This window comes from Rhodoferax sp. TS-BS-61-7 (genome assembly GCF_002943465.1).
Taxonomy (GTDB): Bacteria; Pseudomonadota; Gammaproteobacteria; order Burkholderiales; family Burkholderiaceae_C; genus Allorhodoferax.
This window is the reverse complement of the sequence record NZ_PTQY01000003.1, coordinates 332,702-387,015: the sequence shown is the minus strand read 5'-3', so window position 1 is coordinate 387,015 and position 54,314 is coordinate 332,702. Positions and strand designations below refer to the sequence as shown.

The 54,314-nt window shown below is 62.4% G+C and carries 57 protein-coding genes and 1 riboswitch (2 of these 58 running past the window's edge); of the genes, 30 read left to right on the top strand and 27 right to left on the bottom strand.

Annotation, left to right across the window (positions count from 1 at the left end; all coding sequences use genetic code 11):
• On the top strand, window positions 1–165 hold the final stretch of the coding sequence (locus C5F53_RS10610; RefSeq protein WP_105261339.1) for a hypothetical protein. It extends 198 nt beyond the left edge of the window; the window shows 165 of its 363 coding nt (coding positions 199–363); its start codon lies off the left edge, out of view; its stop codon occupies window positions 163–165.
• A gap of 33 nt (window positions 166–198) precedes the next feature.
• Here C5F53_RS10610 and C5F53_RS10605 read toward each other — a convergent pair whose 3' ends face one another.
• Window positions 199–1,830: a peptide chain release factor 3 gene (locus C5F53_RS10605; RefSeq protein ID WP_105261338.1), complete on the bottom strand. Its 1,632-nt coding sequence runs from the start codon at window positions 1,828–1,830 to the stop codon at window positions 199–201.
• Window positions 1,831–1,976: 146 nt separating this feature from the next.
• Between C5F53_RS10605 and C5F53_RS10600 the strand changes: the two genes are divergently transcribed.
• The 5 genes from C5F53_RS10600 to metF all read left to right on the top strand — a co-directional run bounded on the left by C5F53_RS10600 (window position 1,977) and on the right by metF (window position 6,883).
• Window positions 1,977–2,255, top strand: coding sequence for a hypothetical protein (locus tag C5F53_RS10600; RefSeq protein WP_105261337.1), 279 nt, complete (start codon window positions 1,977–1,979; stop codon window positions 2,253–2,255).
• A 30-nt stretch (window positions 2,256–2,285) separates the two neighbouring features.
• Window positions 2,286–3,326 (top strand): substrate-binding domain-containing protein, encoded by a 1,041-nt coding sequence (locus C5F53_RS10595; protein ID WP_105261336.1) that lies wholly within the window; start codon window positions 2,286–2,288, stop codon window positions 3,324–3,326.
• Between the two features lie 63 nt (window positions 3,327–3,389).
• Window positions 3,390–3,497, top strand: a riboswitch (S-adenosyl-L-homocysteine riboswitch).
• Window positions 3,498–3,573: 76 nt separating this feature from the next.
• The gene (ahcY, locus tag C5F53_RS10590) at window positions 3,574–5,097 is read left to right on the top strand and encodes an adenosylhomocysteinase (RefSeq protein WP_236635336.1); all 1,524 of its coding nucleotides are present in this window, start codon (window positions 3,574–3,576) and stop codon (window positions 5,095–5,097) included.
• Window positions 5,098–5,109: 12 nt separating this feature from the next.
• Window positions 5,110–5,997 carry a TlyA family RNA methyltransferase gene (locus C5F53_RS10585; protein WP_105261335.1) on the top strand — a complete coding sequence of 296 codons (888 nt, stop codon included), beginning with the start codon at window positions 5,110–5,112 and terminating at the stop codon, window positions 5,995–5,997.
• 40 nt (window positions 5,998–6,037) lie between these two features.
• The gene (gene metF / locus C5F53_RS10580) at window positions 6,038–6,883 is read left to right on the top strand and encodes a methylenetetrahydrofolate reductase [NAD(P)H] (RefSeq protein ID WP_105261334.1); all 846 of its coding nucleotides are present in this window, start codon (window positions 6,038–6,040) and stop codon (window positions 6,881–6,883) included.
• 114 nt (window positions 6,884–6,997) lie between these two features.
• On the opposite strand, the gene C5F53_RS10575 is transcribed toward metF, so the two are convergent.
• On the bottom strand, window positions 6,998–7,888 hold the full coding sequence (locus C5F53_RS10575) for a 23S rRNA (adenine(2030)-N(6))-methyltransferase RlmJ (RefSeq protein ID WP_105261333.1): 891 nt from the start codon (window positions 7,886–7,888) through the stop codon (window positions 6,998–7,000).
• A gap of 107 nt (window positions 7,889–7,995) precedes the next feature.
• On the opposite strand from C5F53_RS10575, the gene C5F53_RS10570 reads away from it, so the two are divergent.
• The 6 genes from C5F53_RS10570 (at window position 7,996) to erpA (ending at window position 12,372) form a co-directional block, all read left to right on the top strand.
• Window positions 7,996–9,666 (top strand): serine/threonine-protein kinase, encoded by a 1,671-nt coding sequence (locus tag C5F53_RS10570; protein ID WP_105261332.1) that lies wholly within the window; start codon window positions 7,996–7,998, stop codon window positions 9,664–9,666.
• A 186-nt stretch (window positions 9,667–9,852) separates the two neighbouring features.
• Entirely contained in the window at window positions 9,853–10,323 is a 471-nt protein-coding gene (rplM, locus tag C5F53_RS10565) for a 50S ribosomal protein L13 (RefSeq protein WP_105261331.1), read from the top strand.
• Window positions 10,320–10,712, top strand: a complete 393-nt coding sequence (gene rpsI / locus C5F53_RS10560; protein WP_105261330.1) for a 30S ribosomal protein S9 — start codon at window positions 10,320–10,322, stop codon at window positions 10,710–10,712. Before rplM ends, rpsI begins: the two co-directional genes overlap by 4 nt.
• A gap of 90 nt (window positions 10,713–10,802) precedes the next feature.
• Window positions 10,803–11,531, top strand: coding sequence for a DUF6776 family protein (locus C5F53_RS10555; RefSeq protein WP_105261329.1), 729 nt, complete (start codon window positions 10,803–10,805; stop codon window positions 11,529–11,531).
• A gap of 18 nt (window positions 11,532–11,549) precedes the next feature.
• Window positions 11,550–11,945, top strand: a complete 396-nt coding sequence (locus C5F53_RS10550) for a polymer-forming cytoskeletal protein (RefSeq protein WP_105261328.1) — start codon at window positions 11,550–11,552, stop codon at window positions 11,943–11,945.
• A 61-nt stretch (window positions 11,946–12,006) separates the two neighbouring features.
• Window positions 12,007–12,372: an iron-sulfur cluster insertion protein ErpA gene (erpA, locus tag C5F53_RS10545; protein ID WP_029706243.1), complete on the top strand. Its 366-nt coding sequence runs from the start codon at window positions 12,007–12,009 to the stop codon at window positions 12,370–12,372.
• A 15-nt stretch (window positions 12,373–12,387) separates the two neighbouring features.
• On the opposite strand, the gene C5F53_RS10540 is transcribed toward erpA, so the two are convergent.
• Together C5F53_RS10540 and C5F53_RS10535 are read right to left on the bottom strand one after the other, a co-directional pair.
• Window positions 12,388–13,503 (bottom strand): anhydro-N-acetylmuramic acid kinase, encoded by a 1,116-nt coding sequence (locus tag C5F53_RS10540; protein ID WP_105261327.1) that lies wholly within the window; start codon window positions 13,501–13,503, stop codon window positions 12,388–12,390.
• A 9-nt stretch (window positions 13,504–13,512) separates the two neighbouring features.
• Window positions 13,513–14,880, bottom strand: coding sequence for a M23 family metallopeptidase (locus tag C5F53_RS10535; RefSeq protein ID WP_105261326.1), 1,368 nt, complete (start codon window positions 14,878–14,880; stop codon window positions 13,513–13,515).
• A gap of 122 nt (window positions 14,881–15,002) precedes the next feature.
• Here C5F53_RS10535 and tyrS point away from each other — a divergent pair, with 122 nt between their 5' ends.
• Window positions 15,003–16,247: a tyrosine--tRNA ligase gene (gene tyrS, locus C5F53_RS10530; protein WP_105261325.1), complete on the top strand. Its 1,245-nt coding sequence runs from the start codon at window positions 15,003–15,005 to the stop codon at window positions 16,245–16,247.
• Between the two features lie 8 nt (window positions 16,248–16,255).
• Window positions 16,256–16,720 carry a D-aminoacyl-tRNA deacylase gene (dtd, locus tag C5F53_RS10525; RefSeq protein WP_105261324.1) on the top strand — a complete coding sequence of 155 codons (465 nt, stop codon included), beginning with the start codon at window positions 16,256–16,258 and terminating at the stop codon, window positions 16,718–16,720.
• A 346-nt stretch (window positions 16,721–17,066) separates the two neighbouring features.
• Here dtd and ybeY read toward each other — a convergent pair whose 3' ends face one another.
• Both ybeY and C5F53_RS10515 read right to left on the bottom strand, forming a co-directional pair.
• The gene (gene ybeY, locus C5F53_RS10520; RefSeq protein WP_370446722.1) at window positions 17,067–17,513 is read right to left on the bottom strand and encodes an rRNA maturation RNase YbeY; all 447 of its coding nucleotides are present in this window, start codon (window positions 17,511–17,513) and stop codon (window positions 17,067–17,069) included.
• Window positions 17,513–18,538, bottom strand: coding sequence for a PhoH family protein (locus C5F53_RS10515; RefSeq protein WP_105261322.1), 1,026 nt, complete (start codon window positions 18,536–18,538; stop codon window positions 17,513–17,515). Before C5F53_RS10515 ends, ybeY begins: the two co-directional genes overlap by 1 nt.
• A gap of 110 nt (window positions 18,539–18,648) precedes the next feature.
• Here C5F53_RS10515 and ruvA point away from each other — a divergent pair, with 110 nt between their 5' ends.
• Window positions 18,649–19,221: a Holliday junction branch migration protein RuvA gene (gene ruvA, locus C5F53_RS10510; RefSeq protein ID WP_105261321.1), complete on the top strand. Its 573-nt coding sequence runs from the start codon at window positions 18,649–18,651 to the stop codon at window positions 19,219–19,221.
• A gap of 51 nt (window positions 19,222–19,272) precedes the next feature.
• On the opposite strand, the gene C5F53_RS10505 is transcribed toward ruvA, so the two are convergent.
• The gene (locus tag C5F53_RS10505) at window positions 19,273–20,367 is read right to left on the bottom strand and encodes a carbonic anhydrase (RefSeq protein ID WP_161499922.1); all 1,095 of its coding nucleotides are present in this window, start codon (window positions 20,365–20,367) and stop codon (window positions 19,273–19,275) included.
• A gap of 152 nt (window positions 20,368–20,519) precedes the next feature.
• Here C5F53_RS10505 and ruvB point away from each other — a divergent pair, with 152 nt between their 5' ends.
• Complete coding sequence (ruvB, locus tag C5F53_RS10500; protein WP_105261319.1) at window positions 20,520–21,593, top strand: Holliday junction branch migration DNA helicase RuvB; 1,074 nt, start codon at window positions 20,520–20,522, stop codon at window positions 21,591–21,593.
• A 5-nt stretch (window positions 21,594–21,598) separates the two neighbouring features.
• Here the strand turns inward: ruvB and C5F53_RS10495 are convergent, their stop codons facing one another.
• From C5F53_RS10495 to C5F53_RS10460, 8 genes are all read right to left on the bottom strand, one after another.
• Window positions 21,599–23,353, bottom strand: a complete 1,755-nt coding sequence (locus tag C5F53_RS10495) for a lysoplasmalogenase family protein (RefSeq protein ID WP_105261521.1) — start codon at window positions 23,351–23,353, stop codon at window positions 21,599–21,601.
• 70 nt (window positions 23,354–23,423) lie between these two features.
• Window positions 23,424–23,882: a hypothetical protein gene (locus C5F53_RS10490; RefSeq protein ID WP_105261318.1), complete on the bottom strand. Its 459-nt coding sequence runs from the start codon at window positions 23,880–23,882 to the stop codon at window positions 23,424–23,426.
• A gap of 14 nt (window positions 23,883–23,896) precedes the next feature.
• Complete coding sequence (locus C5F53_RS10485) at window positions 23,897–24,547, bottom strand: histidine phosphatase family protein (RefSeq protein WP_105261317.1); 651 nt, start codon at window positions 24,545–24,547, stop codon at window positions 23,897–23,899.
• On the bottom strand, window positions 24,548–25,144 hold the full coding sequence (locus C5F53_RS10480) for a DUF4136 domain-containing protein (protein WP_105261316.1): 597 nt from the start codon (window positions 25,142–25,144) through the stop codon (window positions 24,548–24,550). It abuts the gene before it with no gap.
• 10 nt (window positions 25,145–25,154) lie between these two features.
• Window positions 25,155–26,111: a tRNA 2-thiocytidine(32) synthetase TtcA gene (gene ttcA / locus C5F53_RS10475; RefSeq protein ID WP_105261520.1), complete on the bottom strand. Its 957-nt coding sequence runs from the start codon at window positions 26,109–26,111 to the stop codon at window positions 25,155–25,157.
• A 26-nt stretch (window positions 26,112–26,137) separates the two neighbouring features.
• Window positions 26,138–26,509 (bottom strand): dihydroneopterin aldolase, encoded by a 372-nt coding sequence (locus C5F53_RS10470; RefSeq protein WP_105261519.1) that lies wholly within the window; start codon window positions 26,507–26,509, stop codon window positions 26,138–26,140.
• A gap of 7 nt (window positions 26,510–26,516) precedes the next feature.
• Window positions 26,517–26,918, bottom strand: coding sequence for a dihydroneopterin aldolase (locus C5F53_RS10465; RefSeq protein WP_105261315.1), 402 nt, complete (start codon window positions 26,916–26,918; stop codon window positions 26,517–26,519).
• The gene (locus C5F53_RS10460; protein WP_201740831.1) at window positions 26,915–27,697 is read right to left on the bottom strand and encodes an SDR family NAD(P)-dependent oxidoreductase; all 783 of its coding nucleotides are present in this window, start codon (window positions 27,695–27,697) and stop codon (window positions 26,915–26,917) included. The genes C5F53_RS10465 and C5F53_RS10460 overlap by 4 nt, the downstream gene beginning before the upstream one ends.
• A gap of 75 nt (window positions 27,698–27,772) precedes the next feature.
• Here C5F53_RS10460 and C5F53_RS10455 point away from each other — a divergent pair, with 75 nt between their 5' ends.
• Window positions 27,773–28,894, top strand: a complete 1,122-nt coding sequence (locus C5F53_RS10455; protein WP_105261313.1) for a class I SAM-dependent methyltransferase — start codon at window positions 27,773–27,775, stop codon at window positions 28,892–28,894.
• A 14-nt stretch (window positions 28,895–28,908) separates the two neighbouring features.
• Here the strand turns inward: C5F53_RS10455 and C5F53_RS10450 are convergent, their stop codons facing one another.
• Window positions 28,909–29,634: a DnaJ domain-containing protein gene (locus tag C5F53_RS10450; protein WP_105261312.1), complete on the bottom strand. Its 726-nt coding sequence runs from the start codon at window positions 29,632–29,634 to the stop codon at window positions 28,909–28,911.
• A 151-nt stretch (window positions 29,635–29,785) separates the two neighbouring features.
• On the opposite strand from C5F53_RS10450, the gene C5F53_RS10445 reads away from it, so the two are divergent.
• The 7 genes from C5F53_RS10445 (at window position 29,786) to C5F53_RS10415 (ending at window position 36,791) form a co-directional block, all read left to right on the top strand.
• Window positions 29,786–30,154 (top strand): phosphomannose isomerase type II C-terminal cupin domain, encoded by a 369-nt coding sequence (locus C5F53_RS10445; RefSeq protein ID WP_094477259.1) that lies wholly within the window; start codon window positions 29,786–29,788, stop codon window positions 30,152–30,154.
• A gap of 18 nt (window positions 30,155–30,172) precedes the next feature.
• A complete protein-coding gene (locus C5F53_RS10440; RefSeq protein ID WP_105261311.1) occupies window positions 30,173–31,156 on the top strand; it encodes an ROK family protein in 984 nt (327 codons plus the stop codon).
• A 168-nt stretch (window positions 31,157–31,324) separates the two neighbouring features.
• On the top strand, window positions 31,325–32,575 hold the full coding sequence (locus tag C5F53_RS10435) for an ABC transporter substrate-binding protein (RefSeq protein ID WP_105261310.1): 1,251 nt from the start codon (window positions 31,325–31,327) through the stop codon (window positions 32,573–32,575).
• Between the two features lie 105 nt (window positions 32,576–32,680).
• Complete coding sequence (locus C5F53_RS10430) at window positions 32,681–33,943, top strand: ABC transporter substrate-binding protein (RefSeq protein WP_105261309.1); 1,263 nt, start codon at window positions 32,681–32,683, stop codon at window positions 33,941–33,943.
• Between the two features lie 5 nt (window positions 33,944–33,948).
• Window positions 33,949–34,827: a carbohydrate ABC transporter permease gene (locus C5F53_RS10425; protein WP_094477795.1), complete on the top strand. Its 879-nt coding sequence runs from the start codon at window positions 33,949–33,951 to the stop codon at window positions 34,825–34,827.
• Between the two features lie 31 nt (window positions 34,828–34,858).
• Window positions 34,859–35,713 carry a carbohydrate ABC transporter permease gene (locus C5F53_RS10420; RefSeq protein WP_105261308.1) on the top strand — a complete coding sequence of 285 codons (855 nt, stop codon included), beginning with the start codon at window positions 34,859–34,861 and terminating at the stop codon, window positions 35,711–35,713.
• 4 nt (window positions 35,714–35,717) lie between these two features.
• Window positions 35,718–36,791 carry an ABC transporter ATP-binding protein gene (locus C5F53_RS10415; RefSeq protein WP_105261307.1) on the top strand — a complete coding sequence of 358 codons (1,074 nt, stop codon included), beginning with the start codon at window positions 35,718–35,720 and terminating at the stop codon, window positions 36,789–36,791.
• Between the two features lie 114 nt (window positions 36,792–36,905).
• On the opposite strand, the gene C5F53_RS20115 is transcribed toward C5F53_RS10415, so the two are convergent.
• From C5F53_RS20115 to C5F53_RS10380, 7 genes are all read right to left on the bottom strand, one after another.
• Window positions 36,906–37,355: a hypothetical protein gene (locus C5F53_RS20115; protein ID WP_146097337.1), complete on the bottom strand. Its 450-nt coding sequence runs from the start codon at window positions 37,353–37,355 to the stop codon at window positions 36,906–36,908.
• A gap of 511 nt (window positions 37,356–37,866) precedes the next feature.
• The gene (locus C5F53_RS10405; RefSeq protein WP_105261305.1) at window positions 37,867–38,235 is read right to left on the bottom strand and encodes a DUF2513 domain-containing protein; all 369 of its coding nucleotides are present in this window, start codon (window positions 38,233–38,235) and stop codon (window positions 37,867–37,869) included.
• Between the two features lie 118 nt (window positions 38,236–38,353).
• Window positions 38,354–39,730 (bottom strand): sensor histidine kinase, encoded by a 1,377-nt coding sequence (locus C5F53_RS10400; protein ID WP_105261304.1) that lies wholly within the window; start codon window positions 39,728–39,730, stop codon window positions 38,354–38,356.
• The gene (locus C5F53_RS10395; protein WP_105261303.1) at window positions 39,727–40,428 is read right to left on the bottom strand and encodes a response regulator transcription factor; all 702 of its coding nucleotides are present in this window, start codon (window positions 40,426–40,428) and stop codon (window positions 39,727–39,729) included. The genes C5F53_RS10400 and C5F53_RS10395 overlap by 4 nt, the downstream gene beginning before the upstream one ends.
• Before the next feature lie 86 nt (window positions 40,429–40,514).
• Entirely contained in the window at window positions 40,515–41,798 is a 1,284-nt protein-coding gene (locus tag C5F53_RS10390) for a multifunctional CCA addition/repair protein (protein WP_105261302.1), read from the bottom strand.
• Between the two features lie 20 nt (window positions 41,799–41,818).
• The gene (locus C5F53_RS10385; protein ID WP_105261301.1) at window positions 41,819–42,502 is read right to left on the bottom strand and encodes a glutathione S-transferase family protein; all 684 of its coding nucleotides are present in this window, start codon (window positions 42,500–42,502) and stop codon (window positions 41,819–41,821) included.
• Window positions 42,503–42,614: 112 nt separating this feature from the next.
• On the bottom strand, window positions 42,615–44,627 hold the full coding sequence (locus C5F53_RS10380; protein ID WP_105261300.1) for a lytic transglycosylase domain-containing protein: 2,013 nt from the start codon (window positions 44,625–44,627) through the stop codon (window positions 42,615–42,617).
• 9 nt (window positions 44,628–44,636) lie between these two features.
• Between C5F53_RS10380 and C5F53_RS10375 the strand changes: the two genes are divergently transcribed.
• Window positions 44,637–45,236 carry a 5-formyltetrahydrofolate cyclo-ligase gene (locus C5F53_RS10375; protein ID WP_105261299.1) on the top strand — a complete coding sequence of 200 codons (600 nt, stop codon included), beginning with the start codon at window positions 44,637–44,639 and terminating at the stop codon, window positions 45,234–45,236.
• Here the strand turns inward: C5F53_RS10375 and C5F53_RS10370 are convergent.
• Window positions 45,205–45,618: a TfoX/Sxy family protein gene (locus tag C5F53_RS10370; protein WP_105261298.1), complete on the bottom strand. Its 414-nt coding sequence runs from the start codon at window positions 45,616–45,618 to the stop codon at window positions 45,205–45,207. The two genes, C5F53_RS10375 and C5F53_RS10370, sit on opposite strands and share 32 nt — an antisense overlap.
• Before the next feature lie 14 nt (window positions 45,619–45,632).
• Window positions 45,633–46,553 (bottom strand): DUF6279 family lipoprotein, encoded by a 921-nt coding sequence (locus C5F53_RS10365; protein ID WP_105261297.1) that lies wholly within the window; start codon window positions 46,551–46,553, stop codon window positions 45,633–45,635.
• A gap of 63 nt (window positions 46,554–46,616) precedes the next feature.
• On the opposite strand from C5F53_RS10365, the gene glmU reads away from it, so the two are divergent.
• Entirely contained in the window at window positions 46,617–47,996 is a 1,380-nt protein-coding gene (glmU, locus tag C5F53_RS10360; protein ID WP_105261518.1) for a bifunctional UDP-N-acetylglucosamine diphosphorylase/glucosamine-1-phosphate N-acetyltransferase GlmU, read from the top strand.
• Window positions 47,997–48,007: 11 nt separating this feature from the next.
• Entirely contained in the window at window positions 48,008–48,748 is a 741-nt protein-coding gene (locus C5F53_RS10355) for an ATP-binding protein (protein ID WP_105261296.1), read from the top strand.
• A 93-nt stretch (window positions 48,749–48,841) separates the two neighbouring features.
• On the opposite strand, the gene C5F53_RS10350 is transcribed toward C5F53_RS10355, so the two are convergent.
• The gene (locus C5F53_RS10350) at window positions 48,842–49,054 is read right to left on the bottom strand and encodes a hypothetical protein (protein WP_105261295.1); all 213 of its coding nucleotides are present in this window, start codon (window positions 49,052–49,054) and stop codon (window positions 48,842–48,844) included.
• A 205-nt stretch (window positions 49,055–49,259) separates the two neighbouring features.
• On the opposite strand from C5F53_RS10350, the gene C5F53_RS10345 reads away from it, so the two are divergent.
• A complete protein-coding gene (locus tag C5F53_RS10345) occupies window positions 49,260–50,216 on the top strand; it encodes a LysR family transcriptional regulator (protein WP_105261294.1) in 957 nt (318 codons plus the stop codon).
• Here the strand turns inward: C5F53_RS10345 and C5F53_RS10340 are convergent.
• Entirely contained in the window at window positions 50,202–50,684 is a 483-nt protein-coding gene (locus C5F53_RS10340) for an Lrp/AsnC family transcriptional regulator (RefSeq protein ID WP_105261293.1), read from the bottom strand. The genes C5F53_RS10345 and C5F53_RS10340 overlap by 15 nt on opposite strands.
• 136 nt (window positions 50,685–50,820) lie before the next feature.
• On the opposite strand from C5F53_RS10340, the gene glmS reads away from it, so the two are divergent.
• Both glmS and C5F53_RS10330 read left to right on the top strand, forming a co-directional pair.
• Entirely contained in the window at window positions 50,821–52,716 is a 1,896-nt protein-coding gene (gene glmS / locus C5F53_RS10335) for a glutamine--fructose-6-phosphate transaminase (isomerizing) (protein ID WP_105261292.1), read from the top strand.
• A gap of 234 nt (window positions 52,717–52,950) precedes the next feature.
• Window positions 52,951–54,314, top strand: the 5' portion of a protein-coding gene (locus C5F53_RS10330; RefSeq protein ID WP_105261291.1) for a DUF4139 domain-containing protein. The gene runs 79 nt beyond the window's last position; the window shows 1,364 of its 1,443 coding nt (coding positions 1–1,364); the start codon lies at window positions 52,951–52,953; its stop codon lies off the right edge, out of view.

The window sequence follows — 54,314 nt, the reverse complement described above, 5'->3', positions numbered from 1 at the left end:
CACCGCAAGGGTCGGCTCAAAACCAACTTCCAAAAACACTGCAATCGCCAGTGGGAAAACCACCAAGCCATTTTTGTCTGCTTCAGCGGCTCGGTCACCGAGTTGGGCCTGGCGCTGTGCCGCCAGGTAGATACCAACCCCAACGACTGGCAGTACAAGCCTTAGCCGGGGATTGGCCGGCCAAGGCGTTGTTGCCCGTCAGCTCGCGCTTTGCAGCGCCAAGCCTGCGTGTTCGCGCAGCGGGTGGAAGTGGATCTTGGGAAAGCGCTCCTGCGCCAGGCGCACGTCGTAGGGGCTGGTGCACAGGTAGGCCAGGGTGTCGGCTGCGTCCTTGGCCATGCGCTGGGGGTAGGCATAGACAAACTCGCGCAGCTCGGCCGGTGTGTCGGCCGTGATCCAGCGCGCGCCGGTGTATTGGCTGCCTTCCAGGCGGATGTCGGCGTCGTACTCGGCCTTGAGGCGGTGCTGCACCACTTCAAACTGCAGCTGACCGACAGCGCCCAACAGCATGTTGCCGCCCATCTCGGGGCGGAACACCTGGATGGCGCCTTCTTCACCCAGCTGGGCCAGGCCTTGTTGCAACTGCTTGGTGCGCAGCGGGTTTTTCAGCACCACGGTCATGAACATTTCGGGCGCGAAGAAGGGCAGGCCGGTGTACATCAGGTTCACGCTGCCATCGGTAATCGTGTCGCCCAGCTGCACGCCGCCGTGGGTGGTAAAGCCCACGATGTCGCCCGCGTAGGCCTCTTCCACCGCCTCGCGGCGCTGGCTCATGAAGGTCACCACGCTGGTGGGACGCAACTCTTTGCTGGTGCGCATCACCTTGAGCTTCATGCCCGGTGTGTACTTGCCGCTGGCCATGCGCACAAAGGCGATGCGGTCGCGGTGGTTGGCGTCCATATTGGCTTGCACCTTGAACACCACGCCGCTAAAGGCTTCGTCTTCAGGTTGCACCTCTTTCACCACGGGCTGGCGGTTCACCAGTGTGGTGCTGGTGCGGCTCTGCGGGCTGGGTGCCAGGTCCACCAGGGCGTCCAGCACTTCCATCACACCAAAGTTGTTCACGCCGGAGCCAAAGAACACGGGGGTTTGTTTGCCAGCCAAGAAGGCCTCCAGGTCCCAGGCTGGGGAGGCACCGGTGGCCAGCTCCATGCTTTCCATGGCCGTGGTCCACTCGTGGCCAAAACGTTGGGCCAGCGAATCGGCGTCGTTCAGGGGCACGGCGTCAAAGTCTTGCGGGCGGCGCTCGCTGCCGCTTTCAAACACCGTCATGGCCTGGGTGCGCAAATTAATGATGCCGCCAAACAGCTTGCCCTGACCCACAGGCCAGGTCATGGGCACGCAGGGCATGCCCAGTTCACGTTCAATCTCGTCCAGGATGTCCAGCGGCTCGCGTACTTCGCGGTCCATCTTGTTGACGAAAGTGATGATGGGCGTATCGCGCTGGCGGCAGACTTCAATCAGGCGGCGGGTTTGTGCTTCCACGCCGTTGGCCGCGTCAATCACCATCAGCGCCGAGTCCACCGCGGTCAACACGCGGTAGGTGTCTTCCGAGAAGTCTTTGTGGCCTGGCGTGTCCAGCAGGTTCACCACATGGTCGCGGTAGGCCATTTGCATGACGGACGAGGCGACCGAGATGCCCCGCTGCTTTTCAATCTCCATCCAGTCGGAGGTGGCATGGCGGCTGGCCTTGCGTGCCTTCACCGAACCGGCGATCTGGATCGCACCCGAGAACAGCAGCAGTTTTTCGGTCAGCGTGGTTTTACCGGCGTCCGGGTGGGAAATGATGGCGAACGTGCGGCGACGGCGCGTCTCGGCGAGAAAGGTCATGAAGGGGGAGGGCTGCAAGCAGCGGCTGAGGCAAAGGGGTGGATTTTAGGGCCGATGCGCCAAGGTGGGGATCTGGCAAGATCCGCAGGCACCGCCCGTGGCCCTGGGAAGCCTGAGGGGGTGTTCACTAACCGAGGAGACGGGACATGCGCAGATCACTGGGGTGCACGCTGCTGCAATCGCTGTTGTGGGGGCTTGCCGCCCTTGGCGCCGCGGGCGGCCTTGCCGTGGCCTGGCTGGCCTGCATGCGGGCACAGCTCCCGTACAGCGAAACGGGCAGCTATCTGGACGGCGATGTGGTGTTGCATGAACAGGCCGTTGCCGGGTACGCCCTGGTGGCGCTGGGCCTCCTGGGCGCATCCTGCGGGGCCGCGTGGTTGGCACACCGCTTGCGCCGCAAACGTGCTGCAGGGCGCTGCTTTTGAACGGGCCACGTAGGCATCTACACTCCCGCCATGCAAAAAAGCGGTGGCACAACGAATATCAAGCAACTGGCGCAGGCCTTGGGCCTGTCCACCTCCACGGTCAGCCGCGCCTTGAATGGCTACACCGATGTGAACGAGCAGACCCGTCAGCGCGTGCAGGACATGGCCACCGCGCTGGGCTATCGGCCCGATGCCGGTGCACGCCGCCTGGTGCGCGGCAACACCGATGCGGTCGGCATCGTGTACTCAGCCGCGGTGGAAAACCTGGGCAACCCGCAGTTTCTGGACATGGCTGATGGCCTGGGCGAACGCCTGGAGCGCGATCACCTGGATCTGCTGCTGGCTGTCGCCAAGAACGAAACCGAGCTGGAAATCTACGAGCGCCTGTTCCGTGGTGGGCGGGTGGACGCGGTCATCGTGCCCAACACACGTGTGCAGGACCCGCGCATCGACTACCTGCGAGACAAGGGCTACCCCTTTGTTGGCTACGGCCGCACCGCCGAATGTGCAGACTACTCCTGGCTGGACTTTGACAACGACATGGGCAGCCGCCTGGCGGTGGAGCATTTGCTGGCGCTGGGGCACACGCGCATTGCCTATGTGCATGCGCCGCTGGCGCTGAACTTTGCCTTCCAGCGCCACCGGGGTTTTATGACTGCGCTGGGCGCGGCGGGTGTGGCTTGCCCAGCGGATTACTGTATTGGTGGGGTGAATGACCGGCGCAGCGGCCTGCAAGCCGTGGCCAAGGTGCTGGCCCTCTCGCCGCGGCCGACCGCGGTGCTAGTGGACAACAACCTGGGGGGCGTGGGCCTGATCCGGGGGCTCATCGACGCCGGCATTCGCGTGGGGCAAGACATTTCGGTGGTGGTGCATGGCGACATTCCGCAGGACACCCTGCTCACCGGGCTGGACGTGACCACCGTGACCCAGCCCACCCCGCAGACCACGGGTATGGCCCTAGCCGAGATGGTGATGCAGGTGCTGCGCGCGCCGCAAGATGGGCCCTACCAGCGGCTGCGCTTGCCCGCCTTGCAGCTGGGCAGCAGCACGGGTTTTGTGCCCGTTGCCTGAAAATTTCTTGGCGCTTTGTCCCAGCGGGGTACTGCGGCAATCCGCAAAGCGCTAAAATCGCCCACTTCCGAGGAGCGTTGCAGCTTGCCCGGTGCCCGTCGCGGCACAGCAAGTGAGGCTCGGAAAACACGGTGCGCCCTGCACTGTGCCCCCCAACGGCGCTCACCCACTGGTTTGTGTGCGGTGAGTTTGGCTTCTCAAATCCCCGCCCGCCAGTGCTTATTCACATGAACTTTTGGAGTGAACCATGAGCGCTGCTAAATCCGTCAAGGCTGCCAAGCCCGTTGCCAAACCTGCTGTCACCAAGGCTGTGACCAAATCGGCGGCACCTGCCGCTGCGGCGAAGGCCGAAGACTTCAAGATCGCCGATATCAGCCTGGCTGCCTGGGGCCGCAAAGAGCTGACCATTGCCGAGACCGAAATGCCCGGCCTAATGGCCATCCGCGAAGAATTCGCCAAGGCCCAGCCCCTGAAGGGCGCGCGTATCACCGGCTCGCTGCACATGACCATCCAGACCGGTGTGCTGATTGAAACGCTGAAGTCCCTGGGCGCCGATGTGCGTTGGGCTTCGTGCAACATCTTCTCCACACAAGACCACGCCGCCGCCGCGATTGCCGCCACCGGCACGCCAGTGTTCGCCGTCAAGGGTGAGACGCTGGAAGACTACTGGGATTACACCCACCGCATTTTTGAATTCAACGGCAAGAAGGGCACCGCGGCTGAAGGCCCCAACATGATCCTGGACGACGGTGGTGATGCCACCTTGCTGATGCACCTGGGCGCCCGCGCCGAGAAGGACATCAAGGTGCTGGCCAAACCCGGCAGCCACGAAGAAATTTGCCTGTTCAACAGCATCAAGGCCAAGCTGAAAGTGGACCCCACCTGGTACAGCCGCCGCCTGAAGAACATCATGGGCGTGACCGAAGAAACCACCACCGGCGTGATGCGCCTGGAAGAAATGTCCGCCAAGGGTACGCTGGCCCTGCGCGCCATCAACGTGAACGACTCGGTGACCAAGAGCAAGTTCGACAACCTGTACGGCTGCCGCGAATCCCTGGTGGACGGCATCAAGCGCGCTACCGACGTGATGATCGCCGGCAAGGTGGCTGTGGTGGCCGGTTACGGCGACGTGGGCAAGGGCTCTGCCCAGGCCCTGCGCGCCCTGAGCGCCCAAGTGTGGGTGACCGAGATCGACCCCATCAACGCCTTGCAGGCCGCGATGGAAGGCTACAAGGTCGTGACCATGGAATACGCCGCCGACAAGGCCGACATCTTCGTGACCACCACCGGCAACAAGAACGTCATCACCTACAAGCACATGGAGGCCATGAAGGACCAGGCCATCGTGTCCAACATCGGTCACTTTGACAACGAAATCGACGTCGCTTCGCTGGAAAAGCTGAAGTGGGAAGAGATCAAGCCCCAGGTGGACCACGTGATCTTCCCGGCCAAGGGCAAGAAGCCCGCCAAGCGCATCATCCTGTTGGCCAAGGGCCGCCTGGTGAACCTGGGTTGCGGCACTGGTCACCCCAGCTTTGTGATGTCCTCCAGCTTTGCGAACCAGACGATCGCCCAAATCGAACTGTTCACCAAGCCCAAGGAATACAAGGTTGGCAAGGTCTATGTGTTGCCCAAGCACCTGGACGAAAAAGTGGCCCGTCTGCACCTGAAAAAGGTCGGTGCCATGCTGACCGAGCTGACCGACGAGCAAGCTTCGTACATCGGCGTCTCCAAAGCCGGCCCGTACAAAAAAGACACTTACCGCTACTAAGCCAAGGACTCCATGCGTATAGACCAACTGCTGGTACAGCGCGGGCTGGCCAGCACCCGCTCGCAGGCCCAACGCCTGATCGCCGATGGCGTGCAATGGCAAAAAATGGAAGTGGGCGGGCAGGTCTGGAAACGCGTGGTCAAAAATGGCGACGACGTGCCTGAGGACGCTGCCATCGAGCTGCTGGACGACTCCGAGGCACGTTATGTGTCGCGGGGTGGCCTGAAGCTGGAGGCAGCCCTCAAACACGTGGGCCTATCAGTGGAAGGCCTGCGTTGCCTGGACGTGGGGCAGAGCACCGGTGGTTTCACCGACTGCCTGCTGCAAGCCGGCGCCGCTGCGGTGGTGGGGGTGGATGTGGGCAGCGCCCAGTTGCACCCCAGCCTGCGCGAGGACGCCCGGGTCTTGTGTGTGGAAAGTGTCAATGCGCGCACGCTGTCTGCTGCAGATTTGATAGCTGCCTACGCAGACAGTACGGGGGCTGAAGGCCAATTTGATGTAGAAGAAGACGGAGAAACCTTCGAGGGTTTTGACGGCTCCGACGATAGCCGCGAGGAGGCCGAGCTGGCCACCTTGCCACCAGAATTCGCGCCACCGTTTGACCTGCTGGTGGCCGACCTGTCCTTCATCTCGCAAACCTTGGTGCTGCCCGCGGCCGTGCCTTTGTTGCGCGAGGGTGGCACCCTGCTGACCCTGGTGAAGCCGCAGTTTGAACTGCAGCCTGGCCAGGTGGGTAAGGGTGGCATTGTCAAAGACCCGGCCATGTACGCCATCGTCGAGCAGCGCCTGCGCGAGGCCTGTGCCGAATTGGACCTGACGGTCACCGCGTGGTTCGACTCGCCCATCGAAGGCGGCGACGGCAACCGCGAATTTTTCATTTGCGCCCGCAAGGCGGGCTGAACACATCCCCGCCCGCGGGGCGGGTGAGACGGAGAAGCTGATGTTGACCAACGACCGAATTCCCCTGAGCCTGGAATTCTTCCCTCCCAAAACACCCGAAGGCGCGGAAAAGCTGCGTGGCGTGCGCCAGCAGCTCTACACGCTCCAACCCGAGTTCTGCTCGGTCACCTTTGGTGCGGGTGGATCTACGCAAGAGGGCACCTTCAATGCGGTGCGTGAGATCCTGGCCGAAGGCGTGAGCGCGGCCTCGCACTTCTCGTGCATCGGCGCTACCAAAGACACCGTGCGTGCCCAGCTGGCTACGCTCAAGGCCATGGGCGTGAAGCGCCTGGTCGCCCTGCGCGGCGACCTGCCCAGCGGTTACGGTGCGGGTGGCGAGTTCCACTATGCCAGTGACCTGGTGGCCTTTATCCGGGCCGAGACGGGCGATGACTTCCACATCGAAGTGGCCGCCTACCCCGAGGTGCATCCCCAGGCCAAGTCGCCAGCCCATGACTTGCAGGCCTTTGCCGCCAAGGTCAAGGCTGGGGCCAACTCGGCCATCACGCAGTATTTCTACAACTCTGACGCCTACTTCCGCTTTGTGGAAGAGGTGGATGCGCTGGGGTTGGAGGTGCCGGTGGTGCCCGGCATCATGCCGATCACCAGCTCCACGCAGCTGATGCGTTTCTCGGACGCCTCCGGTGCCGAGATCCCGCGCTGGATTCGCCTGCGCCTGCAAAGTTATGGCGACGATGTGGCGTCCATCAAGGCCTTTGGGCTGGAAGTGGTGACGGACTTGTGTGAACAACTGCGTGCTGGTGGCGCTCCGGCTCTGCACTTCTACACCATGAATCAGAGCGCTGCCACCTTGGCGCTGTGCAAGAACCTGGGCTTGTCCGCCTAGCTTTTTGACACGCCGCTGAGGTGTATTGCCGGGCGGCTCATACTGCCGGGCGCGCAGAAATCGCCGCCCGACAACACGCCCCATCGGCGGATGGGGTGCGGTTTGTTGACCAACTTAACCCGCGGAATCCAGCGTAAACGCTGCGTTGCTGTCCTGTCCCAGCAATTCCACCATCTGGGGCAAGGCATCCTTGAGTTGCGCCTTCAGTGTGTGGGGCGGGTTGATCAGGAACATGCCGCTGGCTGGCAGACCTGGGCGTACCACTTCACCCTGTGCATCTTGCGTCAGCTTGCTGGACTTGACCGTCAGCGTGGCGTGCAGCCAAGACTTGCCGGCCTTGTTGGCCATGGTCTTCAGGCGTTTGGGCAGGTCGTGTGCTTCGGGCCGCGGAATGATCGGGTACCAGACTGCGTAAGTGCCGGTGGCAAAACGCAGCAGCGCGTCGGCCACCATGTCGAGCACACGGCCATAGTCGTTTTTAACCTCGTAGCTGGGGTCGCACAACACCAGCGCACGGCGTGAGGGCGGTGGCAGAAACTTCTTCAGCCCTTCAAAACCATCTTCGCGCAGGATGGCTACCTGGCGGCCCGCTTCCAGCTGGGCTACGTTGGCGGTCAGGGTTTTGGTGTCGGTGGGGTGCAGCTCGTAGAGTTTGAGCTTGTCACGCTCGCGCAGCAGACTCTGGATGATGAAGGGGGAGCCGGGGTAGACGCTCCAGTGGTCGGTGTTGTTGAAGCCCGCGACCATGTCCACATAGTCTTGCAACACGGGGGCAAACGGTTGTTTGGGCTTGGTGGCGACCAGTTTCAAAAAGCCTTCGGCGGCTTCTTCGCTGGTTTTGGCGTAATCACCGTCCAGGCGGTACAGACCCGCACCTGCATGTGTGTCGAACACATTCAAGGCGGTGTCTTTCTGCGTCATATGGCGCAGCACTGCCAGCAGGACGGTGTGTTTAAGGACGTCGGCATGGTTGCCGGCGTGAAAGGCGTGGCGGTAACTGAACATCCCCTATGATACCCACGCAGGGCACCCACGCTACAGGCGTATTCGTTGGACACAGGGGCCCGCAAGTTCCGCAAGGCTTCGTGCCGCGATCTCTACACAGTTACAGAATGCGTGAAAGTACATCCCCGCCCAATACGTCTGCCGTGCCTCCTTTGGGGCATGTAGACGCGTTGCCGTCTGGTGCCATGCTGGGCGAATTTGAAGTTCAGTCACTGTTGGGCGTAGGCGGATTTGGCATGGTGTACCGAGGGTATGACCACACCCTGCACCGGCCTGTGGCTATCAAAGAGTACATGCCATCGGCGCTGGTTGGGCGTGATGCCAGCCTGGCGCTCACGGCCCGCTCTACTGCCGACAACCAGCCCTTTCAGAGCGGCCTGCAGTCTTTTATCGACGAGGCGCGCTTGCTGGCGCGTTTTGAGCACCCCTCGCTGGTCAAGGTATACCGTTTCTGGGAGGCCAACAACACCGCCTACATGGCCATGCCTCTCTACGAGGGCGTCACGCTCAAGGAGGCTAGGCGCCGAATGAGTGGCCCGCCGCCTGAGGCTTGGCTGCGCCAGGTGCTGTGGTCGGTGCTGGAAGCGCTGCGGGTTCTGCATGACAACGCGATGCTGCACCGTGATGTGTCTCCCGACAATATTTTCTTGCAGGATGTGGGGCCACCGGTGTTGCTGGACCTGGGCGCGGCCCGGCGTGCCATTCTTGACAGTAGCCACAAACACACAGCCATTCTGAAGGTCAATTACGCCCCGATCGAGCAATATGCCGATGCGCCCGACCTGCGGGAGGGACCCTGGACCGATTTGTACGCCCTGGCCGCGGTGGTGCATGGCTGTGTCTGCAATGAGTCACCCTTGCCGGCTACCTTTCGGGTGGTGCGCGACCGCATGCCACCCTTTGCCCAAGTCGCGCAGACCGCACAAACGCACTTTGGTCAAGCCTATGCGCCCGAATTTGTGCGTGCTGTTGCCCATGCGCTGGCTATAGAGCCCGACCACCGCCCGCAAAGTGTGGACGCGTTTGCCGAGGAAATGCAGCTGTTGTCGCCCTCGGACATGGCACGCTTTGATTGGCGCGAGGCCCTGGGCACGGGCGTGACGCTGGAAACTGACGTGCCGCCAGTCGTCACGCACACCACGGCCTTGTTGACCACCCAACCAGCCCCGCAGCCGCGCACCCAGTCTCTGGGGGCCAAGCGCAGCCGCGGGGAAGGGCGCGATAGCAAGGCCACCCGTGCATCGCCTCGCAAACGCGCTTCCGCCGAACGCAAAAACCGGCCTTCGGCCTCCGCCCGCTGGGTGGGCTGGGGGGTGTTTGTTGTCGTTGTAGTTTTGCTGCTGGTTAGCGCTTACATGGCCTTGCGCAAGCCCTCGGCCACCTTGGAGCAGGCGCCGCCCGCCTTGGCGACCCGTGCGCCGGTCCTGGTGGAGGACGCCGCGCTGGTCGCAGCCAGTGCCCCGGTAGTCAGTCCGGCGCTGGCGGCCCCGGCCGTCCCTAAGCCGGTGATCCCGAAAGTGCCTCCCTCTGCGCTGGAAAAGCCTGTGCCGGCCGTGCCGATCAGGCCTTCCCGCGCAGAGGCAAAACCCGCCGCAGGGCCCGTGTCGACCCCTGTTGCCCCCGTGGCTCCGGTTGAGCTTTGCGTGAATGCCAGTGTGTGGACTCGCAGCATGTGCGTCTACCAGGAGTGCCAAAAGGCAGAGTACGCGCAGCTGCCTGTGTGCATTGCTGACCGCAAGCGCTGGGAGAGCCAAAACAACAAGGCGCAGAGCCCCTGACACAGGAAATTTGGATTTCCCAGCACTTTTTGTATAATCGAGGGCTTCGCAGCGCTTTAGTGGTTCCGCGGCGAAGTTGCCAAAAGCGCCTAGCGCCCCGGCAAACCCCACCTAAGAGATTCCCATCAGAGGAACGCCGACCGTGGAAAAGAGCCCTGCAAACCCCTTCTTTTAAAGAGAAATCTCATGTCTACTTTCAGCGCAAAACCCGCTGAGGTCGTGCACGAGTGGTTTGTGATTGACGCGACCGACAAGGTCCTCGGACGAGTAGCCAGCGAAGTTGCTCTCCGTTTGCGCGGCAAACACAAGGCCATTTACACGCCTCACGTCGATACCGGTGACTTCATCGTCATCATCAACGCATCCCAATTGCGTGTCTCTGGTGCCAAGCCCATTGACAAGGTGTACTACAGCCACTCCGGCTACCCCGGTGGCATCTCTGCCATCAACTTCCGCGACATGCAAGCCAAGTTCCCTGGCCGCGCTTTGGAAAAAGCCGTCAAGGGCATGTTGCCCAAGGGTCCTCTGGGTTACGCCATGATCAAGAAGCTCAAGGTCTACGGCGGTGCTGAACACCCCCACACAGCCCAGCAGCCCAAGGTTCTGGACATTCCCGGTATTTCTCCCGCAGCAGTGAAACGTGAGGCCGCCAAATGATCGGTGAATGGAACAATGGCACCGGCCGTCGCAAATCCAGCGTCGCCCGCGTGTTTCTGAAAAAAGGCTCCGGCCAAATCGTGGTGAACGGCAAGGCTATCGAAAACTTTTTCGGTCGTGCAACTTCCATCATGATTTGCAAGCAGCCTCTGCTGTTGACGAACCACGCTGAAACGTTTGACATCATGGTCAACGTTGCAGGCGGCGGCGAGTCCGGCCAGGCTGGTGCAACTCGCCACGGCATTACCCGCGCTTTGATCGACTACGACGCTACCCTCAAGCCCGTCTTGAGCCAGGCTGGCTTCGTGACACGTGATGCACGTGAAGTCGAACGTAAGAAGGTCGGCTTCCACGGCGCTCGCCGTCGCAAGCAGTTCTCCAAGCGTTAATCGCCAGCAACGAATCGTTGCAATTGCAAAAGCCGCCAGGGTGCAAATCCTGGCGGCTTTTGTTTTGCGGGCTGCTAGACTTCGCCCTCCATGAGATTCCGCCTACTCCGTCGCCGCCTCACCATCAGTGCGCCCCGCATGGCCGTGCGCAGCGCTTTGCCCTGGCCGTTTCGCTGGGCGGTACTGGCCATCGTGCTGGGGTTTTGCGCGGCCATCGGTTTGTGGGCGTTTGAGTTTGGCAAAGACATTGCAGGCTTGGAAAAGGGCTCTAAAGAAGAATTGATGCAGTTGCGGACCGAAGTCACCGCACTGCGGGGTGAGTTGGCGGCCGTCAAGGCAGAGCGCGATGAGGCGCAGTCGGTGGCCAATACGGCCGATACCCTGGTAACTGCCGAAAAAGCTTCGCATGAAAAACTACTGGCGCAGGTCAAGCAGCTGGAAGCGGACAACCGTCTGCTGCGCGACGATTTAGGGTTCTTTGAGAAACTGATTCCTGCGGGGGCCGTGGAAGGTCTAGCGATTCGCGGTTTACAAGCAGAATTGATTGCCCCGTCAACGCTAAAATGGCAAACGCTGGTGATGCAGCCGGGTCGCAACACGCAAGAGTTCAATGGTCGTTTGGAAATAACTTTTGTGGGCACGGTGAATGGCAAACCCTGGACCGCAACCTTGCCCGATGGCGCCATGCCCATCAAGGTCAAGCAGTACGGACGCATGGAGGGCGAGTTGGCGCTTCCTCCTCAGGTGCTTGTCAAAAGTGTCTCGGCACGGGTTCTTGAGGGTTCGGTCGTTCGCGCGACCCAGACCATCAAGCTGTAGTGTTTACAGAGGTTCACCATGTTCAATAAGAAGAAACAGCCCCCGATCAAAAGCCTGATTGCAGAAGGTACCCAGATAGAAGGTAATGTGGCCTTCTCGGAGGGCCTGCGTGTGGATGGCGCCATCATTGGCAATGTGCTGGCCAGCGATGGAGGTGCCAGCATTCTTGTCATCTCCGATTCCGCCAGTATTACGGGCGAAATCACCGCGGACCACATCATTGTTAATGGCACCGTGAAGGGCCCCATCCATGCCCGCCACATGCTGGAGCTGCAACCCAAAGCCCGCATTGAAGGCGACGTGGAGTACGCGGCCCTGGAGATGCACCAAGGTGCCCTGATCGCTGGCCAGTTGCGCCCGATGCTGGACAATGAAGAAAAACCCACACTGAAACTAGCGGCAAATAACCAGTAAAAGAATTCCCGAGCGGATTCCTGTACTATTTGCCCCATCTTGATTGAGACCGGAGTCCGCCATGAGCGCCGTTGCAGAAAACATCCAAACCGAAATGCCCGCCCCCATCCTGTTCACTGACAGCGCAGCTGCCAAGGTGGCAGACCTGATTGCGGAAGAAGGTAACCCCGACCTGAAGCTGCGCGTGTTTGTGCAGGGTGGCGGTTGCTCCGGTTTTCAGTATGGTTTCACCTTTGATGAAATCACCAATGAAGACGACACCACCATGACCAAAAATGGGGTCTCTCTGTTGATTGACGCCATGAGTTACCAGTACCTGATGGGTGCAGAGATCGATTACAAAGAAGACCTGCAGGGTGCGCAGTTTGTGATCAAGAACCCCAATGCCACGTCGACCTGTGGTTGCGGTTCCTCGTTTTCGACCTGAGTGTTGCAGCCCTGCTTAGGCAGGGTAGATTGCACCGAGTATGCGGGCGCCTTGGGCGCCCGTTACTTTTGGCAGGCTCGCGGTCTGGCGCAGGCAGGTTTGCCGCGCCAGCCAGGCAAAGGCCGTAGCCTCCACCTGCAAGGGCGGCAGGCCCCTGGCTTGTGACGACAGTACTTGGCAGCCCGGCAGATGGTGTGTCAGGCGCTGCATCAAATGGGTGTTCAGGGCGCCGCCGCCACAGACCACCAGTGTGCGGCAAGCCGGTGCGGTGGTGTGCAGGGCCTGTGCGCAAGATTGGGCGGTCAGCTCCGTCAGAGTGGCTTGCACATCCTGGGCCCGCAAATTTTCAAAAACACGCAGATGGTGGGCTAACCAATCGGCGTTGAACAAGTCCCGTCCCGTGCTCTTGGGCGGCGGTTTGGCAAAGAAGGGTTCAGAAAGCAGGGTGGCCAGCAAGCCCGGGTCGACCTTGCCACTGGCGGCCCAGTGTCCGGCGTCGTCAAATGCCTGGCCAGTGTGGGTGTGGCACCAGCCGTCCATCAGCGCGTTGCCTGGCCCGCAGTCAAAACCCAGAACTGGAGTGTCGGATGCCGGGTCCAACACGGTGATATTGGAAATGCCGCCAATGTTCAACACCGCCTGTGTTGCGTCGGGGCGCCCAAAAAAAGCCTGGTGAAAAGGCGGCACCAGCGGAGCACCCTGGCCACCTGCGGCGACATCCCGGCTGCGGAAGTCGGCCACCACGTCAATGCCGCACAACTCGGCAAGCAAGGCCGGCTGGTTGAGTTGAAGGGTGTAGCCGGTGCCGTCGAACTCCTGGGGGCGGTGGCGCACGGTTTGTCCGTGGGCACCGATGGCGCGTACCGCATGGGCGGGGGTGAGCGTGTGTGCCAGCAAGGCCTGCACCACACCGGAGTAACTTCGTACCAAGGCGTTGCCGGCCAAGGCGGAACGGTGCAGCTCGTTGGGGCCGTCACGGTTCAGCGCCAACAGTTCTGCGCGCAAATCTGGGGGGAATGGGGCGTTGCTGTGGTGCACCACACGCATCTGTCCGTTGGCAAAGTCGGCCAGCACGCCGTCCACGCCGTCCAGCGACGTGCCGGACATCAGTCCGATGTACAGCTCAGACACTGGGTGGTTTTACTCTGCGCTGGCCAGGCTGACCTGGGCTGCGGCAGTGAGCTGGGCACGGACTTCGGCCGCTGCCCGGTCGAAAAGGGGCTTGGCGGATGCGGTGACGGGGACCGACTCGCTTTGGCGGGCAATGGTCAGTGGGTCGTGGTGCACGCCGTTGACGCGGAATTCAAAATGCAGATGTGGCCCGGTGGCCCAGCCTGTGGAGCCCACCGCGCCAATGTTCTGGCCCTGGTTGACGCTCTGGCCTTTTTTGACCCCAATGCGGCTCAGGTGGGCGTACACGGTGGTCTGGTTGTTGCGGTGTTTGACCATCACAACATTGCCAAAGCCGTTTTGCACGCCCGCAAAATCCACCACGCCATCGGCCACCGTGCGGACCGGCGTGCCGGTAGCGGCGGCGTAGTCCACGCCCAGGTGGGCGCGCCATTTTTGCAGGATGGGGTGAAATCGCATCTTGAAGCCGCTGCTCACGCGCGAAAACTCCATCGGTGAGGCCAGGAATGCACGGCGCAGGCTGTCCCCTTCCAGCGTGTAATAACCGCCCTTGGGAGCGGCGCCAGAGGCTGTGGGTTCGCGGAACCACATGGCTTGGTGGGCCTTGCCAGCATTGACAAACTCGGCACTCAGCACGCGGCCGGAACGCAAAGGTTCGCCGTCGCCTTCCAGGGTTTCGTAGACCACCGAGAAGCGGTCGCCTTTGCGCAGTGCGCGGTGGAAGTCGATGTCACCCGAGAAGATTTCGGCCAGTTGCACGCCAATGGCATCGGGCAGGCGGGCGTCGTCGGTGGCGGCAAACAAAGAAGTCTGGATGGTGCCGCCGCCCAAGCGGGTGGAGGCCACCAGGGGCAGGGTTTCCAGCTGGGCTGTGAAGCCTATGCCATTTTTACGGATGCTCAGGCGCTTGAAGGTGCCGTCGTCCAGCGGGCTCCAGCGGGCGGTCAGGCCCAGCAGCGACTGCTGGCTGTCTACTTCTGCCGTGACATTGCGGCCGGCACGGCCCAGCAGCACCTGCTGCACCTGGCTATTCGAACGCAGAAACGCCGCCGCGGCCGCATCAAACACCCCCAGGCGCTTGAGCAGGCTATCCGCAGTGTCGGTAGAGCGCGTGACCTCGGACCGGTACAGCGGAATGGCAGGAAATGCGGTCAGCGTCACGTTGGATTCGCTGGTTTGCAGAGGGATGGATTCGACCACGGTGCGCACAGGCAGGTCGGCCGCATCGGGCGCCAGGTTGGCGACCGCAAAAGTGGCGCCGGTACCGCCCACCAACAGGGCTGCCACGACGGCTGTAATGCGTTTGGGGTGGCGTTCTGTCAGGTCGCGTGCGAAGACAAGACAGGTCTCAACGGCTTGGATCAATCCGTGTTTCAAAATCTGGGACTCCGGTGGATGGGGCGGCACGACTAAAATCCAGCCGCTGGCAACGAACACGTTGCAGGAGAGAGCCCGCAGTATAGCGGTCGCATACCCCCCGGCAACAAGAAAAAACCCTTATGAATCAAGCCTTAAGCCCCCAATTAGTTGTAAGCGATCGTGTCCGCGAAGCCCTGGCCGTGACCCTGCGTGGCGTGGAAGAACTGCTGCCGCAAGACGAGTGGGTGAAAAAGCTCGCCAAGTCGGAGGCCACCGGCACCCCCTTGCGTATCAAGCTGGGGCTGGATCCCACCGCGCCTGACATCCACATCGGCCATACCGTGGTGCTGAACAAGATGCGGCAATTGCAAGATCTGGGCCACACGGTCATTTTCTTGATTGGCGACTTCACCAGCATGATTGGCGACCCGTCCGGCCGCAACAGCACGCGCCCGCCGCTGACCGCCGAGCAGATCAAGGCGAATGCCGAAACCTACCGCGCCCAGGCTGACAAGATCCTGGACCCCACCAAAACCGAGCTGCGCTACAACAGCGAATGGAGCGACCCGCTGGGTGCGCGCGGCTTGATCCAGCTGGCCAGCCGCTACACCGTGGCGCGCATGATGGAGCGCAACGATTTCCACGACCGCTTCAAGGCCGGTACCCCGATTGCGGTGCATGAGTTTTTGTACCCGCTGATGCAGGGCTATGACTCGGTGGCGCTCAAGAGTGACCTGGAGCTGGGCGGTACCGACCAGAAGTTCAACCTGCTGATGGGCCGCACGCTGCAGGCCGAATACGGCCAGGAGCCGCAATGTATCTTGACCATGCCGCTGCTGGAGGGCCTGGATGGCGTCGAGAAGATGTCCAAGAGCAAGAACAACTACATCGGCATCAGCGAGGACGCCAACACCATGTTCGCCAAGGTGTTGAGCATTTCCGACGTGCTGATGTGGAAGTGGTACACGCTGTTGAGCTTCAAGAGCGAGGCCGAGATTGCCGCGCTGAAGGCGGAGGTGGACGGTGGGCGCAACCCCAAGGACGCCAAAGTGGCGCTGGCCAAGGAAATCACGGCGCGCTTCCACAGTGCGGCGGCGGCGGATGCTGCCGAGCAGGACTTCATCAACCGTAGCAAGGGTGGTGTGCCCGACCTGATCGACGAGATCAGCCTGCCCCTGGGCGAGGGCGGTGCGGCGATTGGTATTGGCGCACTGCTCAAGTCCGCCGGCTTGGCGGCTTCCAGCGGCGAAGGCAACCGCCTGATTGACGGCGGCGGCGTGCGCATTGACAGCAATGTGGTGAGCGACAAGGGCTTGAAGCTTGGCGCGGGCACCTACGTGCTGCAAGTGGGCAAGCGCAAGTTTGCCCGCGTGACACTCGCCTAAATCGCGCGATGCTGGCACTGGTGCAACGGGTGCGGCGCGCCCAGGTGACGGTGGGCGGTGCCCTGGTCGGCAAGATTGACCAGGGCCTCTTGGTGCTGGTGTGTGCCGAACAGGGTGATACCGAGCTGCAGGGCGACAAGCTTTTGGCCAAGCTGCTGAAGCTACGCATCTTCAGCGATGCGGAAGGCAAGATGAACCGCAGTGTGCAGGACCTGGACGGTGCGGGACTGCTTGGTGGCCTGCTCATCGTGAGCCAGTTCACCTTGGCGGCCGACACCTCAGGCGGCAACCGGCCCAGTTTCAAGGGGGCTGCTGCACCCGAGGACGGGCGGCGACTCTACGACTACTTTGTCGCTCAGTCGCGTTTGGCGCACCCCATCGTGCAGACCGGCATTTTTGCGGCGGACATGCAGGTTGAGTTGGTCAATGATGGGCCGGTCACCATTCCGATGCGGGTGGTGCCTGTTATCTGATTGCTATTGATTTAGTAGCTGCTTGCGCAGTATTCGCGTGGGCTAGGAGCTGAAAAGACTGCAATTCTTTGGTATTTGCACGCGAGGGGATGGGGTCTGCGTTTTGCTTCGTGTCCCCCGCCCGCTGCGCGGGCTCCTCCTTTACCTACGCAAAACGCAGACCCCATCCCCTCGCTGGGCGCGTCGGAAAACCAAGAGCATGTTGGCGTAACAAGGTCCCAGACACTCGCAGGAGCAGTGGGGTCGTGCATTTTGCGTAGGTAAAGGAGGAGGCCCCGTAGGGGCCGGGGGACACGCAGCAAAATGTGCGGCCCCGCTGCTCCGAAGCGCGCACCAAAACAAAAACTCAGTAGGGGTTCTTAAACCCGAGTCGCGCCATGATCTCCGTCTCGCGCAACTCCATCACTTCCGCATCCTCATCCAACTCATGGTCCCAGCCCTGCGCATGCAAGGTGCCATGGACGATCATGTGGGCGTAGTGTTCTTCCAGCGTCTTCTTCTGCTCCTTGGCTTCCTTGGCAATCACTGGCGCGCACAGCACCAGATCGGCGGTCACCACGGGCTCTTGCGTGTAGTCAAAGGTCAGTACATTGGTGGCGTAATCCTTCTGGCGGTACTCGCGGTTCAGCGTCTGGCCCTCTTCGGCGTCGACGATGCGTACCGTGATTTCACCGTCCACCTCCAGCGTGTTGCGGATCCAGCGGATCACCTTGTGGCGCTTGAGCGCGGCGCGGTGTTTGTCGGCGTCTTTGAGTTTGCCAAATTGCAGGGAAAGAGAGAGTTCGGGCAGCATCAACGGGCCTTGGCAGAAGTGGTTTTGGGAGAGCGGGTTTTGGGCAGGCCCACGCGGGGCAGTTCCACCTCGGGGTCGGGAATGGCGATGCGTGGCAGGTCTTCCAGGCGTGCCGCATCGTAGGCGTCCACAATGCGGGCCACCAGCGGGTGGCGCACGATGTCGGCGCTGGTCAGGCGGGTGATGGCAATGCCCGGCGTGCGGCGCAGGATGCGCTCGGCGTCCACCAGGCCGCTGAGCTGGGTTTTGGGCAGGTCAATCTGGCTCACGTCGCCCGTGATGACGGTCTTGGTGCCAAAGCCCACGCGTGTGAGGAACATCTTCATCTGCTCGGGCGTGGTGTTCTGCGCCTCGTCCAGAATCACAAACGCGTTGTTCAGCGTGCGCCCGCGCATAAAGGCCAGCGGGGCAATTTCCAGCTGCTGGCGCTCAAAGGCCTTGTGCACCTGGTCGTAGCCCATCAGGTCGTAGAGCGCGTCATACAGCGGGCGCAGGTAGGGGTCCACCTTCTGGTTCAGATCGCCAGGCAAAAAGCCTAAGCGCTCCCCGGCTTCCACGGCGGGGCGCGTCAACACAATACGTTGCACGGCACTGCGCTGCAACGCATCCACGGCGGCGGCCACGGCCAAATACGTTTTGCCGGTACCGGCGGGGCCAATGCCGAAGGTGATGTCGAACTCGGCGATGTTGTCCAGGTACACGGCCTGGTTCTGGCTGCGCGGTTTCAGGTCGGCGCGACGGGTGGACAGCGTGGGGCCATCGGCGTCCGCGCCACCGTCGCCGCTGAGCATGAGCTGCACGGTGGAGGCGGCAATCGGGCGGCCGGCAATTTCGTACAGCGCCTGCAGCATCTCCATGGCACGCTGGGCTTGGGCTTTGGCGCCTTCCACCTTGAACTGCTCGTGGCGGTGGGCAATGCGCACCTCCAGTTCGCGCTCGATGGTGCGCAGGTGTTCGTCGGTCGGGCCACACAGGTGCGAGAGGCGGCTGTTGTTCAGCGGGGTGAAGATGTGTTTGAGAATCAAGCTGATAATCCGGCAGGGCTAGGGGGGCGCCAAGGCTGGCGTTACCCTGCATTGTCCCCAATGTTCGGCCGCCAGGCCACACCTCCCGCTACAACCCCAGGCAAAAGACCATGATCGGCAAACTCTCAGGCACCCTCAGCGACAAAAACCCCCCGCAGGTCATCGTGGACTGTGGCGGTGTGGGTTACGAGGTGCAGGTGCCCATGAGCACCTTCTACAACCTGCCGGCCGAAGGCCAGAAGGTGAGCCTGCTGACCCATTTTGTGGTGCGTGAGGATGCGCAAATCCTCTACGGTTTTGGCTCCGCCAAAGAGCGCGAGGCCTTCCGTGAACTCATCAAAATTTCGGGCGTGGGCCCGCGCACGGCGCTGTCGGTGCTGTCGGGCATGGACGTGGGCGACCTGGCCCAGGCGGTGACGCTGCAGGAGGCCGGGCGCCTGGTCAAGGTGCCGGGCATTGGCAAGAAGACCGCCGAACGCCTGCTGCTGGAACTCAAGGGCAAGCTGGGCGCCGACATGGGCGCACCGCTGGGCGGCGCCAGCGATGCGCAGAACGACATCTTGCAAGCGCTGCTGGCCCTGGGCTACAGCGACAAGGAAGCCGCCGCCGCCCTCAAGGCGCTGCCCAAGGATGTGGGCGTGAGCGACGGTATCAAGCTGGCCCTCAAGGCATTGGCAAAATAGGCCTCTAGCGCCCGTGGATATTGCGCAAGAAGCTACTGAATTTATAGCAAGTCACTGCGCCTCGCGCACCGGACGGCCGTTCAGGGCTTGCACCGGGCGCGCATTGTTGGGGTAGAGCTGGGTGAAGAGTTTGAGCTGGCTGCGGCTCAGTGAGGTGGGCTGTTTGAGCACCATCCACAACACGCCCTCGGAACAGGGCGGCGTGGTCAGCGAGCCCATGAACTGGTAGTAGCGCTGGTCGGCCGGCAGCAGTTCGTTGAGGTTGAGCAACTCGCGCGGCATGCGCACGCGGTCGCCTGCGTCCAGCGGCATATAGGTCCACACCTTGTCCACCATGGGGTTGGCCTCGCCGGGCTGCAGCAGTACGGCCACCACCGCCAGCTGGCCCTCGTCGCTCTTGTGCACCAGGTGCGCCACCATGGCGGCACGCTGCCCGTTGATTTGTTCCTCGGACGGTGAATGGAAGTGGAACTGCAACAGCTGGTAGCGTGCGCCCCGCACAGTGATGCTGTTTTCGCCCTGCACATCCACCTGGATGGTGTGGCCGTTGTTGATCACCGTGCCATTGCTGGGTGCATAGTTGAACTTCACCGGTTCGGCCGGCCCCTGCAAGGTGTTGCCGTCTTCGATGTTGATAGGAGACTGGCGTTTGCCCAGGGCGCAGACGTTGAAGTCGGGTTTGAGCTTGCCCCAGGCCTGCGGGCCGGCTTCGCCCTCGTACGACCAGTGCACGTCGCCACCATGGGCGTCCGCCGCATGCGCAGCCGGTGCCATCTGTACGGTCTGGCCGTGGCCCACCAGGGCGGCGGCGCGGGCTTGGGCGCTGGTGGTGTGTGTGCTCCTGGTGCTCACGGGCGCCGGTGTGCCGTTGCCCGCCGCTTTGCCGCTGACCACGATGGTGAGTTTCTTCTTACCTGGCACCGCAGTACCCAGCGCCTCACGCAGCTGGTCGCCCACTTCTTTGGGGCTGGATGCACTGGTGGCCGTGATGTCGGCTGTTGGTTTTTTGACCCCACTTTTGGGCGCTGGGGGCGGGTCGTTTGCGTTGGCCAGACCGGTCAACAGCAGCAGGGCGCAAAGAAGGGCGGGCGAACGGGGTGTACGCCGTGCCAGGCGGCGGTGCAAGGCTGGTGGGCGGAAGAGCATGGGGGCGTGGCCTTTCAGACGTGCACGGACGGGAATGGGGGCTTGGCTTTTGTATCGGCAGTTGTGGCCCGCTTCTTGAGCTGCGGCCATCGCAGGCTATAGTGGCAGCCCACCCCGCGTTTCGCCCATTTTGCAACCTACAGGCCCTTTGCGTGAGCATCCAGACCGACGATTTTGCTGTTCCCCCCTTGCCCGCTGGCACCAGCAGGGTGGTGTCTGCCGCCCCCACTTCGAGCAGCGAAGAAGCGATTGAGCGCGCCCTGCGCCCCAAGCTGCTGGACGAGTATGTGGGCCAGACCAAGGTGCGTGAGCAGTTGGAGATTTTCATTGGTGCGGCGCAAAAACGCGGCGAAGCGCTGGACCACGTGTTGCTGTTTGGCCCGCCCGGCCTGGGCAAGACCACGCTGTCCCACATCATTGCCCACGAGCTGGGTGTGAACCTGCGCCAAACCAGCGGCCCCGTGCTCGAAAAACCCAAGGACCTGGCTGCGCTGCTGACCAACCTGGAAAAGAACGACGTTCTGTTCATCGACGAAATCCACCGCCTGTCGGCCGTGGTGGAAGAAATCCTCTACCCCGCGCTGGAGGATTACAAGATCGACATCATGATCGGCGAGGGCCCCGCCGCGCGCAGCATCAAGCTGGACTTGCAGCCCTTCACCTTGGTGGGCGCCACCACGCGCGCGGGCATGCTGACCAACCCGCTGCGTGACCGTTTTGGCATCGTGGCGCGGCTGGAGTTTTATACCAACGAAGAGTTGGCCCGCATCGTCAAGCGCAGCGCAGTGCTACTGGGCGTGCCGATGGACGAAGACGGCGGCTTCGAGATCGCCCGCCGTTCGCGCGGCACCCCGCGTATTGCCAACCGCCTGTTGCGCCGCGTGCGCGACTACGCCGAAGTCAAGGGCAGCGGCACCATCACGCTGGACATGGCCAACCGCGCACTCGCCATGCTGGACGTGGACCCGCAAGGACTGGACCTGATGGACCGCAAACTGCTGGAGGCGGTGATCCACCGCTTTGACGGTGGCCCGGTAGGGCTGGACAACATTGCCGCCAGCATTGGCGAAGAGCGCGAAACCATTGAAGACGTGATCGAGCCCTACCTGATTCAGCAAGGCTACCTGCAGCGCACACCACGCGGGCGCATTGCCACGCTGGCCGCTTACCGCCACCTGGGGGTGACGGCGCCCGCCGGTCCGGCGGTGGACCTGTTGGGCGACTGAGGGCGCTACCCCCGCGTAGCCGGGGCCTGGTGCAGGCGCGCCAGCACGTGGTGCACGATCAGCAACTGCGCGGCGTAGTAGGTCAGCAAAATCCAGAACGGGGCCAGGGGTAAGGGGGTGAGGAACTTGTTGATGGCAATCAGCGAGTCGCTGAGCATGAACACACAGGCCCCCACCGCTACCCAGCGCGATGCCGCATCGCCCTGCACACTGGCCCGTGACCAGGCCTGCGCAGCCATGAGGCAGATGACGGTGACATAGGCGCCCACGGCGCCCTTGAGCACCGGGTCGCCCAGGCTGCCCCACAGCACCGCAACCATCAGTGCGCCAAAGGCCAGCAGGCCCCACAGCATCTTGCGCTGCACGAACCAGCCCACGCCCTGGCGGAACAAGGCGATGTAGAACAGGTGGGCCACCAAAAACGACGCCAGACCGGGGATGAAGTAGTCGCCCGGCAGCATGAGGAACACATCCCCACCCAGCGAAAACAGCAAGGCAGCCAGCAGCAGTGCCACGGATTTTTTATCAAATTGGCCTCTAGACCTCATGGATGCTGCGCAAGCAGCTACAAAAACCATAGCGATGATCATGACCAAGGGCTTGGTCAGCAGGTAGTAGGGCAGCAACTCCATGGCGCCCAGCGTGGCCAGGGCCGCGGCTTCCACCATCAGCACCTCCAGAGCGCTCAGGGTGTGTTGCAGGTAGCGGCCCAGCGCCCACACCCCAGCCGACAGGGCCACGCAGCCCACCGCTGCGTGGGCAAAACTCAAACCGTCTGCCACCCACAAATAGCCCGCTACGGCGCCCAGCAACACCACAAACTGCAAGCCGGCAAACCACTGCTGGCCTGTACTCAGCACCGGGTTGAAGGTCTGCACCTGCGCCAGCGTGAAGGCGGGCTTAGGGTGGGCGGCAGCCAAGTCCGCAGGCTGCCAGCCCGGTGGTTTGAACCACACGCGCAACTTGTCGCTCCAGCGGCGGGTGGCCCAGCTGTCCTTGGCCAGGCCCCAGTAGACGTCGGCATTGGCCCACAGCGGGTCCCAGCTGTTGAGCGGGCCGCGCGTGCCATAGACGCAGGGCTCCTTTTCTTCGGTAAAGGTGCCAAACATGCGGTCCCACAGCACAAGAATGCCGCCGTAGTTTTTGTCGATGTACGGGTCGTTCACCGCGTGGTGCACGCGGTGGTTGCTGGGCGAGCAGAACACGCGGTCAAACCAGCCCAGCTTGCCCACCTGCTCGGTGTGCACCCAGAACTGGTAGAGCAGGTCGATAAGGGCCACGATGCCGAAGATCAACGGCGGCACACCGGCCACGGCCATCGGCAGGTAAAAGACCCAGCCGAACAAGGTGCCGCTGCTGGTCTGGCGCAGGGCGGTGGAGAGGTTGTAGTGCTGACTTTGGTGGTGCACCACATGGGCCGCCCAAAACAGCGCCACCACGTGGCCGGCGCGGTGCAGCCAGTAGTAACAAAAGTCGTAAAACACCAGGGCCAGCACCACGCCGTACCAGGTTTTCCAGAACTCCAGATCCGGGAACAGGGCCACTGCGCCAAACACCGCGGTGTAAATGCCCACGCTCAGCACCTTGGTAAGCACACCACCCACCTGGCTCAGGATGCCCAGGCTGATGCTATTGATCGCGTCGTTGAGCCGGTAGGCCTGTGTACTGGGCACGCGGGCGGTGGCGCGGCGGCTCCAAAAGAACTCCAGGGCGATCAGCAGCAGGAAAACGGGGGTGGCGAATACGATGACTTTGCTCATGCCGGCATTTTTGCCGAGCAAGCGCTTGGTGCCGAGCGGGACAACCCTAGGGCGCTGTAGAGCGGCGCTTCTAGTTTTGTCGGAAGTCACGCCACTGCGTGCGCGTAAACCAGGCGCAGACAGCACCCAGCACTGCATAAAAGGCGAGCGTGCCCCAGGCGATGTCGGGGTAGTCCCAGGCGAAGCTCAACACGGCGGTGACGCTGATCAGGCACAGCAGGCCCGAAAGTACCGCCCACACCAGGGCCAGCCCGCGCTCCACCCCTGACTTGAGATGCTCCACCGTGTCCTGGGTCTGCTGCCAGGCTTCAGCCGCATCGGCCAGCGGACTGCGGTTTTGGGCGGCCAGGGCTTCGGCCACATTGGTCTGGCTGGCCAGTGCCGCGAAGTCGCCCTGCGCGGGCCGACGCGCGCGTTTGCGCCACCAGAACACCAGGAACAGCAGCACGATCACGGCCAGGATAAGCCCTATGTAGAGCAGCTGATCCTGCCACGGGACAGAGGCTGCGTGCACCCAGTAGTGGCCCATGCCGGTACTCCGTGTCAGGTGCTGGATTCGTCCAGCGTGCTTTCGTCCAGGTGGCCGGTGTCGGCCCAGCCCACCAGGGTCAGGGCGTCGGGCGTCCAGAGCAGGCGGTTGATGGCAGCATTGCTCAGCTCCCAGGTGCGCGGGGCGTGTAACTCTTGCTGCGTGGCCAAGCGGTATAGCATGTCCATCACGCCACCATGCGCCACCAGCACGATGTGTTCGCCCAGGTGCTGGGCGGCAATCTCGTTCACGGTGCGCGAGACGCGGGCTAACAGCTGTGTGGGTGTTTCGCCACCTGGCGGTGCAAAGTGCGGGTCACGTGTTTTCCAGCGGCGCGACTCTTCGGGCCACTGCTCGGCAATGGCGGCCCAGGTCTGGCCTTCAAACGTGCCAAAGCCACGTTCCCGCAGGCCGGTGTGCAGGCGCACCGTGCGTGCGCTAGGGGTGCTGCTGTGCTGCGCAATGGCCTGGGCGGTGGTGTGGGCGCGCGACAGGTCGCTGCTGTAGATGTGGTCAATGGCTTCATCGGCCAGCGCCAGTCCCACGCGCTGCGCCTGCCAGAGGCCGCGGTTGTTGAGGCCGATGTCGAGCTGGCCCTGGATGCGGGTGTCCACGTTCCAGGCGGTTTCGCCGTGGCGTACGGCAATGATGCGGGTGGCCGCCATTCAGCGTGTGTCCCGGCCTGCTGCAGGCAGCTCCACCACCACCCGGCGCTTGGTCGGAAGGGGATAGTCCTTGAGCGCGGCCTCCAGCATGGGGGGCAGCAGGTTTAGCGTGTCGCGCCAAGGGCCCTCGAAGACGGCCGCAGTTTCATAGGCCAGTTGGCCCGTGCCGCTGTCGCGCAGCAGCAGCTGGGTGCGGTGGCGGAACCAAGGGGTCTCCACGTTCATGGTCCACGGCCACTCTTCGTACACCAGCCCATTGGCACCCACCACCAGCTTGGGGCGCGGCGGGCGGTAGTGCGGGTTGCGCATGCCGTCCACCGACACATTCACCTGCACCAGGTAGCGAGCTGCGCTGTCATTGCGCTGCAGGCCGATGTGGTCCAGCGCCTCTTGCGCCAGCGCTTCGATCTGGTCTTGGTCGGAGCTGTCCGCTTGCGAGGGCAAGCGCTCGAACCGGTAGCTCGCGCCCGTGAGAGCCGGTGCGTTGCCTACAAAACTTTGCACATCGCTGTCGATCATGCGCGGCAGCGAACAGCCCGTGAGGGCCACCGCCGCCAGCAGGAGCAGGGTGCGTTGCAGCCAGGTGGAGTGCGCCATGTGTGGCTCCTTAGAGCGTGACCACTTGCACGCCTGGCAAGCCGCTCAGGCTGGGCAGTGCGGGGGCCGGGAACTCTTCCTCGTCAAAGGCCTTGTCACCATTCTCGTCTTCCAGGCCGGTGGGGCGGATGGCCTTGAAGTCGTGTTTGGTGTGGTCCATCAGGTGCGAAGGCACCACGTTCTGCAGCGCCGTGAACATGGTCTCGGCACGGCCCGGGTACTGCTTCTCCCAGTCGCGCAGCATATTGCCAATCTGCACGCGCTGCAAGTTGGTCTGGCTGCCGCACAACGAGCAGGGAATGATGGGGAATGCACGGTGCGCGGCCCAGCGAATCAGATCCTTCTCGGCCACATAGGCCAGCGGGCGGATCACCACAAACTCGCCGTTGTCGCTGGTCAGCTTGGGCGGCATGCCCTTGAGCTTGCCGCCGAAGAACATGTTGAGGAAGAAGGTTTGCAACATGTCGTCGCGGTGGTGCCCCAGCGCGAGTTTGTTGCACTTGAGCTTGCGCGCCACGTTGTACAGAATGCCCCGGCGCAAGCGGCTGCACAGGCTGCACATGGTCTTGCCCTCGGGGATGTTCTTCTTGACGATGGAGTAGGTGTCCTGCGTCTCGATATGGAACTCCACACCCAGCTTGGCCAGGTACTCGGGCAGGATGTGGTCAGGGAAGCCGGGCTGCTTCTGGTCCAGGTTGACCGCCACGATCTCGAAGCTGATGGGCGCGCGCTGCTGCATCTTGAGCAGGATGTCGAGCATGCCGTAGCTGTCCTTGCCGCCGGACATACACACCATCACACGGTCGCCTTCCTCAATCATGTTGAAGTCCATGATGGCCTGGCCCACCTGGCGGCACAGGCGTTTTTCCAACTTGTGCGTTTCGCGCTCGATTTTCAGCTCTTTGTCCCGGTTGGACGCCGCATGTGCGGCCTCTGCGGCTTCATCTTCTACCCACACTGCACTCATAGTTTTCTCCATTGCGCCATGCGCGCTTACCACTGGCCCGTCTCCATACGGATGGCCACTTCACAGTCTTCAAAAATTTCCAGCTTGGCAATCTTCACGCGCACACCCAGTACGCCGGGCAATTGCATCAGGCGGTGCGAGAGCTTGCCGATCAGCGTTTCCAGCAAGTTCACATGCTCGGCCGTGCACTCGGCGATGATGATTTGGCGCACCTTGCGGTAGTCCAGCACATGGTTGATGTCATCGTCGTGCGGCAACAGGGGCTGGGTACCCAGGCTCAGTTCGGCGTCCACCTGGATCGGCTGGGGCGCGGTTTTTTCCGATTCCAGAATGCCCAGGTTCGCGTCGAAACGCAGGCCCGTGAGGGTCAGGGTTTGGTGACCGGTGCTGGCCTTCATGTTCTCTTCACGCATTGGCGCCTTTCATGCGAAATACTTCAACGCCCACGCCCGCACAGTCGGGGTACACGTCGGGCTTTTGGGTGGACAGGCGCACGGCGCGCACCTGCGGATGGGCCAGCAACCGGGCGGCCAAATCGTCGCACAGGGTTTCCTGCAATTCCACGTGGCCTTGGGCAATGCGTGCGGCAATCACTTCGCGCACAAAGTCGTAGTCCACCACTTCGGCCAGCTTGTCGGCCTTGGGTGTGGTGCTGGCATAGGGCACAAACAACTCTACGTTGAACACCAGGCGCTGGGTCACGCCCTTCTCAAAGTCATGCGCGCCAATCTGCACCGGCACCACGTGGTCACGCAGGAACAGGCGGCGGCACTCCACGGCCAGGGTTTCAAACATACGGTCGCTCATGGCGCGGCTCCGTTGGCGGCGGGCACCATGAACATCACGTCGCGCGCCAAAGGCACCAGGTGCTGTCCGTTGTCCACGGCAATGGTCACACCGTTGATGGCGGGGTTTTGTGCCAGGAACACGCAGGTAGCAGCCACCTGGGCGGGGTCCAGCGGCGTGCGCTGCAGGTTCACCCGGGCGGCTTGGTCGAAGTTATCCTGGGTTTGCGGGCCGCTTAAAAACATCAGGCCTGGCGCTACGCCGCAGACGCGAATGGCAGGTGCCAGGGCCTGCGCCTGCAGGGCCACGGCACGCTCCAGCGCCAGTTTGGTCACGGTGTACGAGAAATAATCGGGGTTCAGGTTGAAAACCTTCTGGTCCAGCACGTGGAGGATGCTGCGCGCACCCGATGGCTCATTGGTATCGGTTTGCGCCATCAGGCTGGACAGCGACAAGGGCGCCAACAGATTCACCTCGATTTGCTGGCGCGCGCCGTCCACATCCATGGCCTGCCCGCTGTCGGGCTCAAAGCTGGAGGCGTTGTTCACCAAGCAGTGCAGTGGGCCGGATTGGGCAGCAATCTGTTGCACCATGGCGCGGCGGCTGTCTTCCTGGCCCAGGTCGGCCTGGATGGCATGGGCGGTGTAGCCCTGGGCGCGCAGCTTGGCGCACAGCGCCTCGGCCGCCTCGGCACTGCGCTGGTAGTGGCACCATACTTCCCACCCCGCCTGCGCAAACTGGGCGCACAGCAGCGCACCCAGGCGATGGGCGCCACCGGTGACGAGTACGCGTTTAAGCACCAAATAGTCCTTGAGCAGAGTGGGGGTGAGGGGGCAAGATAATCCTTGGCTTTACCAAACACGAGACCGTTGTTCATGTTCACTGCCGAAAGCATTCCGGCCAGCCTGACCCGAATTATCGCGGATGCCATCGAAAAAGCTGGCGGATGGCAGGGTTTTGACGCGTTTATGGGCCAGGCCCTCTACACGCCAGGCCTGGGTTATTACGCCAATGGCCTGTCCAAATTCGGCCAAATGCCCCAGGGCCTGCGCGGTGCCGAGGGCGTGGCGGGAGCCGGCAGCGACTTTGTTACCGCGCCTGAAATGACGCCGCTGTTTGGCCAGGCGCTGGCCCGCCAAGTGGCCCAGGTGTTGGCAGCTACGGGTACTGACGAGGTCTGGGAGTTTGGCGCGGGCACCGGCGCCTTGGCCCTGCAGCTGCTGGAGGCCCTGGGCGACCAGGTGCGCAGCTACACCATCGTGGACCTGTCCGATTCGCTCAAGGCGCGGCAGGCGCAGACGCTGACGGCCCACGCAGGCAAGGTGCGCTGGGTGAGCGCGTTGCCGGCCCAGATGCGCGGTGTGGTGGTGGGCAACGAGGTACTGGACGCTATGCCGGTGCAGCTGCTGGTGCGCAAAAGCGGCGTCTGGTTTGAGCGCGGCGTGGTGGTGGAGCAGGGCGCTTTGCAGTGGGGTGACCGGCCTACCGCGCTGCGGCCACCGGTCGAGATCGAGGGCGAGCACGACTACCTGACCGAGATTCACCCCCAGGGCGAGGCCTTTGTGCGCACGTTGGCGGACCGCCTGGTGCTGGGTGCTGCCCTGTTGCTGGACTATGGATTCCCGGAGAGTGAGTACTACCACGTGCAGCGCCACATGGGCACCGTGATGTGCCACCAAGCGCACCGCAGCGACCCGGACCCGCTGCAGGCCGTGGGCCTGAAGGACATCACCGCCCACGTCAATTTCACCGGCATCGCCTTGGCCGCGCAGGACGCGGGGCTGGACGTGCTGGGCTACACCAGCCAGGCCCACCTCCTGATCAACTGCGGCTTGGTGGAGGCCATGCAAGATGCGCCGCTACCGGAGCGCGTGGCGGCACAAAAGCTGATTCTGGAGCACGAAATGGGCGAGTTTTTCAAGGCCATCGCCCTGGGGCGTGGCGTTGACGCACCCTTGCTGGGCTTTGCACGCGGCGACCGGACCCACCGCCTGTAGGGTCTACGCCCGGCTCAGCACTGCGTGTGCCGGTACTGCTGCCAGCAGAGTTCGCGGATGCGTTGCTGGTCTGCCGCCAGCCGCCGCTGCGCCTCGTAGACGCGCTGGCGCTCTTCAGACTTGGCTTCGTACTCCTTGCGCTGCTTGTCTCTCTGCGCGGTGTCCGCCAGGCGTTGCATGTCCCGCTGCGCTTGCGACTCCGCCTGCATGGCACTGCGCAGGCTGCTCGATGCATCAGCGGCCATTTGCCGTTCACGCGCCTTGTCGTCGGCCTGCTGACGGGCCAGACGTTCCTCCGTCCGCTTGCGCTCTGCGTCTTCGCGCGCTTGGGCCTCTGCGGCCAGCTTTTTCTCTTCGACCACGGCCGCCTCGTGCGCTGCTCGGGCCTTGTCGCGCGCATGGGACATGTAGCCGCCTATGGCGAACATGGACAGCACGAGCAAGGCCCCGACATACAAGAAATTGGTGTACCAAGGCGGAGGCACTTCTTCCATGGCGATTTTGGGTGTTGTCCGCGGACGGTTGACATAGCTCAGCAGCTTGCGGTCATGGGCCGCGCGCATGTGGCTGTCAGACAAGATTTTGTGGGCTTCCCGGATGGCCAGTACTCGGGTAACGGCTTCGCTGTCCTGGGCCAGCTTGGCGTGGTTGTAGTGGTGCAGCGCTTTTTGGAGCGCTTGGTTAATTTCCTCCGGCGTGGCGTTGCCGGGAACACCCAGGACGTTGTATGCAGAATCCATGTCGCGGCTCCCCTGGCCGGTATTGTTTGTTTTATCGTGGCCAAATCATATACATGTAACAAGCCGTACACGGCGGCGCCGTAACGGCACGGTAACGCGCCCCCTTGCTTGCAAGTTAGTATCGGCCGCGAGTTTTAAGGAATGTTTAATCATGACGACCACCCACCGCACAGAGACCATTGAACGCACGCTCCGCCCCTGGGGCTGGTACGAGACCGTGTCGGAGGTGGCGGGCAACAAGATCAAACGCATCGGCGTACTGCCAGGCCAGCAGCTGAGCTTGCAAAAGCACCACCAGCGCGCAGAACACTGGGTGGTGACCCAGGGCACCGCCCGCATCACGCTGGATGACAAGGTGTTTGACCTGACCCAAGGCCAGCACTGCGACATCGCCGTGGGGCAGGTGCACCGCCTGGCCAACCTGACTACCGAGCCGGTGGAAATTGTGGAGGTGCAGTTTGGCGCCTACCTGGGCGAAGATGACATCGTGCGCTTGCAAGACGACTACGGTCGCCAGTAATTGAGGAACCCAAGCACCATGGCAACGACAACTTCAACTCCTTTTGTTCAACTGCCCGCGGGCTGCCCACCGGTGGCCTGTGTGGACATTGGCGGCACCAAAGTGGCCGTGAACATGGCCGACGCCCAAGGCGTGCGCGGCAAAGTATCGGAACCCACAGCCAAGGTGGGTAACAACGACGCGTTGGCGCAGCAAATCATCCGCCTGATTGGCGAGAGCTGTGCTTTGGCCGGCATTGCGGTGGCCGACATTTCTGCGGTGGGTGTGGCCACCTGCGGCCCGTTTGTCATCAATCAGGGCATGGTCGAGCTGGCTGGCCCCAACATTTGCGGCGGCTTGGCCGGCAAGGCCCGTGGCCTGCCCAACGACTGGACCACGGCCCTGCTGGAAGCCCCGCTGAAGGCGGTTTTCCCAAATGTGCGGGTGGAAAACGACGGCGTGGGAGCGTTGGAGGCGGAGCGCCGCTGGGGCGCCCTGCAGGGACAAGACAACTGTGCCTACGTGACCTGGAGCACCGGCATTGGCATGGGCCTGTGCGTGGACGGCCATATTTTGCGTGGCAAAAACGGCAACGCAGGGCACGCGGGCCACACCTTTGTGAGCACCAACGATGACGCCCTGTGCGGCTGCGGCTTGGTGGGCGATGTGGAGGGGCTGGTGGCGGGTAACGCCATCCCGCGCCGTTTTGGCAAAGACGGGTTTGCCGACGCTGCTACGCTTTTTATAGCTGCTCGCGCAGGTGATGCGGGCGCTGTGGCCATTGTGGATGGTCTTTGTGACGTGATGGGTCGTACCCTCTTCAACATGGTGGCGACGCTGGATTTGCAGCGCATTAGTGTGGGCGGCAGTGTGTTCTGGCACAACCGCGACTACTTGCTACCCAAGCTGCAGGCCTACCTGCAGGGCAAGCTGCCGGCGCTGACCCAAGGCGTGGAGATCGTGCCCGCTGGCCTGGGCGAGCAGGTGGGCGACTACGCCGCCTTGGCCCTTGTGGTGCCCTGATTTTGATCAATTGAATTGATTTAAGTCGCCCTAGGGAAACTCCTAGTAGTTCAATGTTGAAAATTAATGAAAAATTAATTAATTCGAATTGGCATGGTGCTGGTCCGAATTCAACGTTGCTTTGGGCCCCACAAGGGGTCACGAAGACAAAACTTTTTTGGAGACAAGATGTTGAAGCTTTCTAAACTCGCCACCGCTGTGGCACTCGTGGTTGCTGGTTCGGCCGCTGTGGCTGGTGAAGTGGAAGTCCTGCACTACTGGACATCCGGCGGCGAAGCCAAATCGGTTGCTGAGCTGAAGAAGATCATGCAAGCCAAGGGCCACGTCTGGAAAGACTTTGCCGTGGCTGGTGGTGCTGGCGACAACGCTGCCACCGTGCTGAAGAGCCGTGTGGTGAGCGGTAATCCTCCTGCTGCTGCCCAAATCAAGGGCCCAGCCATCCAGGAATGGGCTGCCGAAGGCGTGTTGGCCAACTTGGACACTACGGCCAAGGCCGAAAAGTGGGATGAGCTGCTGCCCAAGGTCGTGGCTGACGTGATGAAGTACAAGGGCAACTACGTGGCTGCCCCCGTGAACGTGCACCGCGTGAACTGGATGTGGGCCAACTCCGCCGTGCTGAAGAAGGCTGGCGTGACCGGCACTCCCAAAACTTGGGACGAATTTTTTGCTGCTGCTGAAAAAGTCAAAAAGGCTGGCCTGATCCCCGTGGCACACGGTGGCCAGAACTGGCAAGACTTCACCACCTTTGAGTCTGTGGCTCTGGGCGTGGGTGGTACCAAGTTCTACAACGAAGCCCTGATCAAGCTGGACCAAAAAGCGTTGACCAGCGCCACCATGACCAAGGTTCTGGAAACCTTCCGCAAGGTCAAGGGTTACACCGACGCTGCCGCTCCTGGCCGCGACTGGAACCTGGCGACTGCCATGGTGATCCAAGAGAAGGCTGCGTTCCAGTTCATGGGTGACTGGGCCAAGGGCGAGTTCTCTGCCGCTGGCAAAGTGCCTGGCAAGGACTACATCTGCGCTGCTGCTCCTGGCACCGACAAGGCTTACACCTTCAACGTGGACTCGTTCGCCATGTACAAGCTCAAGGACGCGGGTGCCCAAAAGGCCCAAGGCGATCTGGCTGCTTCCATCATGGGCACCGAGTTCCAGGAAGTGTTCAACTTGAACAAGGGTTCCATCCCTGTGCGTTTGAACATGAAGATGGACAAGTTTGACGACTGCGCCAAGACGTCCGCCAAGGACTTCGTGGACACCGCCAAGTCCGGTGGTCTGGTGCCTTCCGTGGCCCACGGCATGGCGATCAAGCCAGCTGCCGAAGGCGCGATCAAGGACGCCGTGTCCCAGTTCTGGAACGACGACAAGATCTCGGTGGCTGACGGTGTGAAGAACATCGCCAAAGCTGCTGCTACCAAGTAAGTCGTGCTGGCGCGCAAGCGCCAGTGTCTAGCCAAGCAGACGCCCCATCCCTCCACGGGGGTGGGGCTGTTTCAGATTTGGCCGTCTCTCCAAGATTGCATCCCCATGTCATTCCAATCCTCTTTGCGTTGCCTGTGGGCCGGTGCGGCCTTGTGTGCTGGTGCGAGCCTGTGGGCTGGCGAGGTGGAGGTGCTCCACTACTGGACGTCGGGCGGCGAAGCCAAGTCGGTCGTCGAGCTCAAGGGCATGATGGCCCAGCGTGGCCACACTTGGCGTGATTTCACGGTCACCGGTGGTGGCGGACAAAACGCCATGGCGGTGCTCAAGCAGCGTGTGCTGGTGGGCAATGCGCCCGCAGCGGCCAACATCAAGGGACCCGCGATTCAGGAGTGGGCTGAACTTAATGTGCTGACCAGCCTGGATGCGATGGCCTCGTTTGAGCGCTGGGATGAGGTCTTGCCCAAGGTGGTGGCAGACCAGATGAAATACAAAGGCCGTTACGTGGCGGTGCCCGTGAACGTGCACCGCGTGAACTGGCTGTGGGCCAACTCGGCCGTGCTGAAGAAGGCCGGCGTTGCAGCACTGCCCAAGACCTACGACGAATTTTTTGCCGCTGCCGACAAGATCAAGGCAGCCGGCTTTGTGGCCGTGGCCCATGGTGGCCAGGACTGGCAAGACTTCACGGTGTTTGAATCCGTGGTGCTGGGCGTGGGTGGCCCCGCGTTTTACGACAAGGCCCTGGTCAAGCTGGACCGCGCGGCCTTGAACAGCGACGAAATGAAGAAATCCCTGGAAGTGTTTCGCCGCATCAAGGCGTACACCGACGACAAGTCGCTGGGGCGCGACTGGAACGTGACCACTGAAATGGTGATCAACGGCAAGGCCGGTTTTCAGTTCATGGGCGACTGGGCCAAAGGTGAGTTTTTGGCCGCCGGCCAAACCCCTGGCAAAGACTTCACCTGCTCGGCCGCGCCGGGGACCGACAAGGCCTACACCTTTAACGTGGACTCGTTTGCCATGTTCCAGCTCAAGGGCTGGGAAGCACAAAAGGCCCAGGGCTACCTGGCCTATCTGCTCATGGGCAAGGACTTCCAGGAGAAGTTCAACCTGCGCAAGGGCTCCATCCCGGTGCGCCTGGGCATGCCCATGGACAAGTTTGACGAATGTGCCAAAACCTCCAGCAAGGACTTTGTGGCCACCTCTGCCAGCGGTACGCTGGTGCCCTCGGTGGCCCACGGCATGGCGCTGTCCTCGTCGCAGCAAGCCACCATGCGGACTGTGGTGTCCGAGTTCTGGAACAACGATAAATTGACAGTGGCCGAAACTCTGTCCAAGCTGTTGGCGGTAAGCGCCCCCAAACAGAAATAAAGCTTATGAAAACCCTTGAAAACATCCTACCCAAGCTGGTGATCGCCCCGGGCTTTGTGCTCGGCTTCGCCTTCATCTATGGCTTCATGATCTGGAACGGCGTGCTCTCCGTCACCGGCTCGCGCATGCTGCCCAACTACGAAGAATTTGTCGGGCTGGAGCAGTACGTGCGCCTGTGGGAAATGGACCGCTGGTACGTGGCGCTCAAGAACCTGGGCTTGTTCAGCGTGTTGTACGTGGGTGGCTCCATGATTTTGGGCATGGGCCTGGCGATTTTTCTGGACCAGAAAATCCGCTTCGAAGGCGTGCTGCGCACGGTTTACCTGTACCCCATGGCGCTTTCGTTCATCGTGACCGGCACCGCCTGGAAATGGATTTTGAACCCCAGTCTGGGGCTGGAAAAACTCATGCACGATCTCGGCTGGGCCAGCTTCAGTTTTGACTGGCTGGTGCAGTCCGATACCGCCATCTACTGCGTGGTGATTGCCGGTATCTGGCAGTCCGCCGGGTTTGCCATGGCCTTGTCCTTGGCCGGCCTGCGTGGCATTGACGACAGCATCATCAAAGCCGCTCAGATCGACGGCGCATCACTCCCCCGCATCTACTGGCGCATCATTTTGCCCATCCTGCGCCCCGTGGTGTTCTCCACCGTGCTGGTGCTGTCGCACCTGTCCATCAAGAGTTTTGACTTGGTCATGGCGCTGACCTCCGGCGGCCCGGGCTTCTCGTCGGACGTGCCCGCCACCTTCATGTACACCATGAGCTTCACCCGTGGCCAGATTGGTCTGGGCGCCGCCAGCGCGACCATGATGCTGGCCTTTGTGGCCGCCCTCGTCGTGCCCTATCTGTACAGCGAATTGCGCTCCAAGCCGCACGACCGTTAATTCACGACCGTCACACCACGATCGCAAACTTATGTTGTCCAAAAACCTCCCCCGCATCCTGATCTACGGCGTTCTGCTGATCGCCGCCTTCTTCTTCCTGGCGCCGCTCTACGTGATGCTCGCCACGTCCTTCAAGGACGCCGAGCAAATCCGCTCGGGCAACCTGCTGAGCCTGCCGCATGGCCTGAACTTCGAATCCTGGAAGCTGGCCTGGTCCTCCGCCTGTACCGGGGTGGACTGCCGCGGCCTGCAGCCCTACTTTGTCAACTCCGTCATCATGGCCGTGCCGGCCGTGATCATCTCCACCGCCTGGGGTGCCATCAACGGCTACGTGCTGAGCATGTGGAAGTTCAAGGGCAGTGAAGTGCTGTTCGGTTTCATGCTGTTTGGCGTGTTCATGCCCTTCCAGGTGGTGCTCTTGCCCATGAGCCAGGTGCTCGGTTTCCTGGGCCTGTCCAGCTCGCTCGGTGGTCTGGTGATGGTGCACTGCATTGCAGGTTTGGCCGGCACCACGCTGTTCTTCCGCAACTACTACACCGCCATTCCCAAAGAGCTGGTGAATGCGGCGCGTATTGACGGTGCGGGTTTTTGGCGCATCTTCTTCCGCATCGTGGTGCCCATGTCCACCCCGATCTTGATGGTGACCCTGATCTGGCAGTTCACCAACATCTGGAACGACTTCCTGTTTGGCGTCGCCTTCAGTGGCGCCGACAGCAAACCCATCACCGTGGGCCTGAACAACATGGCCAACACCTCCAGCAGTGTCAAAAGCTACAACGTCGACATGGCCGCAGCCGTGATTGCCGGTCTCCCCACCATGCTGGTCTATGTACTCGCAGGTCAATATTTTGTGAAAGGTCTCACCGCCGGCGCGGTGAAAGGATAAAAAAATGGCAGCTTCTCTCCAAATCGCAGGCATCCGCAAAGTTTTCGGCAAGGGCGACAAAGCCGTTGAAGTACTCAAGAAAATCGAAATCGACGTCGCCCCCGGCGAGTTTCTGATCCTGGTCGGCCCCTCTGGCTGCGGCAAGTCCACGCTGCTCAACATCATTGCGGGGCTGGAAGAACCCTCCGAAGGCGAACTGCGCATCGCCGGCAAAAACGTGGTGGGCGTGGCCCCCGCGCAGCGCGACATTGCTATGGTGTTCCAGAGCTACGCGCTCTACCCCACCATGAGCGTGGCCGACAACATCGGCTTCGCGCTGGAAATGCGCAAGGTGCCGCTGGAGCAGCGCAAGAAGCGCATCGCTGAAGTGGCCGCCATGCTGCAGATCGAGCACCTGCTGGACCGCCGCCCCGCGCAGCTCTCCGGTGGCCAGCGCCAGCGTGTGGCCATGGGCCGTGCTTTGGCCCGTGACCCCCAGCTCTTCTTGTTTGACGAGCCGCTCTCCAATCTGGACGCCAAGCTGCGCGTGGAAATGCGCGCCGAAATCAAGCGCCTGCACCAGGTCAGCGGCATCACCAGCGTCTATGTGACGCATGACCAGATCGAAGCCATGACGTTGGGCAGCCGCATTGCGGTGATGAAGGACGGCATCCTGCAGCAAATCGGTACGCCCGACGACATCTACAACCGCCCGGCCAACACCTATGTGGCCACCTTCATTGGCTCACCCACCATGAACCTGATCAAGGGCCATGTGGAAACATCCGGCGCCCAAGGCCGCTTCAGCTTCAACGGCAGCACTCTGGACTTGGCTACTCCTGCCAAGGGCGACGCTACCCTGGGCGTGCGCCCCGAGCACATCGAGCTGCTGGCCGATGCCTCCTGGCGCGGTGAAGTGATGGTGGTGGAACCTACCGGTGCAGACACCTACGTGGTGGTCAAAACCGCCGCTGGCGACGTAACCGTGCGTACCGCGCCCAGCGCCCAATGGAAGGCTGGCGACCAAGTGGGCTTGCGCGTGAGCCCTGCGAATACCAACTGGTTTAACACTGCGACGGGTGTGCGTTTGGACGTGTAAATCCGAAACTCAAAAACCGAAGCGCCGGACTGTCCCTTTGGGATAGTCCGGCGCTTTTTATTTCCTCAGGAAACGGCTGGTTCAACCGGTCGATGCAACAACTTAAATTCTGGATCAGCAGAAGGAGTGTTGCAAAGGAAGAGAAGCCCTTACGATCTCTGCCACACGCCACAAACAGAAGAACACTCCGCCTGCGAACAGAAGTCGAATTTGTAGGTCTGCGTAGAGCGTTGCTTTGGCAAGCTTTGGGTCTAGAGCGTCCCGATGGTCAGAAATTGATTGGCGTCTTTGGTCTTCGGATAAATTTTTATCTGACTGTGCTTGCGCGATGTTCAGCGCACTGCTTAGGATGGCTTGCGACCACCAAACGACCTTGCATCCACAGAAGAAGCTCAGCCCCCAACAGAGAATAGCTGTGGCGACAGGAGAAATCCACCAGGAAAGGATTGCACTTTCGGTCTTCTGAATAGCAAAGGCGACTGCTGCTCCTGCGGCAGCCAATAGAAAGTACGCATAGCGCTCCCGCCCGGCAAGATGCGTTTTCTCTAGATCGACTTCGTTCATAGGGTTTTGTTGTGAATAATGATTGCGATGTCTAGTGTGTAAGACGAGAAGGGCTGGGCGCCACCAAGAGACTTGTGGGCAAGTTATCTATTTTCGCTGTCTGCAAAGATTGCGATTACTTCTTCCTGTGAAGTGCCCATATGCAGAAGCCAATGATGGTGAGTACGTTTATCAGCGCCAATGTGGCGAAAGGGTCAGTGCCCAGGGTTATGGTTAATGCGCTTAGGGACTCAATGACAGAGGTTTGATTTTTCACTTGAAACTCCTTCTGAGCTGCGAATGCGTTCAGGTAGCTCAAATGCTACGGAGGCATATTTAGGGCCGCGTAAGTCATTGATTTATATGAAAATCATCTCAAACCGACATACTGTTTTGCTTTGAAGGTGGGCCACGAACCTGATAGGAACTCTTGTTCCGACCGGCTACGCGGTGTGTGCCTTCGGAAGGCTCGCCCAGTGAGGCTTAACGCCCCTTGACTGATGGCTGAGGCGGCTGGGCACGCGACACGCTACTAGACTCCTTCAAGTGCACTAAGCGCCAGCCGCTTCGCCAACTCGCTGACGATGCTGAAGGACAGGGAAAGCCCTTTGTCTTTGGAGTAGGACTTGATTTTGTTCCATGTCCCTTCCGAACGAACCTTGTCAAGGAACTCATGCCCCTCCCAAGTGAGCTCGAACGGAAGCACGCGAATGACTCGGTCACTGGTTGACGACTTGACAGACTCACACCTTAGGAAGCCAGCGTCATAGAGAAGTCGCAAGTGATAGCCGATGATCTCCGGCAGGTAGCCATCAACCTCTGGCAGTTCGAGGACCTCGGACCTATCTCGTTCCTCGAAGAGAAACAGTAGCTTGCGAATTAAATCGAAGTTACGTTTCATGTTTTTCCTTGAAATAGCGGAAATCTGGCAATCTGCCAACCCCGATTCTGACGATTCAGTTGGGTCCTGAATATCCCCGTCATTGGAGTTTCGGCTAGAGCCGCAAAGCAGTCCACCATCACCCCTGCAGCGGCAACTGCAAACTAATCGTCAGCCCATGCGGCAACGTCGTGCGTGCCGTGGCAGTACCGCGGTGGCGTTGGGCAATCTCTGCCACGATGGACAGGCCCAGCCCACAGCCGCCGGGCAATTCGCTGGCACGCCAGAAGCGCTCAAACACGCGCTCCAGGTGTTCGGCTGACAGACCGGGGCCGGTGTCTTCTACTTCCAGAATGCAGTGGCCGTCGCGCACCTCGGTGCGCAGCGTCACGTTGGCACCTTTGCCTGCGTAACGCAGGGCGTTGTCGATGAGGTTGCTCAGGCCTTCGCGCAGCAGCAGTTTGTCGCCCGGCACCATCAGCGTGTCTTCTCCCTCGTAGCCCAGGTCTACGCCCGCAGCCACGGCACGCGGCGTCCACTCGCGTGCCACTTCGCGTGCCAGGGTGGCCACGTCCACGGGGTGCAGCACTACCTCGGCCTCGGTGCGTGCCAATGACAACAGCTGGTGCACCAGGTGGGCGCTGCGCTGCGCGCCGGTGTGTACCTTGGCCAAGCGCTGGCGCAGGGCTTCGGGCTCGGTTTCTTGCATGGCCAGTTCTGTCTGGCTGATGAGGCCGGCCAGCGGGGTGCGCAGCTGGTGGGCGGCATCATTCAAGAAACGTTTTTCCTGACTCAGGCTGCGGCGCAGCGTGGTCAGCAGCTGGTTCAGCGCATTGGCCAGCGAGTGCACTTCTTCGGGCGCCTGCGTCATCTCGATGGGAGAGAGCGAAGCCGTTGCTCGGTGCGCCAGTTGGGCCTCCAGCCGCTCCAGCGGCGCCAAGCCGCGGCGTATGCCCTCGTACACCAGCACGCTAAGCACGGCGCCCAATATCAGCAGCGGGAACAACACGTCGCGCACCAACTCACGTGCGATGCGCTGCTGCACCACCAGGCTCTTGGCCACTTGCACGCGCATGCGCTGGTCGGTAAAGCCGTCGCCAAAACTCAGGTCCATGGACGCCACGCGCATGGGTTTGCCGTCCAGCACGACCTCGTACAGCAGCGGCTCGTTGCTGGGGACATGCAGATCCGGTGTCATGCCCGGGATTTTGGTGTTGCCCAACAAAAAGCTGCCGGGCGGCGAGGACACCATGTAGGCCACGCGGTCTTCGGGGTCCTGCTCAATGATGTCGCGCGCGGCACGTGGAAAGTCCACCAGCAGGCCCGAACCCATGGGTTTGACCTGGCGCGCCAGCGAGCGCACGGACTGGGTCAGCGACTGGTCAATCGTTTTTTCGGCATACGTGAGCGCCACCCGAAACGCCAGCACCCCACCCATGAGCCACAGCACCAGTTGCGGCAGCAGCAGCCACACCAGCAACTGCCGCTTGAGCGAGAAGCGGGCGGGTGCGCTCATGTGCTTTCGGTTTCCAGCATGTAACCCAGGCCGCGCACGTTGCGGATGTTGAGGCCGCTGTCGGTGAGCTTGCGGCGCAGGCGATGCACGTACACCTCCAGCGCGTTGGAGCCTACGGCGGCGCCGTCCTGCGGCTGGGTTTGCCACACGGCCAGCACGTCTTCGCGGCCGACCACCTGGCCCATGTTGTTGACCAAGAGCGAGAGCAGGGACCATTCGCGCTGGGTCAGGTCCATGGGCTCTTCGCCCAGCCAGGCCAGCGGCAGCACCGGGTCCAGGCGCAGGTTTTTGCTGGAGCTGCTTTGCACCTCCAGTGAACCACCAAAGGCGGGCAGGCGCGAGCGGCGCAGCATGGCCTGCAGGCGCGCTAGCAGTTCGGCCATGTTGAAGGGTTTGGTGAGGTAGTCGTCAGCGCCGGCGTTGAGGCCTTGCACCCGGTCGTCCACGCCGTCACGGGCGGTCAGCACCAGCACCGGCAGCGCGTTGAGGCGCTGGCGGATCCAGTGCAGCACACCCACGCCGTCAATCACGGGCAGGCCAAGGTCCAGCACCACACCGTCAAAGCGGGTGCTCTCCAGCAGGCTTTGGGCCTGCGCGCCGTCGCTGGCGCTGCTCACACTATGGCCCGCGTGGACCAGCTGCGCGCACAGGCCGTCGCGCAGCAATTCATCGTCTTCAACAATCAGTAAATGGGCCATGGGCTGAGCATACCAAGGCGGCCCGCGCCACAGGGAGGGGGAAAGCGTGGGGTGAGTACCGCCGGGCCGCGCAGCGTGCGGGCCAGTTACAAGCCTGCCGCCACGGCTTCGGTGCGGGCTGTCTGGATGGATTGACCTATTTTTGGGCCACTAGCCCCCGCCGCTATTGCGCGAGCAGCTACCAAATCTGTAGCAACTGCCTGCGCGCGCTGCAGCGCGGCGGCCAGGCGTTCGGCTTGCGGGTAGGGCGTGTCGGTCAGACCCAGCCGGCCTTGGGCGTCGCACTGGCAGGCCTGCAAGGCCTGGGCAAAACGGGCCGGTTTGCGAAACGCGTCGCAGCGCTCCAGCAGGCGCACCAGTGCTGCGGCGTTGAGCGTGCCACTGCGGTGGATGTTGCCGTGTTCGCGTGCCACCACCTCGGCCAGCTCGGCGCAGTCGGTGGGCACGCGCAGGCGCTGGCACACGGTTTTGAGCAGGCGCACGCTGCGCTCTTCGTGGCCAATGTGGCGTGGCAACACGTCGGCCGGTGTGGTGCCCTTGCCCAGGTCGTGGCCCAGGCAGGCAAAACGCACCGCCAGTGGCGCACCCAGCTGGGCAGCGCGGTCTAGCACCAGTATCACGTGTATGCCGGTGTCCACCTCGGGGTGGTGTTCAGGGCTTTGGGGCACGCCCCACAGGCGGTCCAGCTCTGGCAGCAGGCGCGCCAGTGCGCCGCAGCTGCGCAGCACGTCAAACATGCGGGAGGGCCGGGCTTCCATCAGCCCTTTGACCAGCTCTTGCCACACACGTTCGGGCACCAGGTGGTCCACTTCGCCCTCGGCCACCATGCTTTGCATGAGGGCCATGGTTTCGGGCGCTACCGTGAAATCGGTAAAGCGGGCGGCAAAACGCGCCAGCCGCAGGATGCGCACCGGGTCTTCGCGGAACGCGGGCGTTACGTGGCGCAGCACGCGCTGGGCGATGTCGGCCCGGCCACCGTAGGGGTCGACCACGGAATTTAGGTCAAATTGGCCTCTAGCCCCCGTGGATATTGCGCAAGCAGCTATTGAATTGATAGTAAGGTCGCGCCGCGCCAGGTCTTCTTCCAACGTCACGCCGGGCTCGGCATGCACGGCAAAGCCGCGGTAGCCGGGCGCCGTCTTGCGCTCGGTGCGGGCCAGTGCGTATTCCTCGTGCGTCTGCGGGTGCAAAAAAACCGGAAAGTCCCGGCCCACGGCCACAAAGCCAGCGTCCAGCATGGCCTGCGGCGTGGCGCCCACCACCACCCAGTCGCGGTCCTGCACGGGCAGGCCCAGCAGGGCGTCGCGCACAGCGCCGCCGACCAGGTAGGTCTGGCCGGGAATGGTCAGGGCGGGTGGGGGAGTGGGCATGGGGCTGGCGTGGCGCGGGTTCAGCGCTTCAAGCGGTAGGGTTCTTCAAAGTCCAGAAAATCTTTTTCAGCCAGGGCGTCGTTCACCCAGGCTTGCACGCCGGGCAGGGCCAGCACATGGGCCACGTAGGCGGCGGCCTTGGGTGGCAGGGGCAGGGCGTAGGTCTTGAGCCGGGTGCAGACCGGGGCGAAGTAGGCGTCGGCCACGCTGAAGCTGCCAAACAGCAGGGGGCCGCCATGCTGGTCCAGCAGGCCTTCCCACATAGCCACCAGGCGGGCCACGTCGGCGCGCACGGCCGGTTTGTCGCGCCAGATCAGCGCGCCAGTGGTGGCCAGATCGGCTTCGATGTTCATGGGGCAGTTGCCACGCAGGGCGGTAAAGCCGGAATGCATCTCGGCGCACACACTGCGGGCCCGGGCACGCGCGGCTTTGTCGTGTGGCCACAGCGGCGTGCTGGAGAACTGTTCGGCCACGTATTCGGCAATCGCCAGGGTGTCCCACACGGCCAGGTCACCGTCCACCAGCAGCGGCACTTTGCCGGTCGGCGTCAGCGGGCCCAGCGTGGCTTTGAACTTCGAGCTGCTGTCAAACGAGTCGAAGCGAACCATGACTTCCTCGAAGTCAATACCCGCTTGCTTGAGCAGCACCCAGGGGCGCATGGACCACGAGGAGTAGTTTTTGTTGCCGATGTAGAGCTTGAGCATGGGGCACCTGTGCGTGAAAAAGCTTCATCCTAAAGGCCATGGCCCCGCCGATTGATGACAAACGCAGCGCCCATTGATGCACATGGGCGGCTGCGCTGTGCCGTGCACCGGCTCAGGGCAGCTCAAGCCCGGCTTCGGGCGTGCTGGCGTCGCGCGGACCCACGGCGCCCAGGCGGGCCTTGAGCGACTGTGGCTGGCCGGTGATGAGTGCGGCGTACAGCGTGGTGTTGGCCAGCACTTTTTTCACATAGTCGCGCGTCTCGGAAAACGGCACGTTTTCGGCCCAGATGGCGGCCTCTACCGTGGGGCTGCCGGTTTGGCCCCGCCACAGGCGCGGGCGGCCCGGGCCGGCGTTGTAGGCGGCGGCTGCCATGGGCATGGAGCCACCAAAACTGTCCAGCACCAGCTTGAGGTAACCGGTGCCGATGGCGATGTTGGTGTCGCGGTCGGTAATCTGGTGCGCTTGGAAGTCTGTCAGGCCAATCTTCTTGGCGGTCCAGCGTGCAGTGGCCGGCATGACCTGCATGAGGCCCGCGGCCCCCACCACCGATTTGGCATCCATGATGAAGCGGCTTTCCTGGCGGATCAGGCCGTACACATAGGCGGGCTCCAGGCCAATGGTCTGGGTGCGTGCCAGCACCGCGGCCTTGAACGGCATGGGGAAGCGTTGCTCCAGGTCGATCACCCCCTTGGTGCGTTCGCTGGTGTTGATGCAGCGGTCCCACACCTCGGCTTTGCAGGCCAAGTCGGCGGCGGCCAGCAGGCCGCGGTCGTCCATGCCACCCTTGCTGTGCAGGTTGGTGGTGTAGTTCCACTCTCGCACGCCCTCGGTACGCAGGCCCAGCTGCACCGCATACAGCGCGCGCATCAGGCCCGGGTTGGTGCGGGCGTGGTCTTTTTCTTCCGGCGTCAGGGGCGAGGGGCGGGCGGGGGCGTTCACTTTCTGGCCCAGGTCTTCCAGGGCCAGCATTTCGTAAAAGCCCTTGATGCCGGCAATGCCTTCCAGCGCGCGCGTGGCCTCGGCCCGTGCAACGTCGGTATTGGCACGCTGCAACTGGGCGCGGGCGCGCCAGTAGACCCAGGTGGGGTCACTGCGCAGCGCATCCGGCATGGCGGCAATCGCGTCTTGCACCACATTCCAGCGCCCGGCCCGCAGGGCGGCGCGTGCGGCCCAGACCAGGTGGTCTTCGTGCATGTGCTGGAACTGGCCCTTGGCAAAGTAGCCCACCGCGTCGTCAGAGAGTTTTTGTGCCGCACGTTTGCCGATCACACCCCAGATCCAGCTGCGTTCTTCCTGCGTGAGCTGGGCTTTCCAGCGCAGCTTTTCCACTTCGGTGGCTGCCTCCAGCGGCTCCAGGTAGGCCTGGCGGATCAGCGCCAGCGACACCAGTTCACGCGTTTGCGGACGCAGTGCGGTGAGTTTGTCATTGAGGTACTTGCCGGGGTTGAGGTAGATGGTGTTGACGGTTTTGACCCAATCGGCATCCAGCAGGCCCACGGCCTGGGTGGCGATGCGCAGGCGGTCGTTTTCCATGCCCAGGCGGGCGCGTAGCCAAGCGGTGTGCGAAGGGAGTTTTTTGTCCTTGAGCAACTGGCCCGCAACGCCAGCACAGGCTTCGTCGGCGTCTTTGAGCGGCAACCAGGCGTCTTGCACGGCGCTGGCCACATCGGTGCCCTGGGTGCTGTAGCTGGCCTGCAGGCTGTAACAACGGATGGCACGCTCGTCGTTCATGCGGTAGGCCGGCAGCTCGCGCTGGAAGCTGGTCCAGTCGCCGCGTCGGCCCAGTTGTTGCAGCCATTCGGCGCGCAGGCGGTCTTCCTGGTAGGTGCCGCTGTAGCGGTACAAAAAGTCCTGGATGTCGGTGTTGCTGGCATCGTCCAGCCGGGCCGACAACTCCCAGTAGGCGGCCCAGGGCTCCAGCGGGTGGCTGCGGACCTGTGGCAGCAGGGCCGCGAGGCGTTTGCGGTCGCGCTGTTTGTAGGCCTGCGCCATGTCGAGAATGGTGTCGTCGGAACGGGCGGATTCGCGCGCCGCATCACGCCCCTGGGCGTGTGCCGGAGCGGCGAAGGTGGACACCGCGCAGCCCGCGAGGGCCAGGGATGTCAGAATGGCTGAAAACTGCATGTGGGGATTATGGACAACTCGGACGAAAGCAAAGCCGCGCAAAAGAAAGCCCTTCGCAAGGCGCTACTCGAACAACGCCTGAACCTGCCGGATCGCCTACAACGCGCAGAACTTCTGCAGCGTGTGATGCGTATCTGGCTGGTGGGCCGCCCGGACGCGGTGATTGGCGCCTACTGGCCCATCAAGGGCGAGTTTGACCCGCTGCCCGCGCTGCACCGCTGGAAGGAAGACGGCGAGCTGATCGACCAGCCGCAGCCGCGCCGCATTGGCCTGCCGGTGGTCAACCGCGAACACAAAACCATGACCTTCCACGCCTGGTACCCGGGCTGCCCGATGGAAGAAGACGCCTACGGCATCCCCAAACCCAAAGACACCGAACTGATCATGCCCACGCTGCTATTTGTGCCCTGCGTGGGTTACAGCGCGGGTGGCTACCGGCTGGGATATGGCGGCGGTTTTTACGACCGCATGCTGGGCAGCCTGAACCCCAAACCCTTCACCGTGGGGCTGGGCTTTGGCACCGACTTTGTGGACGACTTTGAACCCGAACCACACGACATGCCACTAGACGCCATCCTCAACGACCACGGGATTGTTTGGCCGGTTTAGCCTTGGGGCTGGGTTTAGATGGCTTGGCGGCCTTGGGCCGCGCGGGTTTGCGGGCCAGTAGCGCGGCCTCCAGCGCCAGCCGTGCCCAGGGTTGCATCAAGGCCGGTGACTCCATGGCGTCGGCCGGGGCGCTGTAGTAGTTGAGGCCACGTGTGGTACCCGCCGCCTCATAGGTAAAACGCTGGCAGCCGGCGGCTTCAAACACGGTCTGTGTGTCGGCATTGGCTTTAAGCCAGAGCGTGTCGCCGCCGCCCAGGTTGGCCAGGATGGCAATCGTCATGCCGTCCACGCTGATGCCCCAGCCGCCAAACATGCGCCTGGCCACGCAGGGGCCTGCGCTTTGCAGCAGCTCACAGCTGTAGTCGGCAAAACTTTTGTCCATGGTGGTGTGGGGCGTCAGGGGCGCATGAGGGCGCGGGCGTCGCCCTCGTAGCCTTTCAGGGTGTCTTGCAGGCGCTGCCGTTGCGGGCCGGAGGTGCGGTTGTGGAAGGTGGCAATGGCCTGGCAGGCCTGTTCGCGCACACGTTCGGTGTACTGGCGAAAGGCCGGGTCGGGCGACTGCAGGCTGCGCGCCACCAGAGCGCGCACCTCGGCCTGCACATGGATGTCACTGGGGCTGCTATTGCGCAACGCGCGCAGGGTTTGCAAGGTGTCTTGTTGGCGGCGCAGCACTTCGCGGTACTGCAGGCTGGCGTCGAAGGCCGAGTCGTCCAGCTGCGACTGCAGCAGCTTGAGCTGGGCCTCGTTCAGCCGACCATAGAAGCCCTCGGCGCGCTCCACCAGCTTCTTCATGCGGCGCTCGGTGCGTTCAGCGGGTGTGCCGTCCAGCCATTCTTCGCGCCATTCGCGGTTGCGTTTGTCCAGTGCGCGGGCCAGGTGGTCCAACTGGGTGGTGCTGAGCGTGGGGCCCAGGGCGATGGCCGTAGGAGCGGCCCGGTCCAGCGTGGTTTGCACCCGTTCTTCGAGAAAGTGGCTGAGTTGGCAGACCTGGGCAGGTGTCACATCCTGCGGAGCGGCGGTGTGCAGGTTTTTCAGGGTCTCGGCCAGCTGGGGCAGTTCGTCCTTGCGGTGCCAGGCCTGCAGGGCCTTAAGGTCTTCGCGCAGGCGCAGGCTCTGGGGGCCGTCAAAGTCGAAGTAACCGTCCAGCCACCAGTAGCCAAAGTCGGGCGCGTTGTTGTACGCCAGTCGCACGGCGCTGCAACCGCTCAGGCTCAGCAGGCCCATGAGCAGCCCGATAATGGCGCACCAACGGCCTGCGCTGGCCCACCAGCGTTGCGGCCCAACCCATTTGTCAGAAATTTGCGCGAGGGCATGCACGTGACGTCTAGTTTTCAGGTTCAAGGGGCTTCGGGCCAGCGGCCAGTGGTGGACGTGGTCATTATGGCGGCGGGCAAAGGCACGCGCATGAAGAGCAAAACCCCCAAGGTCTTGCACACGCTGGCTGGGCGCCCGCTGTTGCAGCATGTGCTGGACACAGCGGCCCAGTTGCTGGCCCGCAAGGTGGTGGTGATCACCGGCCACGGTGCTATCGAAGTAGAAGCAGCTTGCGCAATGAATACGGGGGCTGCAGCCGATTTTGACCTAAATTTTGTGCGCCAGGAGCCGCAGCTGGGCACCGGCCATGCGGTGCAGCAAGCTGTGCCCGCGCTGGCCGACGACGGCGTGGTGGTGGTGCTGTCTGGCGATGTGCCGCTAACCCAACCCGACACCCTGTTCCACCTGATCACGGCCTGCGCGGGCGACAAGCTGGCGCTGCTGACGCTGGAACAACGTGACCCCACGGGTTATGGCCGCATCGTGCGCGCGGGGGATGCCGTGCAAGCCATCGTGGAGCACAAGGATGCATCTGCCGCACAGCAGCAAATTACCGAGATTTACAGCGGCATCATGGCCGTGCCCGCCACCCAGCTCAAGCGCTGGCTGGCGCGGTTGGATAACCAGAACGCCCAGAAGGAGTTCTATCTGACCGACATCGTGAAGTTCGCGGTGGCCGATGGGGTGGAGGTGGTGGCGCACAAGATAAACGACGCGGTGCAGGTGGCTGGCGTCAACAGCCCGGTGCAACTGGCCGAGCTGGAGCGTGCTTACCAACTGCGGCAGGCCCACCGCCTGATGGAAGAGGGCGTGCGCCTGGCGGACCCGGCACGTATCGACGTGCGTGGCGACCTGCTCTGTGCGCATGACGTGAGCATTGATATCAACTGCATCTTCCAAGGCCAGGTGAGCCTGGGTGAGGGCGTGTCGATTGGCGCGCACTGCGTGATTGCTAACGCGGTGATTGAGGCGGGCGCCGTCATCCATCCGTTCACCCATATCGACGGAGAGAAGCTCGGCGTGACCGTGGGCGCTGGCGCCCTCATTGGCCCGTTTGCCCGTCTGCGGCCGGGGGCCAAGCTCGGGGCCGAGGTGCACATCGGCAACTTTGTGGAAGTGAAAAACTCCACGCTGGCCAAGGGCGCCAAGGCCAACCACCTGGCCTATCTGGGTGACGCCACCGTGGGCGAGCGCGTGAACTACGGCGCAGGCAGCATCACCGCCAACTACGACGGCGCCAACAAACACCGCACGGTGATTGAGGCTGATGTGCATGTGGGCAGCAACTGTGTGCTGGTGGCGCCAGTCACCATTGGTGCCGGTGGCACGGTGGGCGGTGGCTCCACCATCACCAAAAACACCGAACCCGGCGCCCTGAGCGTGGCGCGTGGCAAACAGGTCAGCATTGCCAACTGGGCGCGGCCTGCCAAACAGCCCAAGGCCTGATTCCAAGCGTTATGTCGGACCCTCACGCACGCATAGCCGAACTCGAAGCCGAACTCGCGGCCGTGCGGCGCGAGATGCAGGACTTCACCTCTGCGGTGTCGCACGACTTGCGCGCACCGCTGCGCCATATCGTGTCTTTTGCCCAGTTGGTGGAAGAAGACGCCGGGCCGCAGCTCCCTGCCGAGGTGCAGGGTTTTTTGGCCACGATCTCCGGCTCTGCCAAACACCTGGGCGCCATGCTGGATGGACTGCGCGAGCTGTCGCGTGTAGGAAGCGTGCCCTTGGCGCCCGGGCCGGTGGCCCTGCGGGCGCTGGTGGACGAGGTTGCCGCAGAGCTGGCGCAAAGCTATGCACCGCGCCCGCTGGCGCTGGAGGTGGATGTATCCGATGCCAAGGTGACGGCAGATGCCGCCCTGCTGCGTGTGGTCTTGTGCGCGGTGCTGAACAACGCCTGGAAATTTACGTCGCGGCTGCCCGAGGCGGATGCCCGTGTCTGGGTGCGCGCCCGGCAAGCGGCAGCAGGCTGGGTTCTGGAAGTCCAGGACAACGGCGCAGGTTTTGCGGCCACACAGCCAGAGCAGGCCTTGCGCATGTTTGGGCGGCTGCATGTGGCCAGCGCATTCCCCGGTCTGGGCGTGGGGCTGGCCGTGGCCGCCAAAGCCGCGCAGCGTTTGGGCGGGGAGCTCCAGTTGGCAGCTGCCCAGCCAAGGGGCTGTTTGGTCACCCTGTCGATTCCCCACGAGCACCGTTAGGCCCCCGCCCCCGGAGGGAGCGCCCACAAAAAAGCCCGGACATGCCGGGCCTTGCGGGGTGCTCAGGTCACTGCATGGCTGCAGTGGCGGTGCTTACCACTTCTTGATTTTGTCGAGTTCGGCAAATGCGTCTGCCGATGTTTTGCCTTGGGTCTCAGCCACGGGCTTGGCGCTTGCCTTGGCGGCGGGCGCAGCAGCCACTTGTTGGCCAGTCTTGGCGTCGGTGGCTTGGTCAGCGGCCATGGCTTGGCCAGCCAACACGGAAGTCAAAGCGATAGCGATTGCGGCAAAAGATGTCTTGTTCATGATGAAGTTCCTTTCAATGTTTAGAAGAATCCGCTCTGGCGGGCATCACACCGTCTGAACAGCATCGATGGGGCGTTTAATTCATGCGTCTCGTCGATGGGATGAACTGTAAAATTTCTGATTAAGAAGATAAACAGCGTGCGTCGCACATGTCTGTTTCTGTTTTGGCAATAATGGCGACTTGATATCGCCTTAGAGTGCCCCCATGGACCGACTTCTTTCAATGCGTGTTTTTCAACGGGTGATCGACGAGGGGGGCTTTGCTGCGGCCGCCCGGGCCATGGACATGTCGCCCGCCGTGGTGACGCGCCTGGTGGCCGACCTGGAGGAGCATCTGGGCACGCGGCTGTTGCACCGCTCCACCCGGCGCGTGTCGCTGAGCGAGGCGGGGGAATCTTACCTGTCCCGGGTGCGAGCCATTTTGCAAGACATTGACGAGGCCGATGCCTTGGCCAACCTGCACACGCAGGAGCTGGCGGGTGAGCTGCATGTGCTGGCCACGCCGGTGCTGGCGACCTATGTGCTGGCTCCGCTGGTGGCGGGCTTTCGGGCGCAGTACCCCAAAATTGTGTTGCATGTGAACGTGGAGTCCTTTGTCGAGCCGCCTATCGACGGCCACGATGTGACCCTGTTCACGGCCGACGAGGCCTACGACGGCGATGTGGTGGCCCGGAAAATTTTGACCACCGAGGCGGTGTTTGTGGCCTCGCCGCAGTACTTGAAGCGCAAGGGCACGCCGCGACGACCTGAGGATCTGTCGGAACACGACTGCCTGGGCATGAAGGGCGGCAGTTTGGGCACACGCCTGTGGCGCTTCAAGAATTCCGAAAATCTGGAGGAGTTTGTGGATGTGCCGGTGACGCCTGTGCTCTGGTCCAACCACATCGAGACGCTGATCCGCGCCACCCTGGATGGCGCCGGTATTGCCCCGACCACGGTGGAGTTGGTCGCGCCCTTTCTGGCCAGTGGCGAGCTGGTGCGCGTGATTCCGCCGTGGATCAAAGGCCAGCTGTTTTTGTACGCCGCCCTGCCGAGCCGCCAGTTTCTGCCCCGGCGCACGCGTGTGTTTTTGGACTATCTGTCGGAGCAAACCCGCTTGCAACTGGCCAGCGCGATGGAGGCTTGTGGCGCGAGTTGCGGCTCGGTCTTAGGCCAGCGCTAGTTCTGCCCCAAACTTGCTGCGCTTGATGCTGAAAAAGGCTTTGACATTGCGCACATTGGCGTCGGCCGTGAACAAGCGCTGGGTGAACGCCTGGTAACCCGGCATGTCCCGCGTGTGCACTACCAGGCAAAAGTCCGGTCCAGGTGACACGCGGTAACACTGCTGCACGGCGGCTTCGTCGGCCACACGGGCTTCAAAGCGCTCCAGCGCCTCGGCGTCCTGCCGGTCCAGCGTGATTTCCACAATCGCCGTGAGCCCGTGGCCCAGTGTGGCGGCCAGGCGCTCCGGGTTGAGCAAGGTGATCTGTTTTTCGATCAAACCCGTATCACGCAAGCGTTTGACGCGGCGCAGGCAGGTGGGTGGCGTGGTGTGGGCCAGCTCGGCCAGCGCCTGGTTGCTCAGGCTGGCATCGCGCTGCAAGGCGGCCAGCAGTTGCAAGTCCACGGCATCGAGTGTGATTGATTCCATATATTGTTTATATATGGAATAAAAAACCACTTCAATGGATTTGTGAAATAAAAGTTCAAAAAATTAAAAAAATTAATCAAATATTTTTTGATGTTCTGCCTACCATCCAGCCCATTCACTGATTTGGAGACTGTTTATGTGTGGCATCGTCGGCGCGGTATCGACCCGCAACATCGTTCCTGTGCTGGTGCAAGGTCTGGAGCGCCTGGAGTACCGGGGTTATGACTCCTGCGGTGTGGCGGTGTATGCGCAAGACGGCCAGCCGGGCCTGCGCCGCGCACGCAGCACCTCGCGGGTGTCGGAGCTGATCGAACAAGTGGCCTCCGGTCAGGTGCAAGGCACGCTGGGCATTGCCCACACGCGCTGGGCCACCCACGGCGCCCCCCTGGTGCACAACGCCCACCCTCACTTCAGCCACGGCCCCGGTGCCGATGCCGATAGCAAGCCCGGCCGTGTGGCCCTGGTGCACAACGGCATCATCGAAAACCACGACGAGTTGCGCGCCGCCCTCAAGGCCAAGGGCTATGTGTTCCACAGCCAGACCGACACCGAGGTCATCGCCCACCTGATCGACAGCCTGTACGACGGTGATTTGTTTGAGGCCGTGAAGGCCACCGTGCTGCAGCTGCACGGTGCTTATGCCATTGCCGTGTTCTGCAAGGACGAGCCGCACCGCCTGATTGGCGCGCGCGCCGGCTCGCCACTGATTCTGGGCGTGGGCAAGGACGGGCAGGAGCATTTCCTGGCCAGCGACGCCATGGCCTTGGCCGGTGTGACCGACCAGATCGTCTATTTGGAAGAAGGTGATGTGGTGGATGTGCAGCTGGGCAAGTACTGGTTGATCGACAAGGCCCACAAGGCCGTGGCGCCCGCCGAGCGCCCCGTGAAAACCGTGCACGCGCACAGCGGTGCGGCCGAGCTGGGCCCGTATCGCCACTACATGCAAAAGGAAATCTTCGAGCAGCCGCGCGCCATTGCCGACACGCTGGAAGGTGTGGAAGGCATCGTGCCCGAGCTGTTTGACCAGCAGGGCAACCATGCACCCGGTGCCAATGCGGCGCGGGTGTTCAAGCAGATCGACAGCGTGTTGATCCTGGCCTGCGGCACCAGCTACTACAGCGGTTGTGCGGCCAAGTACTGGATCGAGAGCATCGCCAAAGTGCCCTGCCAGGTGGAGGTGGCCAGTGAGTACCGCTACCGCGAGTCGGTACCCAACCCCAACACCCTGGTGGTCACCATCACGCAAAGCGGCGAGACGGCCGACACGCTGGCCGCGCTGCGCCACGCGCAGAGCCTGGGCATGCAACACACACTGACCATCTGCAACGTGGCCACCAGCGCCATGGTGCGCGAGTGCAGTTTGGCGTATGTGACCCGCGCGGGTGTGGAGATTGGTGTGGCATCTACCAAGGCCTTCACCACCCAGTTGGCCGGCCTGTTCCTGCTGACCCTGTGCCTGGCGCAGGCCAAGGGCCGCCTCACAGATGCCGACGAGGCGCGCCACCTCAAGGCCATGCGCCACCTGCCCGCCGCGCTGCAAGCGGTGCTGGCGCTGGAGCCGCAAATCATGGCCTGGGCCGATGACTTTGCGAAGAAAGAAAACGCACTCTTCCTGGGCCGTGGCCTGCACTTCCCGATTGCCATGGAGGGCGCGCTCAAGCTCAAGGAAATCACCTACATCCACGCAGAGGCCTATGCCGCGGGGGAACTCAAACACGGCCCGTTGGCCTTGGTGACGAGTGAAATGCCGGTGGTGACCGTGGCACCCAACGACGCGCTGTTGGAAAAGCTCAAAAGCAACCTGCACGAGGTGCGCGCGCGCGGTGGTGTGCTCTATGTGCTGGCCGATGCCGATACCCGCATCGACAGCGGCGAAGGCCTGCACGTGATTCGGATGCCCGAGCACTATGGTGAGTTGTCACCGCTGCTGCACGTGGTGCCCTTGCAGCTGTTGGCGTACCACACGGCTTGCGCGCGTGGCACCGATGTCGACAAGCCGCGCAACCTAGCCAAGAGTGTGACGGTGGAGTAATTTTTAGGTAAAAAGTACCTCTAGACCTTACGGATATTGCGCAAGCAGCTATCAAATAAGGAGCAATTGAAGTTGCTGCACGGTACCCGCGCGTAACACTCTGCAACAAGGTCGGCGCCGTGGTGTTCCCGGGCGTTGCGTGGGGGCGGGGCACGGGCGGCTATGCTGCACAGGCCCTGCCGCAGGTGCACTTAGGGTGCGCCTGCTGTCTACCCTTTTGCAGAAAGCTTTTCCATGCACTCTATTTCCGCTCCTTTTGCCCTGGCCGCGCTCACCGTGCTGGCCCAGTCTGCTGTGGCCCAGTCCACTGAGCAACGCAGCACGTTGGCCGACCAGCAAGAGGTGGCCGTCACCATTTACAACGACAACCTGGCCCTGGTGAAAGACCAGCGCCGGGTGTCGCTCGGCGGCGGCAAGCTGGCGCTGGCGTTTCGGGACGTGAGTGCCCGCCTGCGCCCCGAGACGGCACTGCTGCGCAGCGTGAGTGCGCCGGGCGCCTTCAGCGTGCTGGAGCAGAACTTTGATTTCGATTTGCTCACACCGCAGAAGATGCTGGAAAAGTACGTGGGCCAGACCGTGAACGTGGTGCGTACCAACCCCGCCACCGGTGTGGAAACCACCGAGGTGGCGACGGTGCTGTCGGCCAACAACGGGGTGGTGCTCAAGATCGGCCAGCGCATCGAAACCGGCATTCCCGGCCGCCTGGTGTTTGGGGATGTGCCCGCCAACCTGCGCGACCGCCCCACGCTGGTGATGGCGCTGGACAACAAGGGCGCGGCCCAGCAGGACGTGGAGCTGAGTTACCTGACCTCCGGCCTGGGCTGGAAGGCTGACTACGTGGTGGAACTCAATGCGGCCGATGACAAACTCGACATGTCGGGCTGGGTCACGCTCACCAACACCAGCGGCGCCACCTACCGCAATGCCAAGCTGCAGCTGGTGGCGGGCGATGTGAACCAGGTGCAGCCCGAACTGCAGCGCGGCCGACCTGTGATGATGGCCGCCCCCATGGCGGCCAAGGCCGAATCGCGCATGGCCGAAGAAACGCTGTTCGAATACCACCTCTACACCCTGGACCGCCCCACCACCATTGCCGAGAACCAGACCAAGCAGGTCGCCCTGATGTCGGCCAGTGGCGTGCCGGCGCGCAAAGAGCTGCTGCTGCAGGGCAATGACTACTATTACCAGGGGGCGGCCGGCGATCTGGGCCAGAAGATGAAGGTGGCCGTGTTCGTGGAGTTTGACAACAAGGAAAGCGCCCGTCTGGGCATGCCCCTACCCAAGGGCGTGGTGCGCGTTTATAAAAAAGACAGCGCAGGCAACGCCCAGTTCATTGGCGAAGACCGTATTGACCACACGCCCAAGAACGAAAAAGTGCGCCTCAAGCTGGGCGACGCGTTTGACGTGACGGCGGACAAAAAACAGACGGACTTTAAAAAGCTCAGCGGTACCGGCAAGTACAACTATGTGTTTGAAAGTGCCTACCAACTGGTGCTGAAAAACGCCAAAAAAGAGGCCGTGACCGTGACCGTGCAGGAACCTGTGCCGGGCGACTGGCAGATTTTGAGCGCCAGCCACACCCACACCAAGGGTGCAGC

Coding starts and splice junctions, on each gene's coding strand:
- C5F53_RS10380 (WP_105261300.1), bottom strand. CDS start 44,627: ATGCAGTTTTCAGCCATTCTGACATCCCTGGCCCTCGCGGGCTGCGCG.
- rpsI (WP_105261330.1), top strand. CDS start 10,320: ATGATCGGTGAATGGAACAATGGCACCGGCCGTCGCAAATCCAGCGTC.
- C5F53_RS10465 (WP_105261315.1), bottom strand. CDS start 26,918: ATGAGCGACCGTATGTTTGAAACCCTGGCCGTGGAGTGCCGCCGCCTG.
- C5F53_RS10400 (WP_105261304.1), bottom strand. CDS start 39,730: ATGAGCGCACCCGCCCGCTTCTCGCTCAAGCGGCAGTTGCTGGTGTGG.
- ttcA (WP_105261520.1), bottom strand. CDS start 26,111: ATGAGTGCAGTGTGGGTAGAAGATGAAGCCGCAGAGGCCGCACATGCG.
- C5F53_RS10350 (WP_105261295.1), bottom strand. CDS start 49,054: ATGAACAAGACATCTTTTGCCGCAATCGCTATCGCTTTGACTTCCGTG.
- C5F53_RS10385 (WP_105261301.1), bottom strand. CDS start 42,502: ATGCTCAAGCTCTACATCGGCAACAAAAACTACTCCTCGTGGTCCATG.
- dtd (WP_105261324.1), top strand. CDS start 16,256: ATGCTGGCACTGGTGCAACGGGTGCGGCGCGCCCAGGTGACGGTGGGC.
- C5F53_RS10470 (WP_105261519.1), bottom strand. CDS start 26,509: ATGAAGGCCAGCACCGGTCACCAAACCCTGACCCTCACGGGCCTGCGT.
- C5F53_RS10440 (WP_105261311.1), top strand. CDS start 30,173: ATGGCAACGACAACTTCAACTCCTTTTGTTCAACTGCCCGCGGGCTGC.
- C5F53_RS10435 (WP_105261310.1), top strand. CDS start 31,325: ATGTTGAAGCTTTCTAAACTCGCCACCGCTGTGGCACTCGTGGTTGCT.
- C5F53_RS10490 (WP_105261318.1), bottom strand. CDS start 23,882: ATGGGCCACTACTGGGTGCACGCAGCCTCTGTCCCGTGGCAGGATCAG.
- glmU (WP_105261518.1), top strand. CDS start 46,617: ATGGCGGCGGGCAAAGGCACGCGCATGAAGAGCAAAACCCCCAAGGTC.
- rplM (WP_105261331.1), top strand. CDS start 9,853: ATGTCTACTTTCAGCGCAAAACCCGCTGAGGTCGTGCACGAGTGGTTT.
- C5F53_RS10570 (WP_105261332.1), top strand. CDS start 7,996: ATGCGTGAAAGTACATCCCCGCCCAATACGTCTGCCGTGCCTCCTTTG.
- glmS (WP_105261292.1), top strand. CDS start 50,821: ATGTGTGGCATCGTCGGCGCGGTATCGACCCGCAACATCGTTCCTGTG.
- ruvA (WP_105261321.1), top strand. CDS start 18,649: ATGATCGGCAAACTCTCAGGCACCCTCAGCGACAAAAACCCCCCGCAG.
- C5F53_RS10485 (WP_105261317.1), bottom strand. CDS start 24,547: ATGGCGGCCACCCGCATCATTGCCGTACGCCACGGCGAAACCGCCTGG.
- metF (WP_105261334.1), top strand. CDS start 6,038: ATGTTGACCAACGACCGAATTCCCCTGAGCCTGGAATTCTTCCCTCCC.
- C5F53_RS10375 (WP_105261299.1), top strand. CDS start 44,637: ATGGACAACTCGGACGAAAGCAAAGCCGCGCAAAAGAAAGCCCTTCGC.
- C5F53_RS20115 (WP_146097337.1), bottom strand. CDS start 37,355: ATGAACGAAGTCGATCTAGAGAAAACGCATCTTGCCGGGCGGGAGCGC.
- C5F53_RS10605 (WP_105261338.1), bottom strand. CDS start 1,830: ATGACCTTTCTCGCCGAGACGCGCCGTCGCCGCACGTTCGCCATCATT.
- tyrS (WP_105261325.1), top strand. CDS start 15,003: ATGAATCAAGCCTTAAGCCCCCAATTAGTTGTAAGCGATCGTGTCCGC.
- erpA (WP_029706243.1), top strand. CDS start 12,007: ATGAGCGCCGTTGCAGAAAACATCCAAACCGAAATGCCCGCCCCCATC.
- C5F53_RS10595 (WP_105261336.1), top strand. CDS start 2,286: ATGCAAAAAAGCGGTGGCACAACGAATATCAAGCAACTGGCGCAGGCC.
- C5F53_RS10550 (WP_105261328.1), top strand. CDS start 11,550: ATGTTCAATAAGAAGAAACAGCCCCCGATCAAAAGCCTGATTGCAGAA.
- C5F53_RS10455 (WP_105261313.1), top strand. CDS start 27,773: ATGTTCACTGCCGAAAGCATTCCGGCCAGCCTGACCCGAATTATCGCG.
- C5F53_RS10445 (WP_094477259.1), top strand. CDS start 29,786: ATGACGACCACCCACCGCACAGAGACCATTGAACGCACGCTCCGCCCC.
- C5F53_RS10390 (WP_105261302.1), bottom strand. CDS start 41,798: ATGCCCACTCCCCCACCCGCCCTGACCATTCCCGGCCAGACCTACCTG.
- C5F53_RS10345 (WP_105261294.1), top strand. CDS start 49,260: ATGGACCGACTTCTTTCAATGCGTGTTTTTCAACGGGTGATCGACGAG.
- C5F53_RS10355 (WP_105261296.1), top strand. CDS start 48,008: ATGTCGGACCCTCACGCACGCATAGCCGAACTCGAAGCCGAACTCGCG.
- ahcY (WP_236635336.1), top strand. CDS start 3,574: ATGAGCGCTGCTAAATCCGTCAAGGCTGCCAAGCCCGTTGCCAAACCT.
- C5F53_RS10395 (WP_105261303.1), bottom strand. CDS start 40,428: ATGGCCCATTTACTGATTGTTGAAGACGATGAATTGCTGCGCGACGGC.
- C5F53_RS10415 (WP_105261307.1), top strand. CDS start 35,718: ATGGCAGCTTCTCTCCAAATCGCAGGCATCCGCAAAGTTTTCGGCAAG.
- C5F53_RS10480 (WP_105261316.1), bottom strand. CDS start 25,144: ATGGCGCACTCCACCTGGCTGCAACGCACCCTGCTCCTGCTGGCGGCG.
- C5F53_RS10430 (WP_105261309.1), top strand. CDS start 32,681: ATGTCATTCCAATCCTCTTTGCGTTGCCTGTGGGCCGGTGCGGCCTTG.
- C5F53_RS10575 (WP_105261333.1), bottom strand. CDS start 7,888: ATGTTCAGTTACCGCCACGCCTTTCACGCCGGCAACCATGCCGACGTC.
- ybeY (WP_370446722.1), bottom strand. CDS start 17,513: ATGCTGCCCGAACTCTCTCTTTCCCTGCAATTTGGCAAACTCAAAGAC.
- C5F53_RS10425 (WP_094477795.1), top strand. CDS start 33,949: ATGAAAACCCTTGAAAACATCCTACCCAAGCTGGTGATCGCCCCGGGC.
- C5F53_RS10450 (WP_105261312.1), bottom strand. CDS start 29,634: ATGGATTCTGCATACAACGTCCTGGGTGTTCCCGGCAACGCCACGCCG.
- C5F53_RS10340 (WP_105261293.1), bottom strand. CDS start 50,684: ATGGAATCAATCACACTCGATGCCGTGGACTTGCAACTGCTGGCCGCC.
- C5F53_RS10505 (WP_161499922.1), bottom strand. CDS start 20,367: ATGCTCTTCCGCCCACCAGCCTTGCACCGCCGCCTGGCACGGCGTACA.
- C5F53_RS10420 (WP_105261308.1), top strand. CDS start 34,859: ATGTTGTCCAAAAACCTCCCCCGCATCCTGATCTACGGCGTTCTGCTG.
- C5F53_RS10370 (WP_105261298.1), bottom strand. CDS start 45,618: ATGGACAAAAGTTTTGCCGACTACAGCTGTGAGCTGCTGCAAAGCGCA.
- C5F53_RS10495 (WP_105261521.1), bottom strand. CDS start 23,353: ATGAGCAAAGTCATCGTATTCGCCACCCCCGTTTTCCTGCTGCTGATC.
- C5F53_RS10555 (WP_105261329.1), top strand. CDS start 10,803: ATGAGATTCCGCCTACTCCGTCGCCGCCTCACCATCAGTGCGCCCCGC.
- C5F53_RS10585 (WP_105261335.1), top strand. CDS start 5,110: ATGCGTATAGACCAACTGCTGGTACAGCGCGGGCTGGCCAGCACCCGC.
- C5F53_RS10405 (WP_105261305.1), bottom strand. CDS start 38,235: ATGAAACGTAACTTCGATTTAATTCGCAAGCTACTGTTTCTCTTCGAG.
- C5F53_RS10600 (WP_105261337.1), top strand. CDS start 1,977: ATGCGCAGATCACTGGGGTGCACGCTGCTGCAATCGCTGTTGTGGGGG.